At 55.6% G+C, this 57,671-nt stretch carries 53 protein-coding genes (2 of these 53 running past the window's edge); 31 read left to right on the top strand and 22 right to left on the bottom strand.

Annotation, left to right across the window (positions count from 1 at the left end; all coding sequences use genetic code 11):
* The 16 genes from ACT3RP_RS03610 to ACT3RP_RS03685 all read left to right on the top strand — a co-directional run.
* Positions 1 to 505 carry the 3' portion of an RNA methyltransferase gene (locus tag ACT3RP_RS03610; RefSeq protein WP_483393267.1) on the top strand. Its footprint begins 242 nt before the window's first position, so the window shows 505 of its 747 coding nt (coding positions 243-747); its start codon lies off the left edge, out of view; it ends in the stop codon at positions 503 to 505.
* A 90-nt stretch (positions 506 to 595) separates the two neighbouring features.
* Positions 596 to 1,471 (top strand): serine O-acetyltransferase, encoded by an 876-nt coding sequence (gene cysE, locus ACT3RP_RS03615; RefSeq protein WP_192535990.1) that lies wholly within the window; start codon positions 596 to 598, stop codon positions 1,469 to 1,471.
* 76 nt (positions 1,472 to 1,547) lie between these two features.
* Complete coding sequence (locus tag ACT3RP_RS03620) at positions 1,548 to 2,015, top strand: Fe-S cluster assembly transcription factor (RefSeq protein ID WP_192535989.1); 468 nt, start codon at positions 1,548 to 1,550, stop codon at positions 2,013 to 2,015.
* A 62-nt stretch (positions 2,016 to 2,077) separates the two neighbouring features.
* A complete protein-coding gene (locus tag ACT3RP_RS03625) occupies positions 2,078 to 3,244 on the top strand; it encodes an aminotransferase class V-fold PLP-dependent enzyme (RefSeq protein WP_192535988.1) in 1,167 nt (388 codons plus the stop codon).
* A gap of 30 nt (positions 3,245 to 3,274) precedes the next feature.
* Positions 3,275 to 3,601 carry a HesB/IscA family protein gene (locus ACT3RP_RS03630; protein ID WP_192535987.1) on the top strand — a complete coding sequence of 109 codons (327 nt, stop codon included), beginning with the start codon at positions 3,275 to 3,277 and terminating at the stop codon, positions 3,599 to 3,601.
* A 224-nt stretch (positions 3,602 to 3,825) separates the two neighbouring features.
* The gene (gene ndk, locus ACT3RP_RS03635) at positions 3,826 to 4,251 is read left to right on the top strand and encodes a nucleoside-diphosphate kinase (protein ID WP_096282063.1); all 426 of its coding nucleotides are present in this window, start codon (positions 3,826 to 3,828) and stop codon (positions 4,249 to 4,251) included.
* Positions 4,252 to 4,366: 115 nt separating this feature from the next.
* A complete protein-coding gene (gene rlmN, locus ACT3RP_RS03640) occupies positions 4,367 to 5,551 on the top strand; it encodes a dual-specificity RNA methyltransferase RlmN (RefSeq protein WP_192535992.1) in 1,185 nt (394 codons plus the stop codon).
* Between the two features lie 137 nt (positions 5,552 to 5,688).
* Entirely contained in the window at positions 5,689 to 6,423 is a 735-nt protein-coding gene (gene pilW, locus ACT3RP_RS03645; protein ID WP_192535986.1) for a type IV pilus biogenesis/stability protein PilW, read from the top strand.
* Positions 6,424 to 6,470: 47 nt separating this feature from the next.
* Positions 6,471 to 7,409, top strand: coding sequence for a RodZ domain-containing protein (locus tag ACT3RP_RS03650; protein ID WP_192535985.1), 939 nt, complete (start codon positions 6,471 to 6,473; stop codon positions 7,407 to 7,409).
* A gap of 8 nt (positions 7,410 to 7,417) precedes the next feature.
* A complete protein-coding gene (gene ispG, locus ACT3RP_RS03655; RefSeq protein WP_192535984.1) occupies positions 7,418 to 8,533 on the top strand; it encodes a flavodoxin-dependent (E)-4-hydroxy-3-methylbut-2-enyl-diphosphate synthase in 1,116 nt (371 codons plus the stop codon).
* A 91-nt stretch (positions 8,534 to 8,624) separates the two neighbouring features.
* Positions 8,625 to 9,926, top strand: coding sequence for a histidine--tRNA ligase (gene hisS, locus ACT3RP_RS03660; protein WP_192535983.1), 1,302 nt, complete (start codon positions 8,625 to 8,627; stop codon positions 9,924 to 9,926).
* 57 nt (positions 9,927 to 9,983) lie between these two features.
* Positions 9,984 to 10,643 carry a YfgM family protein gene (locus ACT3RP_RS03665; RefSeq protein WP_192535982.1) on the top strand — a complete coding sequence of 220 codons (660 nt, stop codon included), beginning with the start codon at positions 9,984 to 9,986 and terminating at the stop codon, positions 10,641 to 10,643.
* Positions 10,640 to 11,794, top strand: a complete 1,155-nt coding sequence (gene bamB, locus ACT3RP_RS03670; RefSeq protein WP_192535981.1) for an outer membrane protein assembly factor BamB — start codon at positions 10,640 to 10,642, stop codon at positions 11,792 to 11,794. Before ACT3RP_RS03665 ends, bamB begins: the two co-directional genes overlap by 4 nt.
* Positions 11,791 to 13,194, top strand: coding sequence for a ribosome biogenesis GTPase Der (gene der, locus ACT3RP_RS03675; protein WP_096282070.1), 1,404 nt, complete (start codon positions 11,791 to 11,793; stop codon positions 13,192 to 13,194). Before bamB ends, der begins: the two co-directional genes overlap by 4 nt.
* Positions 13,195 to 13,281: 87 nt before the next feature.
* Positions 13,282 to 13,896, top strand: coding sequence for a hypothetical protein (locus tag ACT3RP_RS03680; protein WP_192535980.1), 615 nt, complete (start codon positions 13,282 to 13,284; stop codon positions 13,894 to 13,896).
* 147 nt (positions 13,897 to 14,043) lie between these two features.
* Positions 14,044 to 14,850, top strand: coding sequence for a M48 family metallopeptidase (locus ACT3RP_RS03685; RefSeq protein ID WP_192535979.1), 807 nt, complete (start codon positions 14,044 to 14,046; stop codon positions 14,848 to 14,850).
* Positions 14,851 to 14,980: 130 nt separating this feature from the next.
* Here ACT3RP_RS03685 and ACT3RP_RS03690 read toward each other — a convergent pair whose 3' ends face one another.
* The 6 genes from ACT3RP_RS03690 to ACT3RP_RS03715 all read right to left on the bottom strand — a co-directional run bounded on the left by ACT3RP_RS03690 (position 14,981) and on the right by ACT3RP_RS03715 (position 21,509).
* Positions 14,981 to 16,891, bottom strand: coding sequence for an alpha/beta hydrolase domain-containing protein (locus tag ACT3RP_RS03690; RefSeq protein WP_225734341.1), 1,911 nt, complete (start codon positions 16,889 to 16,891; stop codon positions 14,981 to 14,983).
* A gap of 199 nt (positions 16,892 to 17,090) precedes the next feature.
* Positions 17,091 to 17,915, bottom strand: coding sequence for a shikimate dehydrogenase (gene aroE / locus ACT3RP_RS03695; protein WP_192535978.1), 825 nt, complete (start codon positions 17,913 to 17,915; stop codon positions 17,091 to 17,093).
* A complete protein-coding gene (hemF, locus tag ACT3RP_RS03700; protein WP_192535977.1) occupies positions 17,912 to 18,868 on the bottom strand; it encodes an oxygen-dependent coproporphyrinogen oxidase in 957 nt (318 codons plus the stop codon). The genes aroE and hemF overlap by 4 nt, the downstream gene beginning before the upstream one ends.
* 56 nt (positions 18,869 to 18,924) lie before the next feature.
* The gene (locus tag ACT3RP_RS03705) at positions 18,925 to 19,482 is read right to left on the bottom strand and encodes an L-threonylcarbamoyladenylate synthase type 1 TsaC (RefSeq protein WP_192535976.1); all 558 of its coding nucleotides are present in this window, start codon (positions 19,480 to 19,482) and stop codon (positions 18,925 to 18,927) included.
* A 49-nt stretch (positions 19,483 to 19,531) separates the two neighbouring features.
* The gene (dprA, locus tag ACT3RP_RS03710) at positions 19,532 to 20,656 is read right to left on the bottom strand and encodes a DNA-processing protein DprA (protein ID WP_192535975.1); all 1,125 of its coding nucleotides are present in this window, start codon (positions 20,654 to 20,656) and stop codon (positions 19,532 to 19,534) included.
* Positions 20,657 to 20,696: 40 nt separating this feature from the next.
* Positions 20,697 to 21,509, bottom strand: coding sequence for a peptidoglycan-binding protein (locus ACT3RP_RS03715; protein ID WP_192535974.1), 813 nt, complete (start codon positions 21,507 to 21,509; stop codon positions 20,697 to 20,699).
* A gap of 180 nt (positions 21,510 to 21,689) precedes the next feature.
* On the opposite strand from ACT3RP_RS03715, the gene def reads away from it, so the two are divergent.
* The 7 genes from def (at position 21,690) to ACT3RP_RS03750 (ending at position 29,216) form a co-directional block, all read left to right on the top strand.
* Positions 21,690 to 22,202, top strand: a complete 513-nt coding sequence (def, locus tag ACT3RP_RS03720) for a peptide deformylase (protein ID WP_096282078.1) — start codon at positions 21,690 to 21,692, stop codon at positions 22,200 to 22,202.
* A gap of 44 nt (positions 22,203 to 22,246) precedes the next feature.
* The gene (fmt, locus tag ACT3RP_RS03725) at positions 22,247 to 23,239 is read left to right on the top strand and encodes a methionyl-tRNA formyltransferase (RefSeq protein WP_192535973.1); all 993 of its coding nucleotides are present in this window, start codon (positions 22,247 to 22,249) and stop codon (positions 23,237 to 23,239) included.
* Complete coding sequence (gene rsmB / locus ACT3RP_RS03730; protein WP_192535972.1) at positions 23,236 to 24,573, top strand: 16S rRNA (cytosine(967)-C(5))-methyltransferase RsmB; 1,338 nt, start codon at positions 23,236 to 23,238, stop codon at positions 24,571 to 24,573. Before fmt ends, rsmB begins: the two co-directional genes overlap by 4 nt.
* Before the next feature lie 62 nt (positions 24,574 to 24,635).
* Entirely contained in the window at positions 24,636 to 24,842 is a 207-nt protein-coding gene (locus ACT3RP_RS03735; RefSeq protein WP_096282081.1) for a dodecin, read from the top strand.
* Between the two features lie 184 nt (positions 24,843 to 25,026).
* Positions 25,027 to 26,400: a Trk system potassium transporter TrkA gene (trkA, locus tag ACT3RP_RS03740; RefSeq protein ID WP_096282082.1), complete on the top strand. Its 1,374-nt coding sequence runs from the start codon at positions 25,027 to 25,029 to the stop codon at positions 26,398 to 26,400.
* A 52-nt stretch (positions 26,401 to 26,452) separates the two neighbouring features.
* Entirely contained in the window at positions 26,453 to 27,901 is a 1,449-nt protein-coding gene (locus ACT3RP_RS03745; RefSeq protein WP_192535971.1) for a TrkH family potassium uptake protein, read from the top strand.
* A gap of 46 nt (positions 27,902 to 27,947) precedes the next feature.
* Positions 27,948 to 29,216 carry a TraB/GumN family protein gene (locus tag ACT3RP_RS03750; protein ID WP_444672122.1) on the top strand — a complete coding sequence of 423 codons (1,269 nt, stop codon included), beginning with the start codon at positions 27,948 to 27,950 and terminating at the stop codon, positions 29,214 to 29,216.
* Between the two features lie 18 nt (positions 29,217 to 29,234).
* On the opposite strand, the gene ACT3RP_RS03755 is transcribed toward ACT3RP_RS03750, so the two are convergent.
* Positions 29,235 to 30,029, bottom strand: coding sequence for a tRNA-uridine aminocarboxypropyltransferase (locus tag ACT3RP_RS03755; protein ID WP_483393268.1), 795 nt, complete (start codon positions 30,027 to 30,029; stop codon positions 29,235 to 29,237).
* 164 nt (positions 30,030 to 30,193) lie between these two features.
* Between ACT3RP_RS03755 and bioB the strand changes: the two genes are divergently transcribed.
* Genes bioB through bioA form a run of 6 tightly spaced genes read left to right on the top strand, consistent with a single transcriptional unit; the run spans position 30,194 to position 35,881 of the window.
* The gene (gene bioB / locus ACT3RP_RS03760; RefSeq protein WP_483393269.1) at positions 30,194 to 31,270 is read left to right on the top strand and encodes a biotin synthase BioB; all 1,077 of its coding nucleotides are present in this window, start codon (positions 30,194 to 30,196) and stop codon (positions 31,268 to 31,270) included.
* On the top strand, positions 31,257 to 32,405 hold the full coding sequence (gene bioF, locus ACT3RP_RS03765) for an 8-amino-7-oxononanoate synthase (RefSeq protein WP_441686116.1): 1,149 nt from the start codon (positions 31,257 to 31,259) through the stop codon (positions 32,403 to 32,405). Before bioB ends, bioF begins: the two co-directional genes overlap by 14 nt.
* Positions 32,402 to 33,148 carry an alpha/beta fold hydrolase gene (locus ACT3RP_RS03770; RefSeq protein ID WP_483393270.1) on the top strand — a complete coding sequence of 249 codons (747 nt, stop codon included), beginning with the start codon at positions 32,402 to 32,404 and terminating at the stop codon, positions 33,146 to 33,148. Before bioF ends, ACT3RP_RS03770 begins: the two co-directional genes overlap by 4 nt.
* The gene (locus ACT3RP_RS03775) at positions 33,145 to 33,927 is read left to right on the top strand and encodes a methyltransferase domain-containing protein (protein ID WP_483393271.1); all 783 of its coding nucleotides are present in this window, start codon (positions 33,145 to 33,147) and stop codon (positions 33,925 to 33,927) included. Before ACT3RP_RS03770 ends, ACT3RP_RS03775 begins: the two co-directional genes overlap by 4 nt.
* Positions 33,924 to 34,613 carry a dethiobiotin synthase gene (gene bioD / locus ACT3RP_RS03780; protein WP_483393272.1) on the top strand — a complete coding sequence of 230 codons (690 nt, stop codon included), beginning with the start codon at positions 33,924 to 33,926 and terminating at the stop codon, positions 34,611 to 34,613. The genes ACT3RP_RS03775 and bioD overlap by 4 nt, the downstream gene beginning before the upstream one ends.
* Positions 34,610 to 35,881, top strand: coding sequence for an adenosylmethionine--8-amino-7-oxononanoate transaminase (gene bioA / locus ACT3RP_RS03785; protein ID WP_483393273.1), 1,272 nt, complete (start codon positions 34,610 to 34,612; stop codon positions 35,879 to 35,881). The genes bioD and bioA overlap by 4 nt, the downstream gene beginning before the upstream one ends.
* 41 nt (positions 35,882 to 35,922) lie before the next feature.
* Here the strand turns inward: bioA and ACT3RP_RS03790 are convergent, their stop codons facing one another.
* The 7 genes from ACT3RP_RS03790 to ACT3RP_RS03820 all read right to left on the bottom strand — a co-directional run bounded on the left by ACT3RP_RS03790 (position 35,923) and on the right by ACT3RP_RS03820 (position 45,580).
* Positions 35,923 to 36,636 (bottom strand): SIR2 family NAD-dependent protein deacylase, encoded by a 714-nt coding sequence (locus tag ACT3RP_RS03790; protein ID WP_483393274.1) that lies wholly within the window; start codon positions 36,634 to 36,636, stop codon positions 35,923 to 35,925.
* A gap of 75 nt (positions 36,637 to 36,711) precedes the next feature.
* A complete protein-coding gene (locus ACT3RP_RS03795) occupies positions 36,712 to 37,206 on the bottom strand; it encodes a CIA30 family protein (RefSeq protein ID WP_096282093.1) in 495 nt (164 codons plus the stop codon).
* Positions 37,207 to 37,338: 132 nt separating this feature from the next.
* Positions 37,339 to 38,772, bottom strand: a complete 1,434-nt coding sequence (gene eat, locus ACT3RP_RS03800) for an ethanolamine permease (protein WP_483393275.1) — start codon at positions 38,770 to 38,772, stop codon at positions 37,339 to 37,341.
* Positions 38,773 to 38,929: 157 nt separating this feature from the next.
* Positions 38,930 to 39,769, bottom strand: coding sequence for an ethanolamine ammonia-lyase subunit EutC (gene eutC, locus ACT3RP_RS03805; protein WP_096282095.1), 840 nt, complete (start codon positions 39,767 to 39,769; stop codon positions 38,930 to 38,932).
* Positions 39,759 to 41,174: an ethanolamine ammonia-lyase subunit EutB gene (locus ACT3RP_RS03810; RefSeq protein WP_483393276.1), complete on the bottom strand. Its 1,416-nt coding sequence runs from the start codon at positions 41,172 to 41,174 to the stop codon at positions 39,759 to 39,761. The genes eutC and ACT3RP_RS03810 overlap by 11 nt, the downstream gene beginning before the upstream one ends.
* Before the next feature lie 319 nt (positions 41,175 to 41,493).
* Positions 41,494 to 44,004 carry a glucans biosynthesis glucosyltransferase MdoH gene (gene mdoH / locus ACT3RP_RS03815; RefSeq protein ID WP_444672131.1) on the bottom strand — a complete coding sequence of 837 codons (2,511 nt, stop codon included), beginning with the start codon at positions 44,002 to 44,004 and terminating at the stop codon, positions 41,494 to 41,496.
* Positions 43,997 to 45,580 carry a glucan biosynthesis protein G gene (locus tag ACT3RP_RS03820; RefSeq protein ID WP_441686099.1) on the bottom strand — a complete coding sequence of 528 codons (1,584 nt, stop codon included), beginning with the start codon at positions 45,578 to 45,580 and terminating at the stop codon, positions 43,997 to 43,999. Before ACT3RP_RS03820 ends, mdoH begins: the two co-directional genes overlap by 8 nt.
* Positions 45,581 to 45,956: 376 nt before the next feature.
* Between ACT3RP_RS03820 and ACT3RP_RS03825 the strand changes: the two genes are divergently transcribed.
* Positions 45,957 to 46,589: a class I SAM-dependent methyltransferase gene (locus ACT3RP_RS03825; RefSeq protein WP_441686097.1), complete on the top strand. Its 633-nt coding sequence runs from the start codon at positions 45,957 to 45,959 to the stop codon at positions 46,587 to 46,589.
* Between the two features lie 94 nt (positions 46,590 to 46,683).
* Entirely contained in the window at positions 46,684 to 48,051 is a 1,368-nt protein-coding gene (locus ACT3RP_RS03830) for a PepSY-associated TM helix domain-containing protein (protein ID WP_483393277.1), read from the top strand.
* Between the two features lie 34 nt (positions 48,052 to 48,085).
* Here ACT3RP_RS03830 and ACT3RP_RS03835 read toward each other — a convergent pair whose 3' ends face one another.
* The 8 genes from ACT3RP_RS03835 to ACT3RP_RS03870 form a co-directional block, all read right to left on the bottom strand.
* Positions 48,086 to 48,289, bottom strand: a complete 204-nt coding sequence (locus tag ACT3RP_RS03835) for a type 2 periplasmic-binding domain-containing protein (RefSeq protein ID WP_096282100.1) — start codon at positions 48,287 to 48,289, stop codon at positions 48,086 to 48,088.
* A gap of 123 nt (positions 48,290 to 48,412) precedes the next feature.
* A complete protein-coding gene (locus ACT3RP_RS03840; protein ID WP_483393278.1) occupies positions 48,413 to 48,970 on the bottom strand; it encodes a histidine phosphatase family protein in 558 nt (185 codons plus the stop codon).
* Positions 48,971 to 48,973: 3 nt separating this feature from the next.
* Positions 48,974 to 50,023, bottom strand: a complete 1,050-nt coding sequence (locus tag ACT3RP_RS03845) for an ABC transporter ATP-binding protein (RefSeq protein WP_096282102.1) — start codon at positions 50,021 to 50,023, stop codon at positions 48,974 to 48,976.
* A gap of 16 nt (positions 50,024 to 50,039) precedes the next feature.
* Positions 50,040 to 51,770 carry an ABC transporter permease gene (locus ACT3RP_RS03850; protein ID WP_096282103.1) on the bottom strand — a complete coding sequence of 577 codons (1,731 nt, stop codon included), beginning with the start codon at positions 51,768 to 51,770 and terminating at the stop codon, positions 50,040 to 50,042.
* A 69-nt stretch (positions 51,771 to 51,839) separates the two neighbouring features.
* Positions 51,840 to 53,162, bottom strand: a complete 1,323-nt coding sequence (locus ACT3RP_RS03855; protein ID WP_483393279.1) for an ABC transporter substrate-binding protein — start codon at positions 53,160 to 53,162, stop codon at positions 51,840 to 51,842.
* Between the two features lie 162 nt (positions 53,163 to 53,324).
* Complete coding sequence (locus tag ACT3RP_RS03860; protein ID WP_483393280.1) at positions 53,325 to 54,599, bottom strand: sigma-54-dependent transcriptional regulator; 1,275 nt, start codon at positions 54,597 to 54,599, stop codon at positions 53,325 to 53,327.
* Complete coding sequence (locus tag ACT3RP_RS03865) at positions 54,587 to 56,545, bottom strand: ATP-binding protein (protein ID WP_217990298.1); 1,959 nt, start codon at positions 56,543 to 56,545, stop codon at positions 54,587 to 54,589. Before ACT3RP_RS03865 ends, ACT3RP_RS03860 begins: the two co-directional genes overlap by 13 nt.
* 38 nt (positions 56,546 to 56,583) lie before the next feature.
* Positions 56,584 to 57,671, bottom strand: the 3' portion of a protein-coding gene (locus tag ACT3RP_RS03870) for an ABC transporter substrate-binding protein (RefSeq protein ID WP_483393281.1). 106 nt of this gene lie beyond the right edge of the window; 1,088 of the gene's 1,194 nt are visible here — the last part of the coding sequence; its start codon lies off the right edge, out of view; its stop codon occupies positions 56,584 to 56,586.

The following is a 57,671-nucleotide window of genomic DNA, read 5'->3' on the forward strand; positions in this document are numbered from 1 at the left end:
CGCACGCTCGCGCACGCTACCCTGGCCAATGCTCTCTCCGCGAGAATTAGCGGACCGCCTGCCCGCAGAGTGTAAGCCCGAGGGCGCCCGCATCGCGCTGGTCTTTGGGCGCGAAGACAGCGGCCTTACCAATGCTGAGCTACAGCGATGCCATGCCCATGTGCATATCCCCACCAATGCTGATTTTAGCTCACTCAATTTGGCAGCGGCGGTTCAAGTGCTGGCTTATGAGTGTCGTATGGCGTGGCTTGGCCAAGTCGATACGCCGCCAGCGGCAGCTGTCGATGAAGAAGAGCTGGCGACACACGCTGAGATCGAGCACTATTTTGAGCATCTAGAGCGAACGCTAATTGACATTGATTTTCATGACCCGGCCCAACCGCGACAGCTAATGGCGAGACTACGCCGCTTATACTTGCGCGCCCGCCCTGAGCGCATGGAAATCAATATTTTGCGTGGAATCCTATCGGCTACCGACAAAGCCGCCGGCAATCCGCGACGTTAGCGCTGATTGCCGGCGTAGCTTGAAGTCATCGGCAGACGCCCCAACATCGCAGTATCCTCTAAAATTCGTTGTCGCTCCCAAGGACTTCTTATGTTTCAACGCCTGCGTGAAGACATCAACAGTGTATTTGAGCGCGACCCCGCCGCACGCAACTTTCTTGAGGTGCTGACCAACTACCCTGGCCTGCACGCGCTGCTGCTGCATCGTTGCAGCCACTGGCTGTGGAAGAAAAATCTCAAATGGCTGTCACGGACGCTATCAACCTTCTCGCGCTGGCTGACCGGCATTGAGATTCATCCAGGCGCTACCATTGGGCGACGCTTTTTTATCGACCACGGCATGGGCGTGGTGATTGGCGAAACCGCTCTAGTCGGCAATAACGTGACGCTGTATCAAGGCGTCACGCTCGGCGGCACCAGTTGGAACAAAGGCAAACGCCATCCAACGCTTGAGGATGGTGTGATTGTCGGTGCCGGTGCCAAGATACTCGGCCCCTTTATCGTGGGTGCCGGGGCCAAGATTGGCTCTAACGCAGTGGTCACTAAAGAAGTACCCCCCGGCGCTACGGTGGTCGGCATTCCGGGCAAGATTGTTAAACGCGCCGACCCCGATGTAGAAGAAGCCCTGGACGTCGACCCGGCTCGCCGTGAAGCCATCTGCCAGAAATTTGGCTTTGATGCGTACGGCGTTAGCCAGGACATGCCAGACCCCGTTGCACGCTCGATGCAGGCGATGCTCGATCATATGCATGCGGTGGATGAGCGCATTGAACACATGTGTTCGACCTTGCGCAAACTAGACGGCGACTACCGCGAAGGTCGTTTGCCTGCGCTGCGCAACGAAGATTTTGCCGACATTCTGGATGAGCATGATAGCGCCTGCTCTAGCGTCGAAAAGCGCTCAACGGCGCCCTCTGCTAACGATTCAGACAGCGAGCCAACAGCGCCGCCACCGAGTAATAGTTGACCAAAGCACTCAGGTTTTCCCATAATGGCGACACATTTGCCGTTAGCGCTGAGGGTTCAGCGTCGAGGTGCTTGCCATGCGCTTGACCACCAAAGGCCGTTACGCCGTTACCGCCATGCTCGACTTAGCGCTGCATGCCCATAACGGCCCGACCAGCCTAAGCGATATTTCCCAACGCCAAGAAATATCGCTCTCCTATTTAGAGCAGCTGTTTGCTCGCCTGCGCCGCGCCGGCTTGGTTGGCAGCGTGCGCGGGCCGGGCGGCGGCTACTTGCTGTCGCAGCCGCCGGCCGCTATCAGCGTATCGAACGTCATTGACGCGGTGAATGAAAGCGTTGATGCCACACGCTGCCAAGGGCTTTCAGACTGCCAGCAGGGCGACACTTGCCTGACCCACCATTTGTGGTGTGAGCTGTCTCTTCAGATTCGTCACTTTCTTGACGAAATGACCCTGGCACAACTGATGCTCCGCCCTGATGTCATAAAGATAGCAGCGCGACAGGATCAGCGCGCTGACGCCGGCATTCTGGCCTCATCGCCTTAGCGCCAGCCGCGCATTAACGCTTATTGTGTCGTTATTATTAATAAACCGCCGGTACCTTAACCATGACCACGCCTACGCTGCCAATCTACTTAGATTATGCCTCCACCGCGCCGGTTGACGTGCGCGTGGTCGAGGTTATGCAGCGCTACCTAACGGTTGACCAGCTGTTTGCCAACCCTGCATCGCGCAGCCATATGCTCGGCTGGCAGGCGGAGCAGGTGGTCGAGCAGGCGCGTCGCCAGGTAGCCGATGCCATTGGTGCCGATCCTAGAGAGATTGTCTGGACCAGCGGCGCCACGGAAGCGAACAATTTAGCGCTGACTGGCTTTATGCGCGCTAATCGCGAGCGCGGCATGCACCTAGTGACCTCTACTATCGAGCACAAGGCGGTGGTTGATACCGCCGCCGCGCTTGAAAAAGAAGGCTTTGAGGTAACATGGCTAACGCCAGGGCGCGATGGCTGCATTCAGCCTGAGCAGCTGCGCGCGGCCATGCGTGACGACACCACGCTGGTCTCGTTAATGGCCGTAAATAACGAGCTGGGCAGCATTAATGATATCGCCGCGCTGGCGGGCGTCGCCCATGAATTTGGCGCCGCGTTCCATACCGATGCGGCGCAAGCAACGGGGCGCATCTCGCTCGACGTGGTGGCTCAGCAAATTGATTTGATGTCGCTTTCTGGGCACAAAACCTACGGCCCGAAAGGCGTAGGGGCGCTCTATGTTAAGCGCCATCCGGACATTCGCATTGAGGCGCTCATTCACGGCGGCGGCCACGAGCGCGGCATGCGCTCCGGAACGCTGCCGACCCATCAAATTGCGGGAATGGGTGAAGCGCTTGCCTTGATGCAGCAACAGTTCGATGACGACAACGCGCATATTGGCCGTTTGCAGCAGCGCTTTTTAGACGGACTGAAAGATGTCGAGGGTATTTTTGCCAATACGCCGCTCGATAAAGCCGTGCCTAACATTCTCAACTTGGCGTTTGAAGGGGTCGACGGTGAATCGCTGCTGATGGCGCTGCGTGACGTCGCTGTATCCACCGGCTCAGCATGCAACTCGGCCAACGTCGATCCTTCCTACGTATTGCTTGGCATCGGCACGCCGCGCTCGCTTGCGCTTTCATCGCTGCGCTTTAGCTTTGGCCGCTTCACCACCGAAGCTGACATTGATCATGCGCTAACGCTCATTCGCCACGCGGTGAGCAGTTTACGTGCACCGCCACGTTAAGCGGCTGACACTTTTTAAGGAGGACGCCCCATGGCAACACTTAACATCACCCCGGCTGCCGCACAGCAGATCCGCCATGTGCTTGACGAGCGCGGCCAAGGCTTGGGCCTGCGGGTTTCGGTCAAACCTAGCGGCTGTTCAGGCTTTAGCTACGTGCTCGACTTTGCCGATACAATCAGTGAGGAAGAAGTGCATTTTGAAGCCCACGGCGCCAGCGTGTACGTCGCACCCGATGCTTTAGAAATGCTCAACGGCAGTGAAGTGGATTACGTTAGCGAAGGACTCAACCGCTTCTTCCGGTTTAATAACCCTAACGTAAAAGATGAATGCGGCTGCGGCGAGAGCTTTACCGTTTAAGCTATGTGCGGCGAGGTTTCATCACCGGTATTCATCCCCCGGCTTAAGCGCTATAATCGCGCCCCTGGATATCTGAGTTCAGGCAGCAGGGGCTTTCCCGTGCGCTTTTAAACGCGCTTGCTGCTGAACAATATTAGCCAAATCATTTTGTCTTGGCCGCCCTGGGTTTCTGAGGCGGCAATTTTTGCTTAATTCTTTTTCAAGAACTCAAGGAGACCATTCGCATGGCTACTGAACGCACTCTTTCTATTATCAAGCCTGACGCCGTTGCCAAAAATGCTATTGGTGAGATCATCGCTCGCTTTGAAAAAGCTGGCCTGAACGTAGTAGCGGCCAAAATGGTACACCTTTCTGAAGAGAAAGCTGGCGGATTTTACGCAGAGCACAAAGAGCGTCCTTTCTTTAAAGACCTCGTTGGCTTCATGACCTCTGGCCCGGTTGTGGTTCAAGTACTTGAAGGTGAAGGCGCCATTGCTAAAAATCGCGACTTGATGGGCGCCACTAACCCGAAAGATGCCGCTGCTGGCACAATTCGCGCCGATTTTGCGGAAACAATCGACGCCAACGCTGTCCATGGTTCTGATTCTGCAGAAAGTGCTAAGCGCGAAATTAGCTACTTCTTCGGCAACGACGAAATTTGCCCGCGCTAAGTCTGACTGATAGGCCTGACTGATGGGCCTAACTGATGGCGCCGCCGTATCGACTTTCGTTGCCGGCCATTTTGCGGGGGCTACGCCTCCGCCCTTCTCTTTAACGCTGATCGCCATGACCACCACTGTAGCCCAACATACGCCCGCTCCTCGTTCTGATGCTGCCAGCACACCTGCTGCCAAAGCGTCACCTGAACGCCACAACCTGCTCGGCATGTCCCGCGAGCAGATGGAAACGTTCTTTTTGTCGATTGGCGAAAAGAAATTCCGTGCTGCGCAGCTAATGAAGTGGATTCACCAAGAGGGTAGCGATGATTTTGCTGCCATGACGAATCTCTCCAAACCGCTGCGTGAAAAACTGGCGCGGGTAGCAGAAATTCGTGGCCCTGGGGTAGTCTATGAAGGCACTTCCAGCGACGGCACCCGCAAATGGGTACTGGAAGTAGAAGATGGCAGCTACGTAGAAACGGTATTGATTCCGGCTGAGAACGGCAAGCGCCGCACGCTCTGTGTCTCTTCTCAGGTCGGCTGCTCGCTGGACTGCAGCTTCTGCTCCACCGGCAAGCAAGGGTTTCAGCGCAACTTAACCGCAGCTGAAATCATTGGCCAGGTGTGGGTCGCTCAGCGTAGCGTTGGCCCACGCCGTGATACGGCCAACCGCCCGGTAACCAACGTTGTCATGATGGGCATGGGCGAGCCGTTGCTCAACTTTGATAACGTTGTGCCGGCCATGAAGCTGATGCTTGACGATAACGGCTATGGCCTGTCAAAGCGCCGCGTGACACTGTCGACCTCCGGCGTTGTGCCGATGATCGACAAGCTCGGCGATGAAATAGACGTTAGTCTGGCCATTTCGCTGCACGCCTCAACGGACGAGCTGCGCAATACGCTGGTACCCATCAATCGCAAATATAACATTCGCGCGTTGCTGGATGCCTGCCATCGCTACCTGTCCAAAGGACCAGACAATCGGCAGATCACCATTGAGTACACGCTGATCAAAGACATCAATGATCAGCAGGAGCACGCAGAGCAGCTCGCCGCTTTACTTAAAGAGCTGCCGTGTAAGATTAACCTGATTCCGTTTAATCCGTTCCCTAATTCCGGGTACGAAAAACCGTCGCGCAACCAGGTCATGCGCTTCCAGCAGTGGCTTTACGATGAAGGCTACAATGCAACGGTGAGAACAACTCGCGGTGAAGATATTGATGCCGCCTGCGGCCAGTTAGTTGGGCTCGTGAAAGACCGTACTAAACGCAGTGCGCGCCATATCCAGTCGGTACAGCTTGATGCCGACTAACGCAACGGTTACAAAACAGGGCTTGGCTTGACTTCCGCCTAGCGCGGCGCTTTGATGGTCACGGTTTTTATTGTCACGGCGCTATGCTTTATTTGCACTGTTATTAGTCGTTGGACGTTCACCACGAGAGGATTGATATGATCGCTCACCGCAAGCGCCAACACCCAATTCGGGTGCACCTGCTGACCGTGCTTATCGGCAGCCTGTGGCTTGCTGGCTGTGCTTCATCCAACACGGCTTCACCCCAAGCCAACCCAGCAGCGGCCGATGCCTATACGCAGCTTGGCGTCGCTTATCTGGAGCGCGACAATCTTCCCCGCGCGCTTAATGCACTGGACCGGGCGCTCGATATTGCCCCTCACCATGCAGAAGCGTTGCAAGCGCTAGCATTGGTTTACCAGCGCCAGGGCGAAAATGCACTGGCCAACGACTATTTTCAACAAGCGGTTAACGCTGAACCTGATTTTACGCGCGCCCGTAACAACTATGCGGCGTTTTTGTACGGCCAGGGCCAGTTTGACCCCGCCTGTGAACAGCTAGAGACTGCATCCCAGGATGCCCAGTACGCCAACCGGTCCCAGTTATTTACCAACCTCGGGCAGTGTTATGTGGCGCTGGAAGAATTTGATGACGCGCGCGCCAGGTTGCAGCGTGCGCAAAGTATTGATCCGCGCAATGCGCGCGGCTATTTAATGTTAGCTGAACTCGAATATTCGCAGGGCAATTACGTTCAGGCCTGGTCACCGCTGCAATCTTATTTACAGCTCGCTGAGCCCGACCAAGCAGCGCTAGAGATGGCAGTTGATATCGCCCATGCCCGCGGTGACCATAGCATCGCCGCCGACTACCAGCGCCAGCTTGGCACCGACTGATTGATTGACGCCCTGACCACCGCTTATTTAATGAAGGATGCTCAGCCATGAGCGATACACAGTCACAAGAAAGCGTCATTAATAGCACCAACACCGTTTCTCCTGGTGAGCTTCTCTCTCACCAGCGAGAACAGCTTGGCGTGCCGCTCGCCGATGCCGCCCGAGCGCTGAACCTGCGCCCGGCCGTGGTCAACGGGCTAGAGCAAGATAACTACCAAGAAATTCCCGTCGCGGCCTATCGCCGCGGCTACCTGCGCGCCTACGCAAAATATCTCGGCATGGATGACCGCCTCGTGCTCGAGGCTTATCAGGCCCGCCATGGCAGTATCGATGCTGAGCGTAAGGTCATCCCGGTATCGACTACCCGGCCGCCTTCCCGCATTGGCGCCTGGCTGTTCAAACTCGTTACTCTGCTGGTCATTGTTGGGCTAATTGCGGTAACGGTGATGTGGTGGCAAAGCCGTGGTGGCAATGAACCGCCCGGCCTTGGCTCCTCGTCTACAGAAGAGACGCAGAATGCGCCAGCAGAGCCGCCGGAAGCAGAAAGTGCCGCCGTCGAGCCCAGCATTACCAGCGCTGATGAAAACGCAGCGCCGGTTTCCCAGGAGCAAGCAGGCGGCGCCGATGCCGTCGCTGTTCTCGACCCGCCGACGCTGGTCAGTAGCGACGACGCGCCGCCGGCAGAAACCGCAGCGGTAGACAGCGATTCTCAGGACACCGCCGACGCAGAAGTGACAACGAACGCCAACGTTCTTGAGCTAACGTTCAACGAACAGTCGTGGACCGAAATTTTTGACGCCACCAATCAGCGCATTTTTGTTGGCCTGCAAACGCCCGGCACGTCCACCAGTGTCGAAGGCCAGCCGCCGTTTCGTTTAACAGTGGGCAATGCCACTGGCGTTGAACTGCGCTACCAGGGTGAGGAAGTTGACCTTCCCGCCCAAGCCGGTGCCAATAACGTAGCCCGATTTACCCTGGGAGAGTGACCCGCCCTATGCACGCCCCTTCTCCGATTAAACGCCGTTTTTCCCGCCAGATTCACGTGGGTAACGTAGCGGTTGGCGGTGATGCTCCGATTTCTGTACAGAGCATGACCAACACAAACACGCTTGATGTCGCCGCCACTGTGGCACAAATCCAGCAACTGGAAAAAGCCGGTGCGGATATTGTGCGTGTCTCGGTGCCTGACATGGATGCTGCGGAAACCTTTGGTAAAATCAAAAAACTCGTCAACTTACCGCTTGTTGCCGATATTCACTTTGATTACAAAATCGCCCTGCGCGTTGCTGAGCTTGGCGTAGACTGCCTGCGCATTAACCCTGGCAACATTGGTAGAGAGGACCGCGTGCGCGCAGTGGTTAGCGCGGCTCGGGATAACGGCATTCCCATTCGCATTGGCGTTAACGCCGGTTCTTTGGAAAAAGACCTGCAGAAAAAGTACGGCGAGCCGACACCGGCTGCGCTGGTTGAATCGGCCATGCGCCATATCGATCATCTTGATCGTCTCGATTTTCAAGAATTTAAAGTCAGCGTAAAAGCCTCGGATGTGTTTATGGCGGTAGCCGCCTATCGCGACCTTGCTGCACGCATTGAACAGCCGCTGCATCTGGGTATTACTGAAGCGGGTGGGCTGCGCTCAGGCACCGTCAAATCATCGATTGGCCTAGGTATGCTGTTAATGGATGGCATTGGCGATACCATCCGCGTCTCGCTGGCGGCCGACCCGGTAGAAGAGATCAAGGTCGGCTTTGACATGCTCAGAAGCCTCAAGCTGCGCGCTAAAGGCATCAATTTTATTGCTTGCCCCAGCTGTTCGCGACAGAACTTTGACGTTATCGACACCATGAACCAGCTGGAAGAGCGGCTGGAAGACGTCATGACGCCGCTCAATGTATCGGTGATTGGCTGTGTGGTTAATGGCCCAGGCGAAGCCAAAGAGACCGATATCGGCCTTACCGGCGGCAGCCCCGCTAACTTGGTTTATATCGATGGAAAACCGGCCAGCAAGCTACGCAATGACCATCTGGTAGATGACTTAGAGCGACTGATTCGTGACAAAGTACGCGAAAAACAGCAGCAGCAAGATGACATGATTGCCCGCAGCACTTAAGCGCTGAGGGTGTACTGCCAAGCTCGCCCGAATGAGTTTCACACCAAGACTGTGAACGCGCGGCGCCTAAAGGCAGACTAAGGAGTTTTCATTGAGCAAGACTGGCGTTAAAAAGATTCAAGCCATCCGTGGCATGAACGATCTGTTACCCAGCGATAGCCCGCGCTGGCAATTTTTTGAAACCAAAGTGCGCCAGCTCATGCTGCGTTACGGTTTCAATGAAATTCGCACGCCTATTGTTGAGCAAACGGCGCTGTTTGCGCGCTCTATCGGTGAAGTGACCGACATCGTTGAAAAAGAGATGTACACCTTCGACGATCGCAACAGCGAGAGCTTGACCCTGCGCCCGGAAGGCACCGCCAGCTGCGTGCGCGCGGCGATGGAACATGGCCTGCTATATAACCAAACCCAGCGGCTGTGGTACCAGGGACCCATGTTTCGCTACGAGCGCCCGCAAAAAGGCCGCTATCGTCAGTTTCATCAAATTGGTGTCGAAACCTTTGGCTTTGACGGCCCCGATATAGATGCCGAAGTGATTCTTCTCTCGGCCCGCCTATGGCAAGAGCTGGGCCTGATGGAACACGTCACCTTAGAGCTCAACTCGCTGGGTTCATCTGAGGCGCGCGCGGCCTATCGAGACACGCTGGTTGCCTATTTTGAGCAGCACCGCGACGTGCTGGATGAAGACTCTCTGCGCCGCTTGACCAGCAACCCGCTGCGTATTCTGGATTCTAAAAATCCGGCGATGGCTGACATGCTGAATACGGCACCGCAGTTGATGGATCACCTGGATACTGAATCACGCGAACACTTTGAGCAGCTCACGAAGATACTTGAGGCGGCGGGTATTCCCTACGTCATCAATCCACGCCTTGTGCGCGGGCTTGATTACTACTGCCGCACCGTATTTGAGTGGACTACCACAGCGCTGGGCAGCCAGGGCACCGTGTGTGCGGGTGGACGCTACGACGGCCTCGTCGAACAGCTAGGCGGCAAACCAACCCCCGCGGTAGGCTTTGCCATGGGCATTGAGCGGCTAATTCTGCTGCTTGAAACCCTGCAGTTAATTCCCGACGATGCGCTGGGCGGCTGTGACGTCTTCTTACTGCCAATGGATGATAACGCCACTCTGGCGGCAATCACCCTGGCCGAGCAGCTTCGTAGTGAGCTTCCCACACTCCGCCTGCAGCTTCACTGCGGCGGCGGTAGCTTTAAAAGCCGTATGAAGAAAGCCGATAAAAGCAACGCCACCATGGCCATACTGCTCGGCGAAGATGAAATTGCTGAGCAGTCGGCGACGCTAAAATTCCTACGCGATGATCGCGAACAGCAGCGAGCGTCTATTGCAATGCTAGGCGATACGCTACGCGAACTGTTAGTCATTAATGCTTAACGCCCAGCAGGCACAGAGTGCCTGTTCGTGCATACCCACTAAAATAGGAGGCCGCCCGTGGCGGAGCTGAGAAGCGACGAAGAGCAGCTAGACGCAGTCAAGCGCTGGTGGAAAGAAAATGGAATCTCCTTGGTAGCAGGCGCGGTCCTCGCGGGAGCGGGCGTATTCGGTTGGCATGCTTGGCAAAATTATCAACAGGGCCAGTCAGAAGCCGCCTCCATGCGCTACCAGCAGATCGTCAACATGACCACGAACAATGAGCTTGCCGATGATGACGTGGCCAGCGTACGTGAGATGGTCAATGAGCTGAATGAAGAGCATGGCAATACGCTGTATGCCGAACTTGCCCTGTTGCTCGATGCGCGTTTAGCCGTGCAGCAAGATGACCTGGAGGGCGCTAAAGCCTCCTTGGAAAGCGTTGCCAATGACTCCTCGCGCCGCTACGTGCAGAGTCTTGCTTGGCTGCGCTTAGCGCGAGTAGAGCTTGCCGACGGCAACCCCGATGAAGCGCTAGCGCTGTTAGAAAAGCCGATTAGCGATGCGCTGGCAGCTCAGCGGGCAAACGTGCGCGGCGATGCGTTTGTTGCCAAAGGCGACACTGATGCTGCTCGCGATGCATGGGAAAACGCCATGGAGCTTGCCCAAACGCAAGACCAGCCGCTTTACGGCGTGCAGTTCAAGCTTGACGATCTCGGCGCTGAGGAGGCGACACAATGATTACCAAACACATGATGCGAGCTGGTTTAGGCGCTCTGACGCTGGCGCTGCTAGTTGGTTGTGCCAGTAAAGGCGAGCCTGCCTATACGCCGAAAGAACTGCGCAGTTTCAACGAAACCGCGTCGCTAGACACCCAATGGCGGCGCAACATTGGCGATGGTTTAGGCCATGCACGCTACCCTATTGCGCCTGATCGTGAAGGCGACAGCGTCTTTGCCGCTGATGCCAACGGTGTTGTGATGGCAATGAATGCGGACAGCGGCGACGTTGAGTGGAAAATAGATCTTGAAACGCCTATTTCCAGCGCACTAACGGCGATTGCTGGACAGGTTTATTTAGCCGGTAACGGTGAAGTGATCGCGCTGGATCAGCGCGATGGCAGCGAAAGCTGGCGTGCTCGGGTATCCAGTGAAGTGCTGGCTGCGCCACAGGCTAACCAGCAGCTGCTGATCGTACAAAGCGTTGATGGTCAAATTACCGCGCTGGACCGCGCCACGGGCGAAGAGCGCTGGGCATACACTAGCTCACAGCCGTCGCTAACGCTGCGCGGCACCGGGACGCCGATGGTGATTGATCCTGTCAGCTTTATCGGTTTAGCGAATGGCCGCTTAGCGACGCTTGATAATCGCAACGGCCAGCCACTTTGGGATATGCAGGTTGCCACTCCGCGTGGGCGTAGCGAAGTAGAGCGCCTGGTGGATCTTTCCGGCCAGCCGATTATCACTCCCGATGGCCGCCTGTTTGTCACCAGCTATAACGGCCGAGTCGTCGCACTGGAAGCCACCCAAGGCGACCTGCTTTGGGAAGCAAACCTTTCCAGCCGCCATACGCCGCTGCTGGTCGGTAACTTGCTGTATATCGTCACCGATGACAGCAACGTTGTGGCGCTAGATGCAGACAATGGCCAAGAAGTTTGGCGCAACGAAGATTTAGAAGATCGCTGGCTAACCGCACCTGCGTTTGCCGGCGGCCGCATTGTGGTCGGTGATTTTGAAGGCTACCTTCACTTGATCGATGCACGCGAAGGCGACATTGTCGGACGTACGCGCGTGCACAAATCAGGCATTAGCGTGCGCCCCGTCACTGAAGGCAGCACCATTCATGTCCAGGCCAACAATGGTCGCCTGGAAACCCTGGAAGTCACTCCATGACACCCGTCATTGCTTTAGTCGGTCGCCCCAATGTGGGCAAATCGACGTTGTTTAACCGCCTAACGCGTTCGCGTGATGCACTCGTGGCCGATTTTCCGGGCCTCACCCGCGATCGCAAATATGGCAACGGCATGCTGGGCGATAAAGTCTATACAGTGATTGATACCGGCGGCATCAGCGGTGACGAAGAGGGAATCGACGCCGCGATGGCGGAGCAGTCACTCGCTGCTATTGATGAAGCAGATATTGTGCTGTTTATGGTCGACGCGCGCGCCGGCCTCATGCCCGCAGACCAAGCGATTGCTAACCACCTGCGGGTTAATCAGAAAAAAACCTGGCTGGTAGTGAATAAAACCGACGGCCTAGAAGAACACTCGGCCATGGGCGATTTCTGGTCGTTAGGGCTTGGCGACCCATGGCCGATTGCCGCCGCACACGGGCGCAATGTTTCTACGTTAATCGACGTGGTGCTTGAGCCGTTTCCCGAGCGCGATGCCAGCATTCCTGCTGACACCGGCAGCAAGGGCGTTCGCATTGGCGTGATTGGCCGACCTAACGTCGGCAAATCAACCCTAGTCAATCGTCTGCTCGGTGAAGACCGGGTAGTGGTCTTTGATGAGGCCGGTACCACCCGCGACTCTATCGAAATTCCTTTTGAACGCCGCGGCAAGCCCTATGTATTGATTGACACAGCGGGCATTCGGCGGCGCAAGAACGTCCGCGAAATCACCGAAAAATTCTCTATCATCAAAACCCTGGATGCGATCAAAGAATCGCATGTAGTGATCATGGTATTGGACGGTTCCAGCGGCTTGGTTGAGCAGGATTTGCACCTACTCGACTATGTATTGACCACCGGGCGCGCGCTGGTACTGGCGGTGAATAAGTGGGATGGTCTAGAGAGCGAAGCCAAGGAGAAAATGCGCGTTGAGATCAAGCGACGCCTAGGTTTTGCTGACTACGCAGAGCTGCACTTTATCTCCGCTCTGCACGGCACTGCGGTGGGTGATCTTTACCCCTCGATTGACCGTGCCTTTGACGCGGCCAATGCCCACTGGTCGACCAATCGCCTAACTACCCTGCTGCAGGATGCGGTAAGCCAAAACCCACCCCCGATGGTACAGGGGCGACGGATTAAGCTTCGTATGGCGCACCAGGGCGGCAGTAATCCGCCGATTATCGTGGTACATGGCAATCAAACTGAGTCCGTGCCAGAGGCCTATCGCCGCTACCTCACCAACACTTTCCGTAAAGTGCTGAAGGTTCGCGGAACGCCGATTCGCTTTGAGTTTCGTTCGGGCAGCAACCCGTTCGACCACATGGCGGGGGCCAGTGACAAAGAGAAGGCCAAGAAACGCGAGCTTAATCGCACCAAAGAGGCGCGCAAGAGCCGGCGCTAATGCGTTAACGTTTTACCTTGTGATTCACATTCGCCCGCTTGCATCGTCAAGCGGGCGTTTTGCCTTACTAGCCTTACGAGGAATGTTATGTTCAATGCTGCTCTGCGCTGTCGCTGGCTAATCTTGTTGGGCCTTGCCAGCCTGCTGGCCGGCTGTCTTGCCCTACCCCAAACAGGGCTATTTGCGTTTCGTTTGGCGATAAATTCGCTGGGCATTGAAGATGTGCGCATTGGCCCTTACAACATCAAAGCAGGGCTAGATACCAGTGACCTAACCAGCCTGATCGCCTCTAGTCTCGGTGCGGGAAGCCTACCCATACAAGCCACCGTTGCAATGGGCCTGGGTTTGCCCGCGGGCATGCCACCGGTCGAGATGTCAGGCTTTCGCTGGACGCTGGATATGCCCGGCGTTGACCCTGTTCAGGGCCAATATAAGCAAGACGTTACCCTCACCTCCGGCGACGATGCTAACTTACGCCTGCCGGTTGCCTTTGACGTGCTGGCCACCGACACTCAGCGCATGGTCCCCATGCTTGAGCTTGCCAGCCAATTAGCCACTCAAGGCGAGCTGCCGCCCGGCAGCCAGCTGGCGATTACGCCAGGGGATCTACGCGGGCTAGGTATGCGGCTTCCCGCAGGGTTATTGACTCCAACCATTCGTCTGAACGTGGGCGCTGATGGTCAGCTAATACCGCAAGGATAAGCTATTTCAGTCAAGGGCCTTACGTGACGATGCCGTTCAGCATCAATACTTACCCTTTAGGTAGGTTATGATAGTAAGGATTGATTGACTGCTTTCAGCGGCTATCTTATGAACAAAAAACTCATTCGCCTAAAAGGAAAACGTCTTATGCGCTGGCTTCGCCCTTTTACTATGACCGCTTTATGTGTGTCTATCGCTGCTTGTACCACCTCGCCGACAGGACGTTCGCAGCTGCTATTGATGTCTGACAGCGAACTTAATGAAATGGGCAGTCAGGCGTTTGCTCAGTACCAGCAAGAGCTTCCCGCTGCCAACCAAACTAGCCAACGCTACGTGCAGTGTATTGCCGATGCTGTTATCGCCGCACTGCCCGCCGAGCAGCAGCAGTTAGACTGGCAAACCCGCGTATTTAAATCCGAACAGCCCAACGCCTTTGCATTGCCCGGCGGCTATATCGGCGTGAACACCGGCATGCTGGACGTTGCCACTAGCCAGGATCAGCTGGCATCGGTCATTGGGCATGAAGTCGGCCACGTGCTGGCAAGCCACGCTAATGAGCGCGCCTCCACTCAAAACGCCACATCGCTAGGCTTATCGGCTATTTCCAGTGCGTCAGGCATGCAGTCCGCCGGCGGCCAACAGCTGATGGGCGTGCTGGGCATGGGTGCCCAGTACGGTATCGTGCTGCCATTCTCTCGGGCGCATGAAAGTGAAGCCGACGTGATTGGCTTGGACCTGATGGCGCAAGCAGGCTTTGACCCACGCCAAAGCGTGACGCTATGGGAAAACATGCAGGCCGCCACCGGCGGCGGCGGCGCGCCCCCTGAGTGGATGTCGACTCACCCCGGCCAAGGTAATCGGATTGAAGGCCTACAAGCCAATATGGATCAGGCTCTGGCTACCTATGAGCAAGCCCGCAGCAATGGCCGTAAGCCCAACTGCCCGCGCCCTTGATAATTTGCGTTTAAAAAAAGCGGGGCCGGATTCATCATCCGCCCCCGCTTTTTAGGTGGTGTTATTGACCAATGAAAAGGGATCTTGGCGAGACCCAAAGACCGCCTTTAAGCCTAGGTACTAAGGCGCATTATAGCGCTGGCGCGCCCTCCATCACCCATTGGCGATCTTGCTCAAGCATAAAGCCCGTATCGACGAGTTCATCTATAGCGTGCTCTAAGGACGCTTGGTATGCGTCAGGGGTGGGATATCGGCTTGAGACTGACTTTCGACCATCATCACGACTCGCAAAAGCAATAAAACTACCGGTAGTGTCGCACAATTGGCCTTTTGCATACCCTTGGTCGCGTAAATTCCAGCCTAAATAAGTACCGAGTGGCACAGCCACATAGGGCTGTCGTATGCCTCCCAGCGCAATGCCATCCGCATCAACGTCTGGCACCTTCACCGGATATTGTTCACCCGCTTCGAGTGGCATCATATGATGATTTCTGACATACAACGCATTGATCGGCGGCTGAGGTACTTCACCCTGTAAGGGTGGAAAACTCAACGCTTCATTATCCACCAGTCCTTCCCCCTGCAAACCTGGATAACGATTAGCTGGTGGCGCTACATCATTGGTGACCCAAGATGTCATCGCGGAAACCAGCGCACGCATGCTAGGCGCCACACTCAGTGGATTAGTGGGATATTGACAGACGTCACTGTCTGAAGAAGATGCGCCCCAGGCATTAAAATGCGGTGCCCCAGCGAAAAAGTATAAGCGCACGTCATCAGGCATCGTCAAGGGATCCCCCGTAGGGGATGTAGCGACTAATGACGCACGTGCCTGCCAAAATTCTGTCGAGGTGTCGGTGTGCATAAGCTTAGGACACGTATTGTTTTCGCGACAGGCGGCCAAAACGCTGTCGCGCTTATCCGTCAGCGGATCAAACGTGTCTACATAACTGAAGGGGAACTGATCGCCTGCCGCATCATGATCTTCATGCTGCCGGGAGTAGCGACCAGGCTGAGCAAAAGGATAGTTGGTGAACGTTTTTCTTGACCCAGCAATATGGGCCATAGCGCCATCAAATACCCGATTACCCTGACTATCCGCGTTGTAGCCTTGATAGATCAAGTCGCGCAGGAAGCGGCCTGACTGAGAAATCCCCATGGCCACGGTATGCTCAATATTATTCAGAGGCGTTTCAACATCGTGGCCTTGCGCACCTCGAAGAAAGGAGACTAGATCGCTTGTCGCGAGCATACCTAGCCCGGCAGGCACTGCCTGCGCGGCGGGATAAATAAACTCATAGATAGCGCCGCCATCCATGCTACTGGGCCGCTGAATCTCTACATGGTTTTCATCCACATAGCGAAACGATAGGCCCTCGACTATTTGACGGGGCGCATCAGGCGTAGGTCTAACGGTTAGGGAGGCATGTTCGGGGTTTTGGTCTGCACTAGGATAGGTGAGGGAAACCACGCTTACCGACTCATGATTATCGAAAATGAATTCCTCACGCGATTCGCCGGTTACTCCCTCAATAACCGGCAAGTCGATCCCGAGCAAACTATCGCTTAAACCGGTCTGCCAACCACTCCATACCATAGTGTGACCTTGGCGCATTAAAAAGCCATCACCCGGGTCTTCTACTGTAAAGTCGCCCGATGTACTCGACAGATTGAGTAATGGAAAGCTCAAGTTGCGCCCACGGTTAGGAACTTCGTAGAACAACAGGCCTGAAGCTTGCTCGGTAGGTCGTAAAATAACCACGTCAGTACTAAATACGACATCACCTTGATCATTAACCGGTGCTTTGTCTATATCGACAATATCCTTTGCTCTGGGACTTGCTGGATCAATAGCAAAGCTGGCCACAGCATTGACCCTCTGGTAAGCGCCAGCGTCTCCAAAGCGCTCACCAGCGTACGCATCTGCAGTGTCGCTGATATCAAACCCCGTCACCCTGGCTTGGCTATCAAGAGATACCACCATGACGCCTGCGATGGCCATCGATACGACTGTTATTTTTGGTAGGTTTTTCATATTCATAGTAGCGCCTTTTTTTTATTACTTATTTTTCAAGTGAGATAACCACGATTAATACACCCAGGCGGCTTGAGGGCAATTAAAAAACGCACATCTTAATGGGCCGTGCCACTACAGAGGCCTATTATTCAAGCACATAGTGTGGGTTAAGCAGGATTGCTTGTTCCTTTGCACGTGCCGACGTAAAGGGCTAGATAAGCAGCTACGTAAAGAACCGCAATTGTTGACGCAGCATTTCACGCACGAATGTCGTATCAGGGCGCACGTTGCGCCACAGGAAAAACGACTCCGCGGCCTGCTCGACCAGCATGCCTAAGCCGTCTAGCAGTTTAGCGCCACGTGGCCCGGCCCATTGCAAAAATACCGTCGATTCTGCTCCGTACATCATGTCGTAGGCCCAGGCATGGGTATTAAACAGTGCATCAGGTAGCGGCGGCAAGTCACCTGAAAGACTAGCGCTGGTGCCGTTAATCACCACATCAAACGTCCCGTTAACCGTGTCAAAACTACCGCCCGTGATAGATCCCAGATCAGCAAAATCGCGGGCCAACTGTTCGGCCTTGGCGGCGGTGCGGTTAACCACAACGACTCCACTGGGCTGTTCGGCAAGCAGTGGTTCCAGTATGCCGCGCACTGCTCCGCCGGCCCCCACGACCAAAATCCGCTTTCCGGCTAACGCCACCCGATGATAGGCCAGATCACGTACTAGCCCGATGCCATCGGTGGTGTCGCCGTAGGTGCGCCCATTGCCTCCCACCATTAGCGTATTCACCGCTCCGGCTCGGGCGGCTCGATGGCTCAGCGTATCGCATAATGCAAAAGCATCACCTTTGAATGGCACGGTGACGTTGGCACCGCGCCCTCCCGCCTCAATAAATGCTTGCCAGGCGCCCGCAAAGCCATCAATTGGCGCCTCTTGGGCAGTGTACTCAATCGTTTGCTGCGTTTGATGAGCAAACTCGGCGTGAATCAGTGGCGACCGGGAGTGTTTGACGGGATTTCCAAACACGCAGTAGTAATCGGTCATAAAGGCGCTTCAATAGAGTTTTGATGAGGCACGCCCTCGGCGACTTCGCTGAGCCAGTCCCGGGGGTGTAAGAAGTTTTGCAGATCAGCTTCAGCGCTGCCCGGCTCGGGCGTAAAGGCATACTCCCAGCGCGCGAGCGGCGGCATTGACATCAAAATAGATTCTGTACGCCCACCGCTTTGCAGGCCAAACAGCGTGCCGCGGTCCCACACTAAGTTAAATTCTACGTAGCGACCGCGCCGATAAAGCTGAAAATCACGCTCGCGCTCGCCCCAAGCATCCTGCTTACGACGCTCCACAATAGGCAAATAAGCGGCTAGGAAGCTGTCACCCACTGCTCGCTGAATAGCAAAGCATTCTGCAAAATCGCCTTCGTTTAGGTCGTCGAAAAACAGCCCGCCCACGCCGCGCGTTTCATCACGATGCTTCAAGTAGAAGTACTCATCGCACCATGCTTTGTAGCGCGGATAAACATCGTCTCCGAACGGCTCGCAGGCCGCTTTGGCGACGCGATGCCAATGCTGTACGTCTTCCACCACTGGGTAGAAGGGCGTCAGATCGAAGCCGCCGCCAAACCACCAGACCGGCGGCTCTCCGGCTTTCTCAGCGATAAAAAAGCGCACGTTGCCATGGCTAGTAGGCACATGTGGGTTTTCAGGGTGCAGCACCCAGGAAACGCCCAGCGCATGAAAGCTGCGCCCGGCAAGCTCAGGCCGCGCGGCGGTGGCCGACGGCGGAAGCTGGGCACCGTAAACATGCGAGAAATTGACGCCGCCCTTTTCAAACACGTCACCGTTCGTTAACACCCGGGAACGGCCACCGCCGCCCTCTTCACGATTCCAGCTATCTTCTTTGAACTGACCCTCGCCATCGGCTTGAGCTAACCCTGCGCAGAGCCGATCCTGCAAATCCAGAAGGTAGCGTTTAACGTCATCAAGATGCTCGTGGGCCACGGTAACTCCTGGGTAGTGAATGGTGATTGGAGAATAATAAGTAGTTGGAGAGCCGGTTAAGCACGCATGATTTTACCGGTGGCTAAGTCTCTAATGGTACTGGGCTTGGCATTGCCACCGAGAGTGCCTTCCACCACATAGGCGACCTCATCGCCGAAAATCGCCGTGATCTCGGCAGCGCTCATCGCAGGCGGCTCTCCCGAACGGTTGGCCGACGTTGACACCAGTGGACCACCAAAGGCTTCGCACAGCGCTTTCATCACCGGATGGTCGGTCACGCGGAGCGCTACACGCGCATGGGCGCCACGCACGAGCCCATGGCTACGACCGTTGTCAGGCACTAACCAAGTATTAGGACCAGGCCAGCTAGCGGCCAGTGGCGCGTGCATGGTAAGCGGCAGCTGGCTTAACCAAGGTTGAAACTGTTGGATACTGGCGGCAACAAGGATGAGGCCTTTTGCAGGGTCGCGCTCTTTCATGCGCATAAGATGCGCCAAGGCTTCGTCATTTTCAGGGTCGCAGCTAAGCCCCCAGACAGCTTCCGTAGGGCATGCAACCACACCCCCTGCACGCAGCGCGCTAATCGCAGGGGTTAGGTCGGTCGCCAGGCTCATGGTCTCTCCTCACCGTCAGAACTAACGTGTCTTTAATGGTTTTATCCTATCATGGGCGCGGCAGCCGCACCCAGCCTCCCGCTTGCTGGGCTACCCAGCCGTCTAGCTCCAGCATCAGCAACCTTTGCTGGCAGTCGCTGACCGTCACACCGGTTGCGTGCACCAGTAAATCAATAGGCGTTGGAGTAGCCGACAGCGCCTCTAGTAGCGTATCCGGTAGCGGCTCTGCGCTAGCCGGGTTACCTTCCAACGCCCCCAAGCTAGGCTGAATGGCATCGGTCTCGGGGATAAACGCCCCCGCCCAGTGGCCAAGATCAGCGATGATATCGTCAACGCTACAGGCCAACGAGGCACTTCCCTGACGCAATAGCGCCAGGCAACCACTTGCCTGCACGTTATGCAGTGAACCGGGTAGCACGAATAATTCACGATTCTGCTCTAACGTGAGCCGTGCACTGACCAGCGAGCCGCTTTTCTCGGTTGCCTCGACCACCAACGTGCCGAGGGCAAGGCCGGTGACGATTCTATTGCGGCGAGGAAAGAACGCAGGCCGCGCCACCGTGCCAGGCGGGTGTTCCGACAGCAGCAGCCCGCCAGGCACTTGGCTGAGCTGTTCGTGCAAATCACGATGTGAGGCAGGATAAATCACGTCAACGCCGCAGCCCAGTACGGCGATTGTGCTGCCACCCGCCTTCAGTGCCGCACGCTGAGCAACTGCGTCCACGCCGAGCGCCATACCGCTGACCACACACCAGCCACGACGCACTAAGTCACGGGCAAACGTTTGTGCATTGTGGCTGCCTTCGCCGGTCGGACGGCGGGTTCCCACGATGGCAAGCTTAGGCCCTTCCAGTGCGTCAAGGTCGCCCTGGGCCCACAGCACCACCGGCGGATCGGCGACTTCATTCAACAGTGCCGGCCACGCGGGGTGGTCGCGGTGCAGCACATGCCGATTAGGGATGTTTTTCTGCCATGCCAGCGTGTCATCAACCACCTTTTGCAGCGGGCTACGAGCAGGATGCTCAAGCCACACACGCAGCTCTTTGGCTGCGCGGCTCGGCAGCGCTGCCAGCCAGCCTTCCGGCCACTGAGGCTGACGGGCAACCAACTGCGCAATCCGCAGTGCGCCCATACCAGGCAGCGCATTGATAACCAGCCATTGCTGCGTGTTCATACCGCCTCCTTACTCACCAACGTTGATGCTTTCCGCTTAATTAACGAACCGATGAAGAGACGTGATCACCGACTTCCAGCACGCGCGATGCCTGCATCACCAGCCCATAGCTGACGTGATCAAAGGGCTTAAACACCATAACGCTGCCCGCCTCGGTACTGGGCAACTGAATCATCTCCTCGCTGCGCGGATCGCTAACCCGCTCACCCTGCTGCTCAATCTGCAGCACGTGGCCTGGCTGCAGCCCATCAAGGCGGCCCAGATCCAGCGTAACGATTTGCAGGTGCCCAATAAAGCGCACGCCATCAGGCACGGCAATGATGTGCCCTTCAACTGACGTTAACGGCGCGCGCGGGATCAGCTCAGCGCCCAGCGCAGGCTCTGGTAGCGGTAAAACAAGATCGTTAACCCGCACTTCCTGATGGGAGCTAAGCACTTCAAGCTGCACAATGTCGCCGTCATCGCTCACATGCCGAGCAGTGCCGACGTTAATAAGCTCGATGCCTAAGGGCGCGCCATCCAGCGTTTGATATGGCGCTGACTGGCGGTAAATTCCCACTTGAGCGTGGCGTGGGACGTCGCCTCTCACATAGAGCTTATCGCCCGCGCCACTCATCAAGCGGCGATCCTCACCGGCGACAACGTAGGCCAGCTCGTTGATATCTTCAGCGCTATTGACCACGCGATGCTGTCGTAAAAAGGCTTGCGCTACGTCTATCGAAACAGGCACCTGAGGTGAAAGCGTCACTACCCGCTGGCCGTTCTCAGCGGCACAAGCAACGCCTACTAGCAACGCGGCGCTCAACCACAGCGCGCAAAAAGCGCGACGAGAAAGGTGTTGTTTTATCGCCATCCTGCTCTCCCCGGTGCGATGATGATGTAGATGATGAAACGCTGTAAGCAGTGGGCGCGCATGCCCAGAAACGTTGACAGCATGGTATAGTGGCCCATCATAAAGTACTTAGGCTGGACGACGCTGCTCACAGCCTAGTTTGACTTAATTTAGACTCAGCATAACGGTGATTGTAACGCCATGGCCAAACTTCCTATTCTTGAATTCCCCGATGAGCGCCTGCGCACCAAGGCCGCTGAGGTGGAAACCGTCGACGATGAGGTACGTACGCTTGTCGACGATATGCTGGAGACCATGTATGACGCTCGTGGTATCGGTCTAGCCGCCACTCAGATCGATGTCCACCGCCGTGTCGTTGTCATGGATGTCAGCGACGATAACTCCCAGCCGCTGGTGCTCATCAACCCGCGCTACACCCCGATAGGCGACGTGAAAGAGCCGCTGTCGGAAGGCTGCCTGTCGATCCCGGAATATTACGCCGAAGTGCCGCGCTATCTTAAAGTGCAGCTCAACGCGCTGGATCGCAACGGCGATGCCTACGAGTTAGAGGCAGAAGGCCTGCTGGCACACTGCATTCAGCACGAGTATGACCATCTTGAAGGCGTGCTGTTTGTTGACTACCTGTCGCCACTTAAGCGTGATCGCATCCTCAAAAAAATGCAGAAACGCCATAAGCAAATGCAGGACGCCTAACGTTTTCTACTGATACTTTACATAAGCTAGGTAACCCCCTCTTTATGTCACGATTGCGCGTTGTTTTTGCCGGCACGCCTGAATTCGCCGCTTCAAGTCTTGCAACGCTGCTGGAAAGCCAGCATGACGTGGTGGCGGTTTATACGCAGCCCGACCGCCCTGCCGGGCGTGGTCGCAAACTCACGCCCAGCCCGGTGAAACAGCTGGCGTTGGAACACGACCTGCCGGTGTATCAGCCTCAGAGCCTAAAAGAGCCCGAGCCTCAAACCGAACTGGCCGCGCTTAATGCAGACATCATGGTGGTGGTCGCCTATGGGCTGCTGCTTCCTCAAGCGGTGCTGGATATACCACGATTAGGCTGCATCAATGTGCACGCTTCGCTGCTCCCCCGCTGGCGCGGCGCGGCGCCCATTCAGCGGGCCATTGAAGCGGGTGATAGCGCCTCCGGCGTGACCATCATGCAGATGGATGCTGGCCTGGATACTGGCGCGATGTTGTCAGAAGTGCGCACGCCTATCACGCCGCACACCACGGGTGGTGATTTACACGACCGCCTCGCGACTCAAGGCGCGAACGCCCTGATTCATGTGCTGGATGCCCTGACCACCGATAGCGTTCATGCCACGCCACAGCCTGCAGATGGCGTCACCTATGCCGCCAAACTGAGCAAGGCCGAAGCGGAACTTGATTTTACTCAGCCGGCTCAGTTCTTAGCCCGCAAAATCCGCGCGTTCAACCCCTGGCCAGTGGCCTGGTGCGCACTGGGAGATGAGCGCCTTCGGCTGCTGATGGCGAGCGTGGAAGAAGGCGACCATGCCGCCCGTGCACCAGGCACCCTGCTAGACCACGGCGATGATCACCTGCGGATTGCCTGCGGTGTCGAAGGCCGCGAGGTGCTATGCGTGAGCAGCGCGCAGCTGCCCGGCGGTAAAGCCATGGCCGTACGCGACCTATTGAATGCGCGCCACGCGCGTCTTGCCACCGGCACTCGTTTTGGTAAACCAGCAGCACAGTCCAGCGAAGGAAACTCACGATGAACCAAAAGCGCTCCCCACAAAGCGGCGGCAGTGGCCAAGAAGTACGCGCCGCTGCAGCGCGCGCGCTGGCCCCGGTGCTCAGCGACCAAGGCTCACTGGCTGGCTTAGATGATCACAGCGTAGTGGCTCGCGATCGCGGGCTGCTAAAAGAACTTTGCTTTGGCACCTGCCGCCGCTTACCGCGTTTGGAAGCCTTAGCCAGCGTGCTGCTTAAGCAGCCGTTTAAGAAGCGCGACAGCGATGTACAAGCGCTGCTTCTGGTCGGAATTTATCAACTGCTGTACATGCGCATTCCGGCCCATGCGGCCGTCGGTGAGACAGCGGGTGCTGCACGCCTACTCAACAAAGAGTGGGCCACCCGCGTTTTAAATGGCTGCTTACGCCGCCTGCAGCGCGAGTCCGAAGCGCTCCAGGCGCAGGTAGACCAGGATGAGAACGTCGCGCTAGAACATCCGCCTTGGCTGCTCAACGCGCTGCGTCAGGCATGGCCTGAGCAGTGGCGCGACATCATTGAGGCCAACAACCACGCAGGCCCGATGACATTAAGGGTAAATCAGCATCACAATGACCGTGAAGCCTATTTAGCCCTACTGACCGAACAAGGCCTGACTGGGCAGCTATGCCTGCATGCCCCCGATGCTATCACTCTGGAAACGCCCTGCGATGTCACGGTGCTGCCCGGTTTTGAGGACGGCCACGTTAGCGTTCAAGATGAAGCGGCCCAACTGTCGGCGGCGTTACTGGGGCCCGCACTTGCGCCACGTCCCGGCGCTCGCGTGTTGGATGCTTGCTGTGCACCCGGCGGTAAAACAGCCCATTTGCTTGAGCAGTTTGATATTCAACTGACCGCCATTGATAGCGATAACCAGCGCCTAGCGCGCGTGGAAGATACGCTAAGCCGTTTAGGCGTTGAAGCCGTGCTGCAACATGCCGATGCCACCGAGGGCGAGTGGTGGAGCGGCACACCGTTTGATGCCATTTTGCTCGATGCACCTTGCTCGGGCACTGGCGTTATCCGACGCCATCCAGATATCAAAAAACTGCGCCGTAAGGACGATATCCGCCCGCTGGCCAAGCTTCAGCGTCAGCTGCTAGACAATCTTTGGCCCATGCTGCGCGAAGGCGGCACGCTGCTGTACGCCACCTGTTCTGTGCTGCCGGAAGAAAACGCTGAACAGATTGAGGCATTTCTTGCTCGCACCCCAGATGCCCACGTTACGACGCCTAACGACGTCGCCTGGGGCATTGTCAGCGGCGCAGGTCGTCAATTGTTTCCTGCCGTGAGCAGTCACGATGGCTTTTTTTATGCCAGACTAGAAAAGCGCACTGCCTAGCCGTGGCTACGTTGTTATCGCCCTAGCCTGGGCAGTGAATTTATGACAAGGAAGGAGATATCATGAGTCATCATACCTACAAGCATGTAGAGCTAACCGGGTCTTCCGAGAAAGGCATCGAGGAAGCAGTACAAAACGCTCTGGCCAAAGCATCGCAGACGATTGAACATATGCGCTGGTTAGAAGTGATTGATACCCGTGGCCACATTGAAGACGGCCAGGTAGCGCACTGGCAGGTCACGGTTAAGGTCGGCTTCACGCTAGAGTAATACTCACCTGCTTTTCAGCGGCGGCTAGTTTACACTGGCCGCCGTCTTTATTGCAGCGCATGATAGACGCCCTGGCCCAAAGCACTCGTTCATAAACGCCAGGGTTTTGAAGGAAGGAGTCAAAAGGCCGCCTCTCGGTCTTTCGACATCGCGCTGGTGCTTTTAACGGAACCGATGCTCAGCAATGAAAATCATCATTCTTGGCGCCGGCCAGGTCGGCGGCACCTTAGCAGAACACCTCGCTCGCGAAGAAAACGACATCACTGTCGTCGACACTGATGCCAAAAAACTGCGCGAGTTACATACCAAACTCGACATCCGCACCATCACGGGGCCGGGTTCTTATCCTATAGTGCTGCGCCAGGCGGGCTGTGAAGACGCCGATATGTTGATCGCCGTGACGAACAGCGACGAGATCAACATGATCGCTTGCCAGGTAGCGCACACGCTGTTTCGTACGCCCACCAAAATTGCCCGAGTGCGGGCCACAGCGTACTTAACCCGCAAAGGGCTTTTTGCCCACGAAGCCATTCCCATTGATGTACTGATCAGCCCAGAGCAAGTGGTCACCGACCACGTACGCCGTTTGATTGAGCATCCAGGGGCGCTGCAGGTACTGGAGTTTGCCGGTGGGTTGGTTCAGCTGGTGGCGGTTAAGGCCTTTTACGGCGGCCCGTTGGTGGGTCAGGATCTCGCCTTTCTGCGCCACCACATGCCCAATGTAGACACCCGCGTAGCCGCTATTTACCGACGTAACCGGCCGATCATTCCGCGCGGCGATACCGTGATTGAAGCCGACGACGAAGTGTTTTTCCTGGCCGCCCGTCGCGACATTCGTGCGGTAATGAGCGAGCTGCGCCGTGTCGAGCGCGATTTTCGCCGCGTCGTCATCGCCGGTGGCGGCAATATCGGCGAGCGGCTGGCAGAGCACTTAGAGCACAGCCACCAGGTCAAGATCATCGAGCACAACCTGGAACGCTGCACCACGCTCTCGGAACGACTGGACCGTACCGTCGTACTGCATGGCAGCGCCACCAGCAAGAGACTGCTGGAAGAAGAGAACATTGAAGAGTGCGATATCTTCTGCGCGCTGACCAACGATGACGAGGTCAATATCATGTCATCGCTGCTCGCCAAGCGCCTAGGGGCGAAAAAAGTGCTCACGCTGATTAACAACGCGGCGTACGTAGATTTGGTCCAAGGCGGCGAAATCGATATTGCAATCTCCCCTCAGCAGGCCACCATCGGCAGCCTGCTCACCCACGTACGGCGCGGCGACATCGTTAACGTGCACTCGCTACGTCGCGGAGCGGCCGAGGCGATTGAAGCCATCGCCCATGGCGACAAGCAGTCTTCCAAAGTAGTCGGACGTGCCATTCGTGACATCGACCTACCCGACGGCACCACCATCGGCGCAATTGTACGTGGCAAAGAGGTCATTATTGCCCACGGCGATGTCATGGTAGAGAGCGGCGACCACGTGATTCTGTTCGTGATCGATAAACGGCGTATCCGCGATGTAGAGCGCCTGTTCCAAGTTGGTTTAACATTCTTTTGATACCCCCAGCATCACTGCCACCCAGAACGAATAACAGGAGCATGCGACAACCATGAGTCTGCGGGTTATTTTGCGCATTTTGGGGCTGCTGCTGATGCTCTTCAGCCTTACCATGCTGCCTCCCACGCTGATGTCACTGTGGTTTCGTGACGGCGTGTGGAGTGCCTTTATCATCGGCATTGCGATTTCAGTCGCAACCGGGCTATTGCTGTATTTACCCAACCGGCGCTCTCAAAAAGAGCTGCGGATCCGTGATGGTTTTATTATCGCCGTGATGTTTTGGACGGTGCTGGCGCTGTTTGGCTCGCTGCCACTGATGCTATTTGGAGAAGGCTCGTTAAGCATTACCGACGCGGTGTTTGAGTCGTTCTCCGGCTTAACCACCACCGGGGCAACGGTAATTACCGGCATCGACTTTTTCCCCGAATCGATTCTTTATTATCGTCAGCAGCTACAGTGGCTAGGCGGCATGGGGATTGTGGTATTGGCAGTGGCTATTTTGCCCACCCTTGGCATTGGCGGCATGGCGCTTTATCGTACCGAGATCCCGGGGCCGCTCAAAGACTCCAAGCTCACCCCCCGCATCACCGAAACGGCGAAAGCCCTGTGGTACATCTACGCCACGCTGACGATCGCCTGCATGATTGCGTATATGCTGGCGGGCATGAGCTGGTTTGATGCGTTGAGCCACAGCTTTTCCACCGTTGCCAACGGTGGTTTTTCAACTCATGACGCCAGTATCGGCTATTTTGATAGCGCAACGATTGAAATGATCTGTGTCGTCTTTATGCTGATTTCAGCCTTTAGCTTTAGCCTGCATTTTATCGCTTGGCGTGAAAAAAGCCTGCTGCACTACTTTCATGACCCGGAAGCACGCTTTTTAATGCTCTTCCTGCTCGCCCTGGCGGTGATCACGGTGCTGTCGCTCTGGCTGACCAATACCTACGAAACGGAGCGCGGTTTACGGCACGGGATTTTCCAGGTGGTGTCTGTCGCCACGACCGCCGGTTATAGCGTCGCCGACTTCTCGATGTGGCCAGGCGCGCTGCCGTTTTTACTCTTTGTCGCAGCCTTTGTGGGCGGCTGTTCCGGCTCAACGGCGGGCGGCATGAAAGTCATTCGGATTATTTTGATCCTTAAGCAGGGCATGCGTGAAATCATGCGACTGATTCATCCCAACGCGGTGATTGCGGTGAAAGTCGGCAAAGTCAGCGTTCCCGACAGCATTGCCCAAGCCGTGTGGGGTTTCTTTTCTGTTTACGTCTTGCTGTTCTTTTTAATGCTGGTAGGAGTAATGGCGACCGGCGTAGATCAAGTGACGGCTTGGTCGACGGTTGGGTCAGCGCTCAACAATCTTGGCCCCGCACTGGGTGAAGCCAGCACTAACTATGGCGACTTGCCTAGCCTCGCGAAATGGATCTTGGTGATGGCCATGCTGCTAGGACGCCTGGAAATTTTTACGGTACTGGTGCTTTTTACTCCCGCCTTCTGGCGACGTTAAAGATCACACATCAGGCCTACTTATTTGATCGACTTGAGAGCCGTTAATGAATCACGAAGACACGTTCCCTGAAGAAGCGTCTGGTAACGATATGCCGGACACGCCGACCTCACTCCCAACCACCAGCGGGCCGCTAAAAACGATCGCCATCGGCGATACCCGCTATACGCTGCTGGGCACTGCCCACGTATCAGCAGAAAGCGCGGACGACGTGCGCAAGCTGCTGGACAGCGGCGCATTCGATGCTGTGGCTATTGAGCTCTGTGATGCTCGCCATCACAGCATGTCCAACCCAGATGCCATGGGCGAGCAGGATCTGTTCCAAGTATTTAAAGAAGGCAAAGCGGGCATGGTGGCCGCAAGCCTTGCACTGGGCGCTTTTCAGCAGCGCATTGCCGATCAGTCCGGCATTCAGCCTGGGGCAGAAATGCGCGCGGCGGTGGAAGAAGCTAGCCGGCTGCAGCTACCGCTTCTGCTGGTGGACCGCGATGTGGGCCTGACGCTAAAACGCATTTATCGCAACGTGCCGTGGTGGCAGCGCTTCTCGCTATTTTCAGGCCTTATCGGCAGCGTGCTATCACGTCAGGATGTTTCAAAAGAGGATATCGAAAAGCTCAAAGAAGGCGATATGCTTGAGGCAACGTTCAATGAATTTGCCGCCGAATCTGAAGCGCTTTATGCGCCGCTTATTCGCGAGCGTGACCGCTATATGGCGCTACGCTTGGCAGAAGATGCCCCCCCGGGGCGCTACCAGCACGTGCTGGTGGTCATCGGCGCAGGCCACCTGAAAGGTACCGTTGAGCATCTTGAAGCACCGCTGCCCGCTGACCCTAAGGTTGAGCGCGAATCACTTGAAGCGACTCCGGCGCCAACGAAACTCTGGAAAATTCTGCCGTGGCTGATTACGGCGCTAGTGTTAACGGGCTTTGCCATCGGCTTCTCGCGCAACACCGGCCTTGGCTGGCAGCTGGTTCTTGAGTGGTTCTTGATTAACGGGATTCTTGCGGGCGGTGCGACCATCATCGCTTTAGCACACCCGGTGACCGTGATCGCCACCTTCTTCGCCGCCCCGCTGACATCGCTGAATCCGACGATTGGCGCAGGCTTCGTAGCTGCAGGTGTTGAGCTTTACATGCGTAAACCCAAAGTGCGCGACTTCTCAACGTTGCGCCACGATGTCACGCAGCTAAAAGGCTGGTGGAAGAACCGTGTATCGCGCACCTTGCTGGTCTTTATTCTCGCCACTCTCGGCTCGGCAATCGGCACCTGGGTGGCAGGCTTTAGAATTGCCGGTGCATTATTTGGCAGTGCGTAAAAGCGCTCTTCGTAGCGCTCACTCCCCGGTGAGCGCTACGTCTCGCTGTGCGGAAAGGCGCTGCATGGCGGCGGTCGGCGGGTCTATTTTGTGATGCAGTCGGCTCGCCGCATAGCTATCGTTAAACACATCAAAATAATCATCTAACCTATCCGCAGCGGCGATATCACCGCCCTGGCGCAGCAGCTCGATGGCCACTTCTGCCGTACACAGATGCGCTTTAGACGCGGGCTTTCTTAATCGATAGCGGGTTTCACGCTCGGTATGTAGCGGCAGAATCGGCAATTTATCCAAATAGACGCTTCTGCGAAACATGCGCCGCGCCTGACGCCAAGTGCCGTCTAAAATAATAAACACCGGAATGCGCGCCTGGCTTTTAGCTTCTTCAACCGCATCCAGCCCCACTACTCTATCGGCGTAATCTGCCTGATCGTCTGGAAAAATCAAAAAAGGCGCATAGCGCGGATCTTCCAGCAGTGCCAGCAAACGTGCATCCGGCGCCACCCTATACCAGGTAAACACCTGCGTCGTCGTCAGCACATCGCGTATCAAACGCCCGGTGTTGGTCGGCTTAAAATGTTCGAGTGGGTGGGTCAATAGCCATACCTGCGCGTGGCTCTCAGCCTTCACCTGGTACGGGCACAAACAGTTCATGACGGGAAGCTGGCAAGCCTCACAGCGCGTCACAAAACTGCCGCGCGCTTTGAATTCACGCCGAGGTGGACGCGGATATTCGGCAACGGAGCCGTCGCCATGTCCAGAAAAACCAGGCCCCGAAGAATCAGTATCAACGGGGCGATCAAAAGCAGACATCCGCGCTCTCAAGTGTGGAAAAGGGCGCAGAGTATAAAGGAGCGCGCGCTATCTTGACGAATATTTCCATCGCCACCGTAAACCTAAAAACTTTCCAACGTTGACACATAAAGCGCAACGCCGCTAAAGTCTCGTCAACTATTAAAACCCAAAAGGTTTACATCATGCCATTAGCCCGCGAAAAACGCCTTAGTCAGCGTCACGACTGGACGCTGGATGAAATCAACGCGCTTTTCGCGCTACCGTTTAACGACCTACTGTTTCAAGCCCAGCAGGTTCATCGTGCCCACTTTGATGCTAACGCGGTGCAGATTTCGACGCTGCTATCGATTAAAACCGGCGCCTGCCCGGAAGACTGCAAATACTGCCCCCAGTCCGGTCACTACAATACCCAGCTTGAAAAAGAGAAACTGCTGGAAATCGAGAAAGTCGTCGAACAAGCCAAAGCGGCTAAAGAAGCCGGTGCGAGCCGTTTTTGCATGGGAGCAGCGTGGCGAAGCCCGCGCGATAAGGATCTATTGTTAGTCGAAGAGATGGTGCGTCAGGTAAAGGCGGTCGGTCTGGAAACCTGCATGACGCTGGGAATGGTGGACGGCGAGCAAGCTAGCCGGCTTGCCACGGCGGGCCTTGATTACTACAACCACAATCTGGATACCTCGCCGGATTACTACGCTGAAATCATCACCACACGTACCTACAGCGACCGCCTGGAAACGCTGTCTAACGTCCGCGACGCGGGTATGAAGGTTTGCTCCGGCGGTATTCTTGGCATGGGCGAAGAGGCCAACGACCGCAGCGCCCTGCTGCAACAGCTGGCCAAGCTGTCGCCGCACCCGGAGTCCGTACCGATCAACATGCTGGTCAAAGTGCCCGGCACGCCGCTGGAAAGCGTCGAAGATTTAGATCCCATTGTGTTTATCCGCGCCATTGCGGTCGCCCGCATTATGATGCCGCAAAGCCACGTGCGGCTATCCGCCGGCCGTGAGCAGATGAACGAGTCGACCCAGGCGCTGGCATTTTTGGCCGGGGCCAACTCGATCTTCTACGGCGACAAGCTGCTGACGACCAGCAATCCTCAAGCGAATCGCGATCGTGCATTGTTTACTAAGCTTGGCCTTCACCCTGAAACACGCGACACCTGTGAAAGCGACGCTACCCACGCCGCCCGTCTCGCTCAGCAAGCGCAGCAGCAGGTGCACGCCGAACGCGTGGCAGAGTTAGCGGTGGATGTCAGTGCTTGATGCCTGGCAACAACGGCTAGACGATGCACGCACGGATCGTCTGCGGCAGCACCGTTGGCGAACGCGCCAAGCACTGGCGCGTGACACGCTCGACTTTGCAGGTAACGACTACTTGGGTCTTGCCCACGATCCACGTGTCAGCGAGGCCCAGGCCGAAGGCGCACGGCGTTTCGGGGCAGGGGCCGGCGCCTCCCATTTGGTCAGCGGTCACTTGGATGTTCACGATGCGCTGGAAGAAGCCTTGGCAAGCTGGACGGGGCGGCAGCGGGCGCTGCTTTTTTCCACTGGCTATATGGCGAATATTGGCGTGCTGCAAGCACTGGCGGATAGCCACACGGCTATCTTTCAAGACCGCCTCAACCACGCGTCATTACTGGATGGAGCCACCTTAAGCGGCGCGCGCTCCAGGCGCTATCATCATCGCAATATGAACGACCTGGAAAATCTGCTGAAGCGCAGCGATAGCGTGCATAAGCTCGTCATCAGCGATGGAGTCTTCAGCATGGACGGCCATATCGCCGATATTGGGGCGCTAGTAACAGTAAGCCAACGCCATAACGCCTGGCTGATGATCGACGATGCCCACGGCGTAGGAATACTCGGCGACGCAGGCGGCGGCTGCGTGGGCAGCGCCTGGCGTAGTGACGATGTGCCGATTTTGGTCGGCACGCTAGGCAAAGCATTGGGCACTGCAGGAGCATTTGTGGCCGGGGATGCCGCGTTAATCGATCATCTGACTCAGTTTTCACGCAGCTACATCTACACCACCGCTCAGCCCCCGGCCATTGCCAACGCAACCCTCAAAGCGCTGGAGATCGTTCAGAAGGAACCAGAACACCGAGCCCATCTGAACGCTAACATCGCTTACTTTCGCCATGAGGCGTTGCACTTGGGACTATCGCTCAGCGATTCGTCCACCCCTATTCAGCCACTAATATTAGCAGACGAGTCGCGCACGCTGCGTTGGGCCGCTCAGTTACGAGAACAAGGTATACATGTAGGTGCGATTCGACCACCCACGGTGCCTAAGGGCGAAGCCCGGCTACGTATTACTCTTAGCGCACGCCATCAGCACGAGGATATTGATCGACTGCTGGCGGCACTTCACGACTGCCAGCAGCAGGAATCGCTATGAAACGCCTGCGCTTAATACTGCTTTCAGGCTGGGGAGTTGATAGCCGTATATGGCGACCGCTACAAGCTTACTGGCCAGACTCTTTTGAGATTAAGGCTATTGAGTGGCCTGGCTATGGCGATACCCCTGAGATAAAAAATCATGCAACGCTGACACCGTTAGCCGACGCTATGGCATCGGCATTATCCAGCAATGCGGTATGGGTCGGCTGGTCATTAGGCGGGCTACTGGCAACGGCGCTACTTGAACACCTTCCCCCTCCACGTGGTCTAGTTCTGCTCGGTGCGGGCGATACTTTCTGTGCCCGTGGCGAAGACAGTACTAGCGGCGGTGTCGCTACTAGCGAGCTAAATGCGTTCAAACGTGCCTTTCAGCGCGAACCTATCGCGACGTGGCAACACTTTTTGCGCTGGCAGGTACAAGGAGAACCCAACCCTCGGCAGGCATATCGGCAACTACGTGGCTTGCTGGGCGATACGCCACCCGCCGACAACACCACCCTTGCTACCGGCCTGCAGTGGCTGGCGTCGATTGATAATCGCTCACGCTTAGCGGCATCCCCCTGCCCGGCTGTGCGTCTCACCGGCGAATATGATCCCTTCATTAGCCGCGCTCAGCACCGTAAAAGCGAAACGCTAAGCGGTGTCGGACATTGCCCGATGCTCTCCCAGCCGCAGGCTCTCGCGGCGTCGATTATCCGCCATGCGACCCAGATGGCTCATGCCAACATGGCGGTTTTATGATGGATCTAACGCTGAACAGCGAAGCTAACTGGCAGGCGCGAGTCGCCCATGCCTTCTCCCGCGCCGCTCCTCGCTACGATGCGCTAGCCACTGCGCAGCGCCAAATAGGCGAGATACTTTGGGGTTCGTTACCTACCCATGCTTTTAACGTGTTGGACATGGGGTGCGGCACCGGCTACTGGACCCAGCGATTGGCAACCCGTTACTCCCGCGCGCATATCACTGGATTAGATTTAGCGCCCGGCATGCTGGAACAGGCCCGCCAGCGCCACGGTGAAAGCATTGACTGGCAACCAGGCGACGCTGCCGCCCAGCCATTTGATGAGCGTTCATTTGATCTGGTGTTTTCCAATCTAGCGGTGCAGTGGTGTCCCGATATTGGCGCCGTCATGAATGAACTCTACCGCGTGTTACAGCCTGGTGGGCAAGCGCATATCACGACACTACTGCCAGGAACGTTGAAAGAAGTTGCCCAAGCCTGGCAGAGACCCGAAGCACTGTTAAAAACGCCTAACCAAGCAAGTGTCGTGCAGGCCATCGGTAAAAGCCGCTTAACCATTACTCAGCAGAGCGCATCGATTGAGCGTTTCTACTATCCCGATCTAAATGCCGTTATGGCGTCCATTAAAGGGGTGGGAGCACAGCTTGCTCGATCGCACACCCACCTTACGCGAGCTGACATCGCCACTGCACAAACGCGCTTTGAACAGTTGCGAGAGCGGGAGGGTCTGCCGGTGAGCTATTGCTGTTTAACACTGCAGTTGGAAAAATCGCTATGAACGCCTGGTTCGTGACGGGTACCGATACCGATGCGGGTAAAACACTGGTGACCAGCGCGTTGCTATATGCCGCCCACCAACAGCAGTTGAGCACGTTGGGCCTTAAGCCTGTAGCCTCCGGCAGTGAGCAGACAAGCGACGGCCTGCGTAACGACGATGCCTTGGCATTACAGCGACAGAGCGTGCCATCTGTCGACTACGCCACGGTGAACACCATTGCTTTTGCGCCCGCTATAGCGCCTCATCTCGCTGCGATAGAAACAGGCCAACCGCTGAAAGCCAGCGCCATCACTCATTTACTGCGCAAAACGTTTATCCAAACACCGAGAAACTTCACCTTAGTTGAAGGTGCTGGCGGTTGGCGGGTCCCGTTAAACGATCAGGAAGATTTCGCCGACCTGGCGATCGCTCTCAAGCTGCCGGTGATTCTGGTCGTCGGCCTAAAGCTAGGCTGCTTGAATCATGCCCGCTTAACAGCAGAAGCCATTCGTGCCAATGGCCTGCAGCTCGCAGGCTGGGCAGGCAGCGTGGTCGACCCCGCCTTTGCCGCTGACTCAACTCGCTTTGAGGCCAATATTGCCCATTTAAAAATGAAGCTGGCGGCCCCCTGTTTAGGCATTATCCCTCATCTTGATGCCCCTGACGCCGCTACTGCCGCCCCCTATCTCTCCCTGGAGCCGTTATGACAACGCCGGTTTGGCATCCTTATTCACATCTAAAAACACAAGCACCCGCACCCAAGGTGGTTGGCGGTGAAGGCGCTCACTTTGTGCTTGAAAGCGGTGAACGCCTGCTGGATGCCACCTGTTCCTGGTGGTGCATGATCCACGGCTACGGCCACCCGCGCTTGGTGGGGGCTATTCGTGAGCAGGCCGGCGAGCTGTGCCATGTCATGCTTGGCGGCTTAACCCATGAGCCCGCCGACCAGTTAGCGCGTGAGCTGGTGCGTATTACGCCCGCCGGGCTGAATCATGTTTTCTATTCGGACAGCGGCTCGGTGGGCATGGAAGTGGCAATGAAAATGGCCTTCCAATATCAGGTGCTCATCGGTAATCCCGGCAAGGTAAAGATGCTTTCGCTGATGAAGGCGTACCACGGTGACACCACCGGCTGCATGGCGGTGTGCGACCCAGAAGAAGGCATGCACAGCCTGTTTTCAGGCCTGCTGCCACAGCATCATTTTGCCCCGGCACCTACGGCTCCTTTTGATGCCACCGCAGAGCAGGTTGAACACGATCTTCATGCTCTGCGAGGTGTGCTTGAGCAATATCATCACGAGATCGCAGCGCTATTGATGGAACCGTTACTACAGGCTGCTGGCGGGCTCAACATGACGTCACCGGGCTATGTTGCTGGCGCCAGGGCACTGTGCGATGAGTTTGGCGTGCTACTGATTTTCGATGAGGTAGCCACTGGCTTTGGCCGCACCGGCAAGCTGTTTGCCGCTGACCATGCGAACGTCACGCCGGACATTATGGTGCTCTCCAAAGGCTTAACCGGCGGCTATCTGGGTCACGCCGCCACTCTGGCGACGGATCGCGTCCACGACGCCTTTATCGGTGACAGCCCTCAGCATGCTTTTATGCACGGCCCCACGTTTATGGGCAACCCGCTCGCCTGTCGCGTGGCGCTGGAGAGTCTGCGTGTATTTGAGGAAGAGAATTACCTGGGCAAAATCGCGAGACTCAGCCAGCAGCTGCAACATGAACTACTGGAAGACCAAGCGCTAAACGCACATCCAGCCGTTGCCGACGTTCGAGTACTCGGCGCCACCGCCGTGATCGAGGCGCACTCTGCAGAGACGCTAAAAGGCGTAGGAGACTTTGCCCGCGCAAGCGGCGTTTGGCTGCGCCCTATTGGTCGCTGGCTGTATACCATGCCCGCCTACATCACCTCTGAAGCGGAAATCACCCAGATTACCGACGTCATGAAAGCGTGGTTTTTAAGGGTTTAATAAAGCCAAAGGCTGTACCGATTCACTTGCGTCTCAAATTTTCAAGACAGTCGTAAATTACCTTGCTGCTTCCAGCGATTGACCAGCGCGGGAACACCCTCGCCCGCGGTGGCATTGATCGCCAAGACGCCCGGCGGGCTGAGTATATCGGCCTCTGGGTCGACCAGCGCGCAGGGCGTCTCGTAATCAATGTACGAGAGCAGCGAAGCGGCTGGCATCACCGCCAGCGAGGTACCCACCACCAATAGAAAATCAGCCTTACTGACAAGCTCACAGGCCTCGGCAAATAGCGGCACCGACTCGCCAAACCAAACCACATCAGGGCGTAGCTGGCTGCCCTTGTCGCAAACCTGGCCCAGTTCGATGCCACCTTGAGGCAGCGGATAACGCATGCGGTCATCAATCGATGAGCGCGCCTTTAAAATCTCACCATGTAAGTGCAGCACATGACGCGAACCTGCCCGCTCGTGAAGATCGTCGATATTCTGGGTAATGATGCTGACGTCAAACCCACCATGCTCAAGGGCCGCCAGGGCTTTATGCGCCGCATTGGGCTTAGCTCTGCGGATCTGCTCGCGGCGCTGATTATAAAAATCCAACACCTGCTGTGGGTTACGCTGCCACGCCCGTGGTGTGGCGACGTCTTCAATCGGATAGTCCTCCCAAAGGCCGTCGCTGGCACGAAACGTTTTGATGCCACTCTCGGCGCTGATTCCCGATCCGGTAAACACCACTAAATGCGGCCTTGCTGTCATGATTCCCTCATTACTTATATTCCAGTGCATGCCCATAGAGTCGCTAGCTAGCCTGAGTAGAACAGGTCATCAGCGTTAGTCGATGGACTCAATACGTTGGACCTGTAGGCAGAATGGCCCAGCGGTGCGATCAGCAATCAAGAAACCCAGCATGTGAATATCACTAGGCGTTATCGCAGGCGCATCGCGGAGTAGCGTGCCACGCCGCACTGCTTCAAAGTCGCCCCACGTGAAGCTCAGCGTCTTCCAGGTGTCGATGGAGGGCGTAAATTTCACCCGATACGCCGAGGCATCGCCGAGCGCGGTGCTTTTCAGGCGTAATTGATAGGTGCGGCCATCGCCTAGAACGGTAACAGCGATGCCCTCGGCTCCCGCTAGCGTGGATTCAAAATCACTAGGCTCACGGCGCACAGAGGCAAAGCCGCCGCCGTTTTCGAGCGACACCTCACCCTGAAAACGACCTTCACCGTCGGTGACGCTAAACCTGCTTTGGGAAACACCGCCCATGACACCATCATCCACTGCATACCAGCGCTGCTGCTCGTCAGGATTATTAAAGGTCAGCGTCATAAGGCCACCTCGCCATGGCTCATAGATAGAAAAAAAATAGATAGAAAAAAATAGATAGGCAAAATAACTAAGAAAAAGCCCCCGACATCATACCGTCAGGGGCTTACCACAGTAGCCTAATCGCTGGCTCGCTTACAGCTTAGCGGCAGTTGATATGGGTTCGCTCTTATCCAGATCCTCAGGTGAGGCGGACACTAGCGCAAACTCTTCTTCGGCGGTTTTCGCCACCAGATGATGTTTGCTGTAGAGAAAGAAGTAGGCTGCCCCCGCGATAAACAGCACGATGGTGTAGTTAAACGCGCGTGGATCAAACGCGTATACGCCGGTTAAGGCTATTAAGGCCAGCACCAGCGCGATCGATGAGGTCACAATGCCCCCCGGCGTTTTATAGGGTCGTGGCAAATCAGGCTGTTTTAAACGCAGTAAAATATGGCTTAGCGCCATCAGCGCATAGGAAATAGTGGCCCCTACCACGGCCATTGCTAGCATCAGGTCGCCTTCCCCGCTTAGCGATGCCAGAAAGCCAAACACACCGGGTACAATCAGCGCCAGATAAGGCACTTTACGCCCGCTGGTCAGCGATAGGCGCTTAGGCAAATAGCCCCCGCGTGAAAGCGCAAACACCAACCGGCTATAGCCATAAATAATCGAAAAGAACGAGGCAATTAGCCCAGCCAAGCCCAGCACGTTAACCGTGGTCGCCAGCATCGGGTTGCCGGTCGCATTAAGCGCATCAACCAGCGGCACGCCGCTTTGGCCGATCATCTCAGCCCCGGCAGCACCGGCTAACAGCACAACCACCAGCAGCGCGGTGAACAGCAAAAACAGCATCGCAGCGATAATACCTTTAGGCATATCGCGTGCGGGGTCTTTAGCTTCTTCAGCGGCCAGCGGTACGCCTTCGACCGCCAGAAACAGCCACATCCCAAACGGTAGCGCCGCCCAAACGCCGTACCAACCAAACGGCATAAACGTGCTCGCGCCCGCTGCATCGGTGGGGGCTATATCAAATAGATTGGCCGCGTCAAAACTGCCAATCAGCGCCACAGCGGTCGCTAAGATGGCAAATACCGCCAGGCCGCTAATGACCATCATGACTTTAAGCGCTTCACCCACGCCAGCCAGATGAATGCCGATAAACACCGCGTAGAAAATCAGGTAAACCAATGGCCCATTGATGCCTAGCAATGACTCAACCGCTGCGCCAATAAAAATCACAATCGCGGCGGGCGCTAAGGCGTACTCGATCAATACCGCAAGCCCGGTTAAGTACCCGCCTGCCGGCCCCATCGCTTGGCGAGCAAAGCTGTAGCCACCGCCCGCGGCAGGTATCGCCGCCGACATCTCCGCCAGCGATAGCACCAAAGCTAGGTACATTAGCGCCATTAAGCAGGCGGCAATCGCAAAGCCGCCCCATCCCGCTTCGGCGATACCAAAGTTCCAACCGGCAAAATCTCCGGAAATCACGTAGGAAACGCCCAGTCCTGCTAGCAGCATCCACCCAGCAGTACCTTTACGCAGCTGGCGCTTTGCCAGATACGCCTGATCAATCGAGGGTTGTGTCATCGTTGCGGCCTTTTCATGTGGAACGAAAGAGTTGTCAGCGGCGTGCCGTTCCTCGTTTCAAGTACTGATTACGACGTTCCATATTGTTGTTAGAAGATGTTGATTTGATCGATCTAGAAGGCTCTTTTCAGAGTGCAACTTGCATGGATTAACCGCTTTAATCGGCAACCAAAAAGTTACGCGTGGAGCCGCTTGCAGAGGCATCGCCTTCGAGCACATCGTCTTCGCTGCGGTCTTTCAACGTAACGCCTGACAACTTGCGCTGGCGGGCCTCCTTTAACAGTAAAAAAAAGCGCCTGGCGGCTTCTTCGACCTGCAAGCCTGCCGGGCGCACGTTAGAAATACAGTTGCGGCTATCGTCCTTAAGCCCTGGCTGCGGCGCCCAGGTCATATACAGCCCCAGGCTATCTGGCGAGCTCAACCCGGGCCGTTCACCGATCATAACCAGCACGGCATCGGCATTCAGCAGTGCGCCTATCTCGTCGCCAATCGCGACCCGCCCCTGCTCAACAATCGTGAGCGGCGCTAGCTGCCAATCGACTCTATCGTTTTTGAACAGTTGATAAAGTGCGCTGAGAAACGCTGCACTGTTCTGCTGCACAGCCAGTGCCGACAACCCATCGGCAATCACCACCGACAGGTCAAAGCGCTGCTGAGATGTGGCGGCTTGCTGCAATTGCTCGCGGGTTTCGTCGTTAAGCCGTCTGCCGTAATCGGGCCGCTGAAGATACGTCGCACGGTCTTGAGCATGGCTATGCAGGCGCAGGGGTAGTTGAGACAACTCAAGAGCCTGAGCAAGCTCATCGGCCAGTTTTTCGACGTCTAGCGGGCAGTGGACCGCATCTTGCGCCTGAGCATGGGCCAGCTGGAATGCCAGCAGCTTGCTGGTCGGCAGGCTGATGCCCGCTCTCCCTAAGCCAATGCGTGCATCGGTAAAGGCACTGAGGCGCTCCCAGGGGTTCTCCACCACGATAGGCGATGATCCGTTATATGCCATGGCGAGGCTCCTTAGGTAGATGACGCAGACTATTCGCAAAGGCAGCGGGCAGCTGGTCATTAAGCCGATAGGTACTCACATCCTGGAAAATCTGCATTTCTTCAAGCCATCGCTCAAATTCTGGCGCCGCTTTCAGCCCCAGCACTCGGCGCGCATAAAGCGCATCGTGAAAAGAGGTGGTTTGATAGTTGAGCATGATGTCGTCAGAACCGGGGATGCCCATGATGAAGTTGCAGCCCGCCACGCCAAGTAGCGTCAGCAGATTATCCATATCATTTTGATCGGCTTCAGCGTGGTTGGTGTAGCAAACATCGCACCCCATGGGCACGCCCAACAGCTTGCCGCAGAAGTGGTCTTCAAGCCCGGCGCGGGTGATCTCCTTACCGTCAAACAAATACTCGGGGCCGATAAAGCCCACCACGGTATTCACCAGCAGAGGGTTGAACTTACGCGCCACGGCATAGGCACGCGCCTCGCAGGTTTGCTGGTCGAGCCCGTGATGAGCATCGGCGGAAAGCGAGCTGCCTTGGCCGGTTTCAAAGTACATCACGTTGCGCCCCACCGTGCCGCGATTAAGCGACTGCGCCGCAGCTTCGGCTTCCGCCAGCGTGCTCAAGTCAAAGCCGAAGCTGCGGTTAGTCGCCTCCGTTCCACCGATGGATTGAAAGACCAAATCCACAGGGGCGCCCTGCTCTATCGCTTCCAGCGTGTTGGTCACATGCGTGAGCACGCACGATTGGGTGGGAATTTGATATTTCTGGATCACATCGTCCATCAAGCGCATCAGCTTAACGCTTTGGGCGACGTTATCAGTGGCGGGGTTGATGCCAATCACTGCATCGCCGCTACCGTAGAGCAGGCCGTCGAGAATACTGGCGGCAATGCCGGTTACGTCGTCGGTAGGATGATTAGGCTGTAAGCGCGTGGAGAGCCGCCCAGGTAGGCCAATAGTATTGCGAAAGGCGGTAATGACCCGGCACTTTTTAGCCACCAAGATGAGATCCTGGTTGCGCATTAGCTTACTCACCGCGGCGGCCATTTCAGGCGTAACGCCTGCGCGTATGGCGGTAAGCGCCTCGCTAGACGCATGATCCGAAAGCAGCCAGTTACGAAAGTCACCCACCGTGAGATGTCGAATGGGGGCAAAAGCGTCGGCGTCATGATCATCCATAATCAGCCGGGTGATCTCATCGTCTTCGTAAGGAATTAACGCGTCATTTAAAAAGGTGGTGAGCGGAAGCTCAGCCAGCATCATTTGGGCGACCACGCGCTCTTCAGCGCTTTCTGCCATCACTCCGGCCAAGCGGTCACCCGAACGAGGCGGCGTGGCTTTTGCCATTAGCTCAGCTAGGCTTGCGAAGCGGTAGCTGCGACTGCCCACCGTGGTGTGATAAGTCTGGGCCATAGTGCTTTCCTTTTTCTTTTTCTTTCGCTCTTACTTTTTCTCAATGCGGCCTTGCAGCGGCCACTTTAATCATACTGACAGATCATTGAGATTTGAAAAGTGGCGCGTTTCAACTATAGCTCCATAAACTATAGCTCCATAAACTATAGCTCCATAAACTATAGCTCCATCAATCATAGCGCTATCAATCAATATGGGTAGCAAGTTTTGGCAAACGGTGAGCGCGGCATTGAATGGCAATAGCAGAGAAGAGAAGAGAAGAGAAGAGAAGAGAATCAAACCAGCCTTTCAGCCAGCTTGATTAGTCGTTATAAAACGCTTATTTAAACGTAGGCAGGTGTTTGGAGTCGCGCCCTGGCAGGCCATAGCCAAACCAGCTTTGATGCGCGTTGCTATCGTTCCACACGTGGTAGTGCAACTGCGACATCATCACCGGATCATCTAGAAAGTCTAAACGCTCCAACTGACTCATTGCCGCCGGGCCCATCCTGACTGCGCGTGAAACCCGCTCGTCTCGACGCCTGCGCACGGGCTCAGCATCTGAATGCCGTGAAGCGCCTAACGCAGTGGCCAGCGCATTAGGGACGGGGTCCACCACCACCTGGGCAAAGGACGGTGCGGCCATTCCTGCGTTCATCTGGGAAAGCAATTTCACCATACGCCGCAGCACCCGCGGCGGCTGCGTCTCTTCAGGAATCCTGAACAGCCGCTTTTGAAAGCTTAAGCGCCCTAGCGAGACTCGGCTCGACAGTACCGATACCGGGATAGACACCATCAGGGAAACCACTATAGGCGATAGCCACCAAAGAAACGTCGGTTCAAGCACGTAAACGCCTGCGGCCCACACGGCGCCTATCAGCGTTTGGCTCCAATGGTTGCGTATCCCATCGCCCCAGGTGGTGTCGCTATTTTCACGTGAGGGTGAGCGCCACTGAACCTCCCAGCCCATCACGGATGCCAGTACGAAGCGGGTGTGAAACAGCATTCTTACCGGCGCTAGTAGCATTGAAAAAAGCGACTCGAGCACCATGCTGGCCAACACTTTGAGCGGCCCACCAAATTGGCGGCTACCGTTGATCCACACCAGCAGCACGCTAAGAAACTTAGGCAAGAACAACAGTAGCGCGGTCACACCGAACAGCCCCACGGCTAAGGTTGGATTCCACTGCGGCCACACGGGAAACAGCATTCCCGGCTCTGGGAAGTAGTTAGGCGTGCCAAAGGTATGCACGGCTAGTAGCGCGGTAGACAGCACTAAGAACAAACACCATAGCGGCGCTGAGAGATAAGACATTAAGCCCGTCAGGAACACGGCACGGTGTACGGGATGAATGCCTTTCGAGAAAAACAGCCGAAAGTTCATCAAGTTGCCGTGGCACCAGCGCCTGTCGCGGTTGAGTTCATCGAGTAAGTTAGGCGGCATTTCTTCATAGCTGCCTTCCAACCGGTAAGCAATCCACACCCCCCAGCCGGCGCTGCGCATCAATGCCGCTTCAACGAAATCGTGGGATAAAATCTCGCCCGACATCGACCCCTTGCCAGGCAACGGTGCGAGCATGCAATGACGCATAAAAGGGGCCAAGCGAATGATCGCGTTGTGGCCCCAATAATGCGACTCACCAAGCTGCCAAAAGTGCAGCCCCGCGGTAAACAGCGGCCCGTAAACCCGTGTTGCAAACTGCTGCATGCGCGCATACAAATTGAGCCGCCCGGAGGCCCGTGGCGCGGTTTGAATAATGCCCGCTTTGGAATGCACCTCCATCATTTGCACCAAGCGAGTCAGGCATTTGCCGCTCATCACGCTGTCAGCATCCAGCACCAGCATATAGCGGTAAAGCGCGCCCCAGCGGCGACAAAAATCGTCAAGATTGCCGCTTTTACGTTTTACACGGCGCTGTCGGCGGCGGTAAAAAACCTGCCCGAAAGCCTCCAGATCGCGGCACATCGCAAGCCAAGCGTAGCTTTCCTGAATAGCAATGTCGGCATCAAAGGTATCGCTCAGAATAAAGATGTCAAAATGCTGATCATTGCCCGTGCTGCGTAGCGATTCCAACGTGGCGCGCACGCCGGCAAACACTCGGGCAACATCCTCATTACAAATCGGCACCAGCAGCGCTGTGCGCGCTTCGGCGTGAATCGGGTCGTCACCGACTTCGCTATCAATGGCGTAGCGATCATTGCCGCGTAATAGCTGGAAGAACCCCATCAGCGCCGTCCAAAACCCTGCGGATACCCAGGCAAACAGCAGCACAAACAGTGACAGGATAGTTATTTCAAGCCACTGCTGCCCTTGAGAGGGAAGCACGGTACGCATCTGATTGGCCGCGATGATGCTTTGGCCGAAAATCAGCACCAGCAAAATCCAGCGACGCCTGGTGGCCACCCATCGCCAGGCCGCAGGCGAATGATATTCTCTTTTGCGCCGGCGGCTCCAACCGCGGTTAGCCCAGTTCTTAAGGCGCCGACCGGTATTCACAATAGGATTGGTCGACCACTGCTCCGGTGCCAGCGGCGTTCGCTTGATGGGAAGCGACGTGCGCAATCGAGTAATGCCTGACGCGTCGGTTGAAAGCACCTCAGGTGGCGCTAGCGGCGGCTCTGCATAGGCCAGCGCCAAGCGCCGGCCAACGGATGACGCGGCCGGATCACTGTCGTCGCTATATTCCTCGCTGTGCCCGCCTAACGTAGCATGCAACGACGCCATGTCGTGTTGATCAAGATCACCGACTAATAGCTTGCGCCGCTCATCGCGATCCTGAGTCTCGAGCGCCAAGCGCTCAAGGTAACGATTAGTCGGCGCAGGCGTCCTGGAAGCACTCATATCAGCCATTCGCAGGCAGCCTATAGTACCAAGTTTCAGAGATCGGCTTGCCATCGCGCATTAGCTGCGCCCTTATATCTAGCGGCTGGCTGGTATTCTCGCGCTTCACGTTGATAAACACGCGCCAGCCACCGCTAACCGGATTAGGTACAGCGCGGCTAGACGCTAAGTTGCCATTATCCCCCACGCTTGCCTGAACGCTGATGTTGGCATTGCTGCCAATACCATCAAGCGCGGGCCCAACAAAGTCGATAACGAACGCGAGCGTACCGTCGGCCTCACGAACGAGGTTATCCCTAACCACCTCGCCACGCGAGCGTCTGGTTTCATCAACCCAGGCAAGCTGCGGATCCAGATGACGCTCTTCATCGACGGTGGTCGTCATACGGTAATCAAAGGCCAGCGGCGTACCCGGCTCATACATTTCATTAGGCAACCACATCGATACGATGTTGTCGTTGGTTTCATTACTAGTGGGAATTTGAATCAGCTCAACGCTACCGGCACCCCAGTCATTAAGCGGCTCGACCCAGGCGCTTGGACGCAGGTCATAGCGCGCATCAAGATCCTGATAGTCGCTAAAGTTGTGGCCGCGCTGCATCAACCCATAACCGCCTAACTCAGGCGTTTCTTGTCGATTCATCATCAGCCTGGCCGGATTCACCAGCGGGCGCCAGGTTCGGCCATTCTGCTCATCGTTGATGAGCAAACCATTAGAATCATGGATGGCGGGCACATAGTTAAGCGTCGATGAAGGCTGCTCTGGGCCGTAAAGGTACATACTCGTTAACGGTGCTATCCCCAGTTTTTCGACCGAGCGGCGCAAATAAAGGCGCGACTGTACATCGACCAAGGTGTCGTCACCAGGGCGCAGCACAAAGCGATAGGCACCGGTCACACTAGGTGAATCGAGCAATGCAAAAATGGTTAAATATTGGCTTTCTTGGCTAGGTTCGACAATCCACATTTCTTTAAAGCGTGGGAACTCCTCACCCGATGGCAGCCCCGTATCAACCGCAAGCCCGCGCCCTGAAACACCGTAAACCTGCCCTCTACCTACGGCACGAAAATAGCTTGCGCCTAGAAACACCATGACTTCATCTTTGCGATCAGCATCATTCATCGCATAGTTAATTCTCAAGCCGGCGATACCCAGGTCGTCGCTATTTTTAACGCCGTCAGGGATATTTAAATCACCGTAGGTAAAATCGTCAGCGTTGTAAGCAAAGCCATGAACGTCGCCCTGCTGATCAATACTATTTAACTGGATCGCACTGTTGTAATGCATTCCCTCGTGGAAAAAGCTAAGCGTAAACGGCGAACCAGTACCGCTCCAAACATCGCGATCCCGCTTATATTGGATTTGCGCATACTCCGCATAGCTGAGTTCTTGCAGCTCATTTGGCATGGCCGTTTCTGGCGCGCTGTAACCCTGCTGAGCCAATTCCTCGGCTTGTCTGGCAACATCATCAAAACCGAAGGCGAAAGCTTCAAGAGGAATGCTGCCAATCAGCAGCCCGCCTAGAACGGCGACAGAGCGAAAGCCTTTGCGGCTTAAGATGTTTCGTGGGGTAAATCCTCTCATTTAGCGTATTGCTCCTGGACAATCCTTTGACTAAGTTCAAATTCGCTTATGTGCCGAATTGGCATACCATCATGCTCATTCGATCAGTTGAATGCGCCGTATTCAAGCACAACGAAGGCATCAGTCGCCAGCAGCTTGATCAGCTACCCACCCCGATATCCTTGTAAGAGAACATTATAGACTGGTTATGGGCTAGGTGGTTCTTAAAGCTTCGGGCCGTAGCGACAGTCTCGATAAAACAGTCTCGACAAAACAGTCATCATAAACCTGTAACGACAAAATAATGCAGTGGGGGTTATTCGCAAACGCTTAGCGCTGCAGCCTGACGTGGTGTACAACAGAGAGTACGCAAAACGGCTCGCTTGGAGTATCTCACGTGTTCAATACTACCGCATGGAATCGCCTACGCTATACCGCCTACGCCCCCTTTTATGACACCGTCGCTAACCGCGCATTTCGTAAACCGCGACGCATTGCGCTCGGCCAAGTGGACTGGGAGCCAGGCATGCGAGTACTCATGGTCGGTGCGGGTACGGGATTGGACCTGCCCTTTCTACCGCATGATATTGAGCTGCACGCCACCGACTTGGCACCCGCTATGGTTAAGCGTACAGCCCAACGCGCTGAAGCACTTCGCCGCGACGTTGAATGCCGCGTTATGAATGCTGAGTCGCTCAACTATCCCGATGAACACTTTGACGTCGTGATCATGCACCTGATCATTGCGGTGATGCCTAATCCGCAGCAAGGGCTTAGCGAAGCGCATCGCGTGTTAAAAACAGGTGGACAGCTGTGCGTGATGGACAAATTCCAACCGGATAGCCAGCCTTCGGGAGCGGGCCGGCGCTTGCTGAATCAACTGACATCGGCCATTGCCACTGATATCACCCGCCAAGCGCAGCCGCTACTCACGACGGCAGGTTTTTCCATTCGTCATGACGAACCCGTGCTGATGAACGGGGTATTTCGCGCCCTGCTCGCCACCAAGCCTATGCACTCAACTGCTTAATTATGCGTCCTTTAACCGCAGCCTGCTGACTAGTGATCGATAACGATACTGTATAATCTGATCAGCTACTTAGTCGATTAAGCTCGGAATAAAAATGACAAAACGCCCATCTGTTCGCACTAGCAAACTACTGTTCACGCTGCTTAGTCGCCTGCACTTATATATTGCCCTCTTCGTTGGGCCGTTTATCCTCATCGCTGCGCTATCCGGAATTGCTTATCTGCTGAGCCCGCCACTGGAAGAGTGGCTTTATCACGACACGCTATATGGCGTCAGCCAGGGCGAGGCTCAGCCGCTGGCCGCCCAGATTGATACGGCCCAACGCTACTTAGACCAATCGACATTGCCAAACGCCGTGCGCCCCGCACCACAGCTCGGCGACACTACTCGGCTGATGTTTAACGCACCTGATCTTGGCCCCTCGGAACACCGTGCGATCTTTGTTGACCCTATTTCGCTGGTCGTCACGGGTGACACTACGGTTTACGGCACCAGCGGTATCTTACCGTTACGCACCGCTATTGATCACTTTCATCGCCAGCTATTAATGGGCGATGTTGGCCGTCTTTACAGCGAGCTGGCCGCCTCGTGGCTTTGGCTAGCCGCGCTCGGAGGGATTCTGCTATGGGCTTGGCAGCGTCGCTCGCTAAAAATGCTTTCCGGACGCCAGTCAACGCGGCGGCGCCATGCAACGCTAGGGGTGATCTTGTCGCTAGGATTGCTCTTCTTTTCGGCAACCGGGCTTACCTGGTCCCAATGGGCGGGCGGCAACATTGGAGAGCTGCGCAATGCCTGGGGCTGGAGCACGCCAAGTGCCTCGACGGCCCTAATCGACACCGATAGCCAGCCACACGATGAACACGCAGAGCATCACGGTCATTCGGCTCCCGTTACCACCAGCGTACAGCTGCTGCCCGAGGATTTTGACCGCGCGCTAAATGCCGCTCGGGCAGCCGGCTTAAAGGCCCACCGTATTCAGCTCTCTCCACCGACAAATGAAAGCCAAGCGTGGCGGGTAGCGGAAATAGACCGACGCTGGCCAACCCAGGTCGATCAAGTCGCACTACATCCACGCAGCATGGCCGTGACCGATCAAACTGATTTTTCCACCTTTCCCTTAGCCGCCAAGCTCACTCGCTGGGGCGTTGATCTGCATATGGGGGTACTGTTTGGTATCGCCAATCAGCTAGTACTAGCGCTAATCGCCGCGGGGCTGGTCGCACTGATCGCACTGGGCTATGTAACGGCATGGCGACGGCTGCGCGCAGCGAGCGGCCAGCGCTTTCCCACCATTGCAGAACCCTGGCTCATGCTACCGCTCACTGCCAAACTCAGTGTGAGCGTGATCGCTATCGCTCTAGGCTTAGCGCTACCGGTGCTTGGCGTGAGTCTGGCGGTCTTTATCGTGATTGATGCGCTGCGCTGGTGCATAGCCACTAAGCGGCATGCACGTAATCGCTGAGCGCTGGGTCGCTATAGTGTTCTCACCATAACGCTTACGCCAAGGCGATATACAAGTCTTCCAGAAAGTCGGCCACTCCTTTAGGCAGCGTACGCCCAGCTAACGTTTGCACCTCAATAGTGCGGGCACTCATCTCATGATCGCGAATAGGTAAGGAAACCAGCTCGGCGTGAGTGGGGCCATAATTCGCATTTCCACTTTGATATTCTGTTTCGGTGGGGGCAAGATCGTCAAACAAAGGATTACCCCTTAGCAGAAACTAGCCTATATGGCCTTAGCTATATTTTTGAAGCCCTCTAAAAATGTGGGCATTATCCTACCACCACCGCTACATTCAACAATGATGATGACATTTATATTGCTACCGCATTTTTTGGTTGGATGCCAGATTCAACCTGAGGAGCGCTCCATTACCTAACAGTTGCCGCGATAGTCCTTTCTCAGAATCTTCGTTGAGAAGCCGCTGTAAGCCTCCTAACCAAGCGCCATGGCCAAAGGCCAATACCGGACCGGGCGTTGCAAGCACTCGCTCATAAAACCGTATGATCCGAGCATTGAATGCCTCGAACGGTTCCCCCAGCACCAACCTATGCGGTGCGCTTTGCCAGATACCGGGATGTTCGGATTCGAGATCATCCCATGTACAACCTTCCCATGAGCCAAAAGCTATCTCGACTAAGTCGGGATCTGGCTCAGCCTCTGGAAACCCGTGCAACGCTGCCGTTTGCCACGCCCGTTGCAATGGAGAGGTCACTACCAGTGCGAACTCTTGGCCCATTATTCTTTCAAGGTTACCCTGCAATGTCTTTGTATCCTGATCGCTTAGAGGGTCATCTAGCGCAATGTCCCGCTGGCCCTGTAAACGGCCAGCACTGTTCCATGATGTACGAAAATGGCGGATAAACCACAGCTCTTCCATAGTTTAATCCACTAGCAGCGGTGCGGTGCGACTATCGATAGACATCGAAATCGACGCCCCAGGCTCAAACGGTGGCTGTCCAAAGGAGTGAAGCATGTCTATAACGATACAACCATCAGGCGTGTCGACTAAATAGCGAATCTGACTACCTAGAAACTCTCGATGTGCCACTTGACCAACAATGTCACCGTCTGCCCCAGCGTCGGCTAAGCGAATGTTCTGCGGGCGCAATACAATGCGGTTGGCTCCCAGCACATTTTCGCTCGTAGGTAGACGCTGCCCAGCTTCAGTGACAAACGTGCCCTCCTGCATGGTACCTTTAAGGATATTCGCAGTACCGAGAAACCCAGCTACGAAGGCATTTTCAGGGTAATCGTAAAGCTGCTGGGGCGTACCAATCTGCTGGATCACGCCTCGATCAAGCACTGCCATGCGATCAGAAGTGGTATTGGCTTCCTCCTGGTCGTGTGTCACGAAAATCGTAGTTAGGCCTAGCTTTCGCTGTAGGGCTAGCAATTCACGTCGCATCTGAACACGTAGTGCAGCATCCAGGTTCGAGAGCGGTTCATCAAGCAGCAACACCTGCGGCTCAATGGCGATGGTACGAGCTAGTGCGACGCGCTGCTGCTGCCCACCCGACAGTTGTGCGGGCATACGGTCAGCCAGGTGCAATAGGCCTACAGTTTCGAGGGCTTGTTCAACCTTAGTACCAATCTCGCGTTTGGGAATACGGCGTTCCTCCAGTCCAAAAGCTACGTTTCTGCGTACCGACATATGTGGCCACAACGCATAGGACTGAAACACCATCCCCACGTTACGTTTCCATGGTGGCAGGCTGGCGATATCGTGCCCACCAATAAGGATGCGGCCACGCGGCGTTGGACCAAATCCTGCAATCGCGCGTAAGAGCGTTGACTTCCCCGAACCGGAGGGGCCTAAAAAGGCAAAGAACTCCCCCGGCTCAATCACCATGTTAATACCTTCCAGCACCTTGGTTTCGCCAAAGGACAGGTGCAAGTCCTCGATCTGTATACCGGCTTTGGTCTGGCTCATCTATACTCTCCGAATCTTAATGCTGGTCGTTGGACATGGTCTGACGGACACGCTCACGCTCAATGATGCGTTGCGACAGGTAGGTACCCAGCGCTACGATCACGACCGCCAGAATACCAAGCGCGGCACCTGCTCCACGTCCAGCGGGCGACTGCATGTATAAGTAGATTCCATAGGCAAGTGGTGCATCCGAAGCGCGCCCAACTAGCATGATCGTCGCAGAGAGTTCTACTGCGGCGGTGGCAAAGCTAGTGACAAATCCGGCCAGGATGCCTCCAGTCATCAGCGGCACGACAATGCGCCGGATTGTGCTGGTACGCGAGGCGCCAAGACTGGCAGCCGCCTCCTCTAGCGATAGGGAGACTTGCTGCAACGCCGCCATGCAAGCACGTAGCGCATAGGGAAGGCGTCGTACTGCAAGCGCGATGATGATAATGCCCCAGAAACTCGAGAGTTGGCCAAGCCCAAACGGTAATTGGACACCGTGGAACATACGCAGGTAACCAATACCCAGCACCACCCCCGGTACCGCCAATGCAGCGGTGGCCATGTAGTCCAGCCATTTGCGGCCCGGCAATCCTGTACGGATCACAATATAGGCGATCGCAGTACCCAGCAGCACGTCGATCAGGGCTGCTGACCCAGCATAGATTAGCGTGTTCCATACATATTGTGAGGACTGGGTAAAGATCGTGACGAAGTGCTCCATTGTGAAGCCATCAGGCAGCGGAGAGAACGACCAAATCGTACCAAAGGCTAGTAGCAGCAGCCCTAAGTGGGGGGATAGCACCAATGCCAGAATCAACAGAATCACGCCCCAGGCCAGCCATTTCTCACGTGGTTTAAGGTCGCGGCGCGATAGACCTCCGCCGCCTTTTTGAACGGTGGCATAGTCCTTTCCGCGCATGAACAAAAACGATGCCCATAGAGAGAAGATCGAGAAAACCACCAAAATGAACGAGATCACGTAACCCATCGGGTCGTTAATCCCTACTCCGGTGATACGCAGATAAGCCTGCGGCGCCAACATATTGTTGACGTTAAGCAGTAATGGCGTTCCCAGGTCGTCGAATACTTTGATGAATACCAGCGCTGCACCGGCCAAATATCCGGGCATTGCCAGCGGGAACACAATGCGCCGAAACATTCGCATTCCGTGCGAACCCAGGTTCTGCGCTGCTTCTTCCATCGAGCGGTCAATATTTCGAAGGCTCGCCGACAGGTTGATCAAGATGAAAGGGAAATAGTGTATAGATTGAACGAGTATGACCCCGTTGAGCCCCTCCATAAACGGTATGCGGAAGCCGAAATACTGGTTCAAAAGCAGGTTGACAGAACCATTGCGGCCAAATAACAGCGACATGGCAACCGCTCCTACGAACGGTGGCATGATCAAGGGAATAATGCCCAATGCCTGAATCGCCGCAGTGCCAGCAAAGTTGAACCGCGTGGTGATATAGGCCAGTGGTAGCGCAATCAATGTTGCAAACACGACTGACATGACCGAAACGTAAAGCGAGTTAACGAAACTTTCGCGAAAAAGGCTGGTATTAAAGAAATCTTGAAAGTTCTGTAATGTAAAGCCCCCAGTGCGTGAGTCCAAAAAGGCCACATAGAGCACTTGCGCAACTGGCAAAATCAGAAAGGCCATAAGGAAAATGGCGATCAGAATTCCTGAGATGGCAGCACCTGACAGACGGGGAAACAGGGTGAACCCGCGTGAAGCGGTCTGATATGAATCAGGCATTATAACCTCGGAGTGTCGTCAATTACCGCGCTGACGAGGCAGCGCGGAACTCTACTTGTTTCAGAGCACTCAGTTCAGCGTGATTGCTTGATCGGCGAGCTCTTTTGCCTGGCGATAGTTCTGGACAGCAAAACTGTCCCAGGACTGCTCTATCTCGGACTGACGCCCTACAACTTCAGTGTCAGCATCGGCACTTGAGGAAGTAAAAACGTTCGATAAGGAAGGGTTGAGTGCCTCTTCCTCGGTCACTGGCATCGCTTCGATCAATGCACGTGCTTCAGCGATAAGAGCCAGGGCTTCCTCGTTACCACTTTCTGCATGCGCTGCCTCGGCTTGCTGGACGGCAGCTACTGCGGCTCGCAAGTCATTGAGGCGGTAGGTTATTAGCACATCAAAGAGAGAGTTCACCAGGTTATAACGCTCTCCGGATACATCGACATCAAACTCGATTGCATTAGGAGCAAACTCTTCCGAGAACGGATTGGGGAAATCCTCAGGCGCGTTAGCATAAGCATCTGGATTGACCGGCAAGCGCATGATGGCGGGACTCAGTAGGACTTCCTGCCCCTCAAGTGAGAGTAGAAACTCTACAAACTGCTTGGCCCCCTCCTGATTGGGAGCATTCTCGATGATACCGATATTAGCAGGAACGATGGCTGTCACACTTGGATAGGCTAATTCGACGGGGAAGCCAGATGCCTTGGACGCCAAGCCGAAGAAGTCGATGACGATTCCGAAACCAGTGGCCCCTGAATTAACTGCATCAGGCACCCCAAAGCTACGCTCGGTAACCGTATTCATATTACCCGCGATCCATTTCCATGTTGCCCAACCCTCTTGCCAACCTTCGCCCTGAAGCACGGTTTCGACCGTCAGGTGAGTAGTGCCAGAACGCGAGGGGGCAGACATCGCTACGTGCCCATTGTATTCGGCACGCTTGAGATCTTCCCATTCTTCAGCCACAGGTAAGTCGTTGGCCTGAATATAACGAGTGTTGTACATGATCCCGTATCCCGAGGCTGCAAAACCATAGTAGGTGCCATCGGGGTCATGAATCGGATAGCCACCGATTTCATCAGGGATACCTTCATACTGTACATCTACGGCAGCCAGTAGCCCTTCCTCTTTGAGTACTTCGAAGGCATCAGGCGCCGACGCCCACATAAGGTCGATACTATTGGCACTGCGGGTTTCTTGTAGATACGAAACGGCGGCATTCGTATTACGGCTGACTACTTCTAACGTCGTGTCGGGGTAGGCGGATTCAAAGGCAGCCTTGAAGGGATCAGTCAAATCGCGCGGGAATGAAGTCACTACAGTCACCGTATCGGCAAAGGCAGCGGAGGAAGTCATTATTAGTGCAAGTGCACTAATCGTCATGGTTTTGTTCATTTTATACTCCCATGGTCGTCAGACGAGCACCGGTAAAAGCTCGGCGTGCTTTAACACACAGGAACTATGCAAGATAGAAAAAAACCTTTCAACCTATTGTTTTGTTTAATTTTTAGGGTCAAAACCGACACACCAAATGGGTCATAAATGTCCCATTTTTCATTACAGCAAATCGTGGTGGCGCAGGCGCAAATAAAGACGTTTTCGGGGAATATCCAAAAGAGCAGCGGCTTCGGCTTTTCGGCCTCCAGACTGAAGCAGAGTAGAACGCAGTAGACGGGCCTCAAACTCTTCCATCGCCGCGTCGTACCCCTGGCCCTTTCCCTTACCGGCATTGCTAGTCATACACAAGCTAGTATCCAGACCGATGACTAGCCGCTCAGCCAGATTGCGGGCCTCTCGAACATTGCCTGGCCAGTCGTAGTAGGCAATGCGGCGACTTAGGGCACTATCTATATGCATCTTCGGCAAGTTATGGCGGGCCGCAGCCTCTACAACAAAATGGTTGACCAGCAACAACGCATCATCTTCGCGCTCGCGTAGTGACGGTAAAAAAAGCGTTCCTGCGTTAAAGCGATGCAATAGGTCAGCACGTAGTCTGCCTTCGGCCACTAGCTGCTCGGTTGGGTGTTTAACACTACCCAAAATACGCAGATCGACCGACCGGGGTGCTGCTCCCAGCGGCGTAATTTCGCGCGTATCAACCACGCGCAGCAAACGCACCTGCAAGTTATCAGGCATTGACTCAAGCTCGTCCAGGTAAAGCACGCCGCCTTGCGCTCGCGCGATGAGCCCAGGTGAATCGCTGGTACCGAATAGTTCGCGATCTACATCAGCCTCGCTCAACGCACCGCAGTTTATGGCTACAAAGGGAGAAGCGCCCCGCGCCGATAGATGATGTAGTACCCGTGCAACCAGCTCTTTGCCGGTACCGGTCTCTCCGGCAATCAGCAGGTCGACATCAAGGCACGCTAGGCGGCGCAGTTTTTCTCGTAACTGCCGTATGACGGCAGAACCTCCGATTAATCGATCCTCAATGCCCGTTTGACGCAGTCGTTCGTTCTCCAGATACAAATCACGCATGGCCTGAGCCCGCTTTAGCACGTCCAGCATCAACTCTGGAGAGCAAGGCTTTTCCAAAAAATCATGCGCGCCATTGCGCATGGCGCGCATAGCGGCGGGCACATCGCCATGGGCCGTGATCAAAATGAAGGGGACTTCCGGCGCGAGTTCCCGCACGCAATCGAGAAAATCCAGCCCGGATAAGCCAGGCATGCGCATATCAGACAGGATCACACCTGGAAAATCTGCCGTCAGCTCGTTCAACGCCTCTTGGGCAGCCATATATCCATGAACCTGGAACCCTGCTCGTTCCAACGTTTCGGTGGTCGCCTGGCGAAGGTCCTCGTCATCCTCGACCAGCATCACTTCGGGCATTTCATCACCTCTTTTTCTTTATCCTGCCAACGGTTCAGGCGTAGTTTTACCTCGGCTCCACCCTGCGAGTTCTGCTCAATTTGCAAGTGTCCGCCCATGTCCTGCATAACATTGAATGCAATGGAAAGACCCAAACCTAGCCCTTTACCTGGTTCTTTGGTGGTTACGAAAGGATCGGTCAACGCTAGTCCACTTTGCCCCCCTAGGCCTACACCGTTGTCACAAATCACCAGAAGAACGGGGTTGTGCTGAGTCAGCTCGATACGGATAAGGCCTGGTTCGGCCACGTTTTCCCGCGATTCAATTGCATCTAGTGCGTTGCCCAAAATATTGAGCAGCACTTGCTCTAATAAAATATCGTCACCAGAAACATCTATTCCTGCCAGATCATCACACTCTACATGCACACTCTCGCTACGCAGGCGATGATCCAGCAGCTCCAATGCGGCCTGGATGGGGTCAGCCAGTATGACGCGGACATTCCGATGAGCCGAGCGACGTGCGATACGACGCAGATGACCGATAGTGCGGGTAATACGTTCCAGCAGCGCTTCAATACGTGCAATAGCGGGATGCGTCTCGGGGTGGGCCATACCTAAGTTGTGCAGGCGATGCCCAATAGCGGCAAGTGGCTGATTGATTTCATGGCTGATCGCAGCCGACATCTGACCAAGCGCTGCCATTTTACCCGCTTGTACCAGTTCACGCTGAGTCAATTCTAAACGCTCAATTGCCTGCTGACGCTCATGAACTGAAGCGCGAAATACTTTGACCGCACGTGCCATATTGGCGATTTCATCTCCCCTTGCCACATTGCTAGCTTTATCGTGCAAGGGATAATCGCCTTGCGCGATAAGCGTTAAATCAGTGGAGAGCCTTTCAATCCTTAGCAAAATACGCTTGTGAACAAAGATGGCCAAAATAATGGCCGTCGCCACAGCTCCCAACAGCGTTACCATTCCCAGCCATAACGAGCCTTGCATGATCGTCGTCGCGGCGGTGTCAGCGCGCCGCTGGGCACCGATTCGCTCAGCCCGCCCTAAATCGGTCAAGCGTGCTTGCATGTCGGCCAGAGCGGCCTGAGCACTATGCAACTCATTTACAGCAGCGTGGTGAAGCGCTAGACGCTGGCGTACCTGCGCGAAAATACTATTGGGCTCCAAAGCAAGCCCCTTCAGCTGTTCTAGCGCTTGTAGCAGTAACGCCACATCAATTCGTTGTGGCAAGTTCAGCTCCGCTAGCTCTAGCCGGTCTAATGTGTCACGCCCTAGTGTGGCCGCCTGCTCTATTGCCTCTAGACGGTCACTTGAGCGTGCTTGTAATAGCAGAGCCGTTAGGGTTGCGGCCTCGGAGCCAATTTGCTGTACCCGATCGCGCAGCAGCCAATCTTGAGATAATGCCTGCTTAGCGCCCTCGCGAGCCATCAACCCACCGTTATCCACTAACGTCGCTAACTGCGTGTCCATGTTGAAGGACAGATCACTTAGGATTCCTTGCACCTGGCCCTGCACATCAGCGTGGGCCCAACGCAAGCCCGCACCTGTCCGGGTGTCTTCTTGCCGGAGCATTTCAAGTTCAGCACTAAGACGGCCAAATTCAGCGAGCGCACGACGTAGATTACCTTCAGCGGTCTCGATGGAGGTGCGGACGGCATAGCGCCCAGATGCTGCCAACCAAATTGGCGATCCCAGTACCGCCTCTACCGCTGCAGAAGCATTGTCTATGGACCGCTTCATACTCTCATCATGCATCTCTGGGGCGGCGACCACTTGCATCGTTAGTGCGGCCAACTCGCCAGTGGCCTCAGCCAGCTCACCCGCCAACGCCACAGCGGGAATGCGCTCCTCCGCCAGCACACGAAAGTCATGTTCGGCGCGCAGCATCACCATCATGCCTACTGCCAGCACTCCCGTCGCGACAATAACAACCAATATGAGTACTGCCACCAATTGTCCACGGATTGAGCCCCTATACCGCCAGCCCATCATTGGCGCTCCAGTTCACGGATAAGCGCTTCCACATCACGTAATATCCCATAAGATCTCTCGGCCCATTCCAACAGCGTCTCGCGATCCTGAGGGGCAGAGCGCGCCTGATGCTCGGTTATCGGCATCCATGTCAGCAGTTGACGAACTCGGTCAATCTCGAACGCCGGAACATTATTTACCGCGCGCAGCCGTCGCCAGAGCTCTCGGCGTAGCAGTAAATCACGTGCAACAAAGGCCTCAAACAGCTGATTAATCTGCCAGTAGCGGCGCGCAGCCAGCTCAGGATCATAGCGCGACCAACTAAAGTTCAGGGCCGCGCGAATGGATGGGTCCAACGATTCCGATAGCTCGGCTCGGACTTCAGAATTCACTGGAATGCGGCGGATATCGGGATTCAGCAAAATACGCTGTCCTTCGGGAGATAGAATAAACTCCATGAAGGCGTGCGCTGCAACGGGCTGCGCGCCCCCTTGAAGAGCAGCAATACGCGCGGGGATAACGATAACGGGGCGACCATAGCGAAACACCAATCCGCGTTGACTGCGCGTCAACGCCAGGAAGTCGATAGTCAAACCGATAGAAAAGTCACCGTTCTCGATACCTTCTAATACGCCATAGCTACGTGCTGAAATAGTATTTAGCTGGCCTGCTAGCTCAAAAATCCAGGCCCATCCTGCTTGCCAACCACGATCCTGTAAAATCGTCTCTAGCAATGAGTGCGTTGTGCCGGAGCGTAATGGGTGTGATATGGCAATATCTTGCACAAGAACTGGATCTAGCAGATCGTTCCACTCTTGAGGTACATATCCATCATATGGGGTACGCCATGTCCACCCTACGGCTGAGTATGCAAAATCCACGAACGCCCCATGCCCTATATCATTAAGCCGCTCGCCTTCATCTAACACTACGAAGGCCTCAGGTGCTGAGGCCCAAATAAGATCAAAGTGGCGCTCATTTCCGGCTAGTACTTCATCAACGGCTGCGTGAGTGTTCTTATTCAAGAGACGAATAGAGAGGTCAGGGTGGCGAAGAACAAATGCTTGGACGATAGGATCGACCATATCAGATTGATAAGAAGTGA

Origin of the sequence: Halomonas sp. AOP5-B2-8, assembly GCF_052376475.1 — a bacterium.
GTDB classification, from domain to species: domain Bacteria; phylum Pseudomonadota; class Gammaproteobacteria; order Pseudomonadales; family Halomonadaceae; genus Vreelandella; species Vreelandella casei.

Coding starts and splice junctions, on each gene's coding strand:
- cysE (WP_192535990.1), top strand. CDS start 596: ATGTTTCAACGCCTGCGTGAAGACATCAACAGTGTATTTGAGCGCGAC.
- ACT3RP_RS03620 (WP_192535989.1), top strand. CDS start 1,548: ATGCGCTTGACCACCAAAGGCCGTTACGCCGTTACCGCCATGCTCGAC.
- ACT3RP_RS03625 (WP_192535988.1), top strand. CDS start 2,078: ATGACCACGCCTACGCTGCCAATCTACTTAGATTATGCCTCCACCGCG.
- ACT3RP_RS03630 (WP_192535987.1), top strand. CDS start 3,275: ATGGCAACACTTAACATCACCCCGGCTGCCGCACAGCAGATCCGCCAT.
- ndk (WP_096282063.1), top strand. CDS start 3,826: ATGGCTACTGAACGCACTCTTTCTATTATCAAGCCTGACGCCGTTGCC.
- rlmN (WP_192535992.1), top strand. CDS start 4,367: ATGACCACCACTGTAGCCCAACATACGCCCGCTCCTCGTTCTGATGCT.
- pilW (WP_192535986.1), top strand. CDS start 5,689: ATGATCGCTCACCGCAAGCGCCAACACCCAATTCGGGTGCACCTGCTG.
- ACT3RP_RS03650 (WP_192535985.1), top strand. CDS start 6,471: ATGAGCGATACACAGTCACAAGAAAGCGTCATTAATAGCACCAACACC.
- ispG (WP_192535984.1), top strand. CDS start 7,418: ATGCACGCCCCTTCTCCGATTAAACGCCGTTTTTCCCGCCAGATTCAC.
- bamB (WP_192535981.1), top strand. CDS start 10,640: ATGATTACCAAACACATGATGCGAGCTGGTTTAGGCGCTCTGACGCTG.
- der (WP_096282070.1), top strand. CDS start 11,791: ATGACACCCGTCATTGCTTTAGTCGGTCGCCCCAATGTGGGCAAATCG.
- ACT3RP_RS03680 (WP_192535980.1), top strand. CDS start 13,282: ATGTTCAATGCTGCTCTGCGCTGTCGCTGGCTAATCTTGTTGGGCCTT.
- ACT3RP_RS03685 (WP_192535979.1), top strand. CDS start 14,044: ATGCGCTGGCTTCGCCCTTTTACTATGACCGCTTTATGTGTGTCTATC.
- ACT3RP_RS03690 (WP_225734341.1), bottom strand. CDS start 16,891: ATGAATATGAAAAACCTACCAAAAATAACAGTCGTATCGATGGCCATC.
- aroE (WP_192535978.1), bottom strand. CDS start 17,915: ATGACCGATTACTACTGCGTGTTTGGAAATCCCGTCAAACACTCCCGG.
- ACT3RP_RS03705 (WP_192535976.1), bottom strand. CDS start 19,482: ATGAGCCTGGCGACCGACCTAACCCCTGCGATTAGCGCGCTGCGTGCA.
- dprA (WP_192535975.1), bottom strand. CDS start 20,656: ATGAACACGCAGCAATGGCTGGTTATCAATGCGCTGCCTGGTATGGGC.
- ACT3RP_RS03715 (WP_192535974.1), bottom strand. CDS start 21,509: ATGGCGATAAAACAACACCTTTCTCGTCGCGCTTTTTGCGCGCTGTGG.
- def (WP_096282078.1), top strand. CDS start 21,690: ATGGCCAAACTTCCTATTCTTGAATTCCCCGATGAGCGCCTGCGCACC.
- fmt (WP_192535973.1), top strand. CDS start 22,247: ATGTCACGATTGCGCGTTGTTTTTGCCGGCACGCCTGAATTCGCCGCT.
- rsmB (WP_192535972.1), top strand. CDS start 23,236: ATGAACCAAAAGCGCTCCCCACAAAGCGGCGGCAGTGGCCAAGAAGTA.
- ACT3RP_RS03735 (WP_096282081.1), top strand. CDS start 24,636: ATGAGTCATCATACCTACAAGCATGTAGAGCTAACCGGGTCTTCCGAG.
- trkA (WP_096282082.1), top strand. CDS start 25,027: ATGAAAATCATCATTCTTGGCGCCGGCCAGGTCGGCGGCACCTTAGCA.
- ACT3RP_RS03745 (WP_192535971.1), top strand. CDS start 26,453: ATGAGTCTGCGGGTTATTTTGCGCATTTTGGGGCTGCTGCTGATGCTC.
- ACT3RP_RS03750 (WP_444672122.1), top strand. CDS start 27,948: ATGAATCACGAAGACACGTTCCCTGAAGAAGCGTCTGGTAACGATATG.
- ACT3RP_RS03755 (WP_483393268.1), bottom strand. CDS start 30,029: ATGTCTGCTTTTGATCGCCCCGTTGATACTGATTCTTCGGGGCCTGGT.
- bioB (WP_483393269.1), top strand. CDS start 30,194: ATGCCATTAGCCCGCGAAAAACGCCTTAGTCAGCGTCACGACTGGACG.
- bioF (WP_441686116.1), top strand. CDS start 31,257: ATGTCAGTGCTTGATGCCTGGCAACAACGGCTAGACGATGCACGCACG.
- ACT3RP_RS03770 (WP_483393270.1), top strand. CDS start 32,402: ATGAAACGCCTGCGCTTAATACTGCTTTCAGGCTGGGGAGTTGATAGC.
- ACT3RP_RS03775 (WP_483393271.1), top strand. CDS start 33,145: ATGATGGATCTAACGCTGAACAGCGAAGCTAACTGGCAGGCGCGAGTC.
- bioD (WP_483393272.1), top strand. CDS start 33,924: ATGAACGCCTGGTTCGTGACGGGTACCGATACCGATGCGGGTAAAACA.
- bioA (WP_483393273.1), top strand. CDS start 34,610: ATGACAACGCCGGTTTGGCATCCTTATTCACATCTAAAAACACAAGCA.
- ACT3RP_RS03790 (WP_483393274.1), bottom strand. CDS start 36,636: ATGACAGCAAGGCCGCATTTAGTGGTGTTTACCGGATCGGGAATCAGC.
- ACT3RP_RS03795 (WP_096282093.1), bottom strand. CDS start 37,206: ATGACGCTGACCTTTAATAATCCTGACGAGCAGCAGCGCTGGTATGCA.
- eat (WP_483393275.1), bottom strand. CDS start 38,772: ATGACACAACCCTCGATTGATCAGGCGTATCTGGCAAAGCGCCAGCTG.
- eutC (WP_096282095.1), bottom strand. CDS start 39,769: ATGGCATATAACGGATCATCGCCTATCGTGGTGGAGAACCCCTGGGAG.
- ACT3RP_RS03810 (WP_483393276.1), bottom strand. CDS start 41,174: ATGGCCCAGACTTATCACACCACGGTGGGCAGTCGCAGCTACCGCTTC.
- mdoH (WP_444672131.1), bottom strand. CDS start 44,004: ATGGCTGATATGAGTGCTTCCAGGACGCCTGCGCCGACTAATCGTTAC.
- ACT3RP_RS03820 (WP_441686099.1), bottom strand. CDS start 45,580: ATGAGAGGATTTACCCCACGAAACATCTTAAGCCGCAAAGGCTTTCGC.
- ACT3RP_RS03830 (WP_483393277.1), top strand. CDS start 46,684: ATGACAAAACGCCCATCTGTTCGCACTAGCAAACTACTGTTCACGCTG.
- ACT3RP_RS03840 (WP_483393278.1), bottom strand. CDS start 48,970: ATGGAAGAGCTGTGGTTTATCCGCCATTTTCGTACATCATGGAACAGT.
- ACT3RP_RS03845 (WP_096282102.1), bottom strand. CDS start 50,023: ATGAGCCAGACCAAAGCCGGTATACAGATCGAGGACTTGCACCTGTCC.
- ACT3RP_RS03850 (WP_096282103.1), bottom strand. CDS start 51,770: ATGCCTGATTCATATCAGACCGCTTCACGCGGGTTCACCCTGTTTCCC.
- ACT3RP_RS03855 (WP_483393279.1), bottom strand. CDS start 53,162: ATGAACAAAACCATGACGATTAGTGCACTTGCACTAATAATGACTTCC.
- ACT3RP_RS03860 (WP_483393280.1), bottom strand. CDS start 54,599: ATGCCCGAAGTGATGCTGGTCGAGGATGACGAGGACCTTCGCCAGGCG.